The 57,671-nt window shown below is 33.6% G+C and carries 53 protein-coding genes (2 of these 53 running past the window's edge); 34 read left to right on the top strand and 19 right to left on the bottom strand.

Annotated elements, in window-relative coordinates; genetic code table 11:
• On the top strand, positions 1-1,122 hold the 3' portion of the coding sequence (gene pbpC, locus AC0J6S_RS02815; RefSeq protein WP_474955343.1) for a penicillin-binding protein 1C. Its footprint begins 1,254 nt before the window's first position; the window shows 1,122 of its 2,376 coding nt (coding positions 1,255-2,376); the start codon falls outside the window, past its left edge; its stop codon occupies positions 1,120-1,122.
• Positions 1,123-1,339: 217 nt separating this feature from the next.
• On the opposite strand, the gene AC0J6S_RS02810 is transcribed toward pbpC, so the two are convergent.
• Together AC0J6S_RS02810 and AC0J6S_RS02805 are read right to left on the bottom strand one after the other, a co-directional pair.
• Positions 1,340-2,884 carry an Rne/Rng family ribonuclease gene (locus AC0J6S_RS02810; protein ID WP_474955342.1) on the bottom strand — a complete coding sequence of 515 codons (1,545 nt, stop codon included), beginning with the start codon at positions 2,882-2,884 and terminating at the stop codon, positions 1,340-1,342.
• Between the two features lie 318 nt (positions 2,885-3,202).
• The gene (locus tag AC0J6S_RS02805) at positions 3,203-3,493 is read right to left on the bottom strand and encodes an HU family DNA-binding protein (protein WP_066080765.1); all 291 of its coding nucleotides are present in this window, start codon (positions 3,491-3,493) and stop codon (positions 3,203-3,205) included.
• A gap of 133 nt (positions 3,494-3,626) precedes the next feature.
• On the opposite strand from AC0J6S_RS02805, the gene mutY reads away from it, so the two are divergent.
• The 6 genes from mutY (at position 3,627) to gldD (ending at position 11,148) form a co-directional block, all read left to right on the top strand.
• Positions 3,627-4,664 (top strand): A/G-specific adenine glycosylase, encoded by a 1,038-nt coding sequence (gene mutY / locus AC0J6S_RS02800; RefSeq protein WP_474955341.1) that lies wholly within the window; start codon positions 3,627-3,629, stop codon positions 4,662-4,664.
• Positions 4,665-5,185: 521 nt separating this feature from the next.
• Positions 5,186-5,968 carry a GLPGLI family protein gene (locus AC0J6S_RS02795; protein ID WP_474955340.1) on the top strand — a complete coding sequence of 261 codons (783 nt, stop codon included), beginning with the start codon at positions 5,186-5,188 and terminating at the stop codon, positions 5,966-5,968.
• A 96-nt stretch (positions 5,969-6,064) separates the two neighbouring features.
• Positions 6,065-8,635, top strand: a complete 2,571-nt coding sequence (locus tag AC0J6S_RS02790) for a hypothetical protein (RefSeq protein ID WP_474955339.1) — start codon at positions 6,065-6,067, stop codon at positions 8,633-8,635.
• 100 nt (positions 8,636-8,735) lie between these two features.
• Positions 8,736-9,176 carry a single-stranded DNA-binding protein gene (locus tag AC0J6S_RS02785; RefSeq protein WP_474955338.1) on the top strand — a complete coding sequence of 147 codons (441 nt, stop codon included), beginning with the start codon at positions 8,736-8,738 and terminating at the stop codon, positions 9,174-9,176.
• 23 nt (positions 9,177-9,199) lie between these two features.
• Positions 9,200-10,495 carry a gliding motility-associated protein GldE gene (locus tag AC0J6S_RS02780; protein ID WP_474955337.1) on the top strand — a complete coding sequence of 432 codons (1,296 nt, stop codon included), beginning with the start codon at positions 9,200-9,202 and terminating at the stop codon, positions 10,493-10,495.
• A gap of 89 nt (positions 10,496-10,584) precedes the next feature.
• Positions 10,585-11,148: a gliding motility lipoprotein GldD gene (gene gldD / locus AC0J6S_RS02775; RefSeq protein ID WP_474955336.1), complete on the top strand. Its 564-nt coding sequence runs from the start codon at positions 10,585-10,587 to the stop codon at positions 11,146-11,148.
• Positions 11,149-11,338: 190 nt separating this feature from the next.
• Here gldD and AC0J6S_RS02770 read toward each other — a convergent pair whose 3' ends face one another.
• A complete protein-coding gene (locus AC0J6S_RS02770) occupies positions 11,339-11,716 on the bottom strand; it encodes a heavy-metal-associated domain-containing protein (RefSeq protein WP_474955335.1) in 378 nt (125 codons plus the stop codon).
• A gap of 109 nt (positions 11,717-11,825) precedes the next feature.
• Here AC0J6S_RS02770 and AC0J6S_RS02765 point away from each other — a divergent pair, with 109 nt between their 5' ends.
• On the top strand, positions 11,826-12,692 hold the full coding sequence (locus tag AC0J6S_RS02765) for a DMT family transporter (RefSeq protein WP_474955334.1): 867 nt from the start codon (positions 11,826-11,828) through the stop codon (positions 12,690-12,692).
• An 82-nt stretch (positions 12,693-12,774) separates the two neighbouring features.
• Here the strand turns inward: AC0J6S_RS02765 and AC0J6S_RS02760 are convergent, their stop codons facing one another.
• Together AC0J6S_RS02760 and AC0J6S_RS02755 are read right to left on the bottom strand one after the other, a co-directional pair.
• Positions 12,775-14,823 carry a M16 family metallopeptidase gene (locus AC0J6S_RS02760; RefSeq protein ID WP_474955333.1) on the bottom strand — a complete coding sequence of 683 codons (2,049 nt, stop codon included), beginning with the start codon at positions 14,821-14,823 and terminating at the stop codon, positions 12,775-12,777.
• Positions 14,824-14,834: 11 nt separating this feature from the next.
• Positions 14,835-16,160, bottom strand: coding sequence for a M16 family metallopeptidase (locus AC0J6S_RS02755; RefSeq protein ID WP_474955332.1), 1,326 nt, complete (start codon positions 16,158-16,160; stop codon positions 14,835-14,837).
• Between the two features lie 237 nt (positions 16,161-16,397).
• On the opposite strand from AC0J6S_RS02755, the gene rplU reads away from it, so the two are divergent.
• Together rplU and rpmA are read left to right on the top strand one after the other, a co-directional pair.
• A complete protein-coding gene (gene rplU, locus AC0J6S_RS02750) occupies positions 16,398-17,033 on the top strand; it encodes a 50S ribosomal protein L21 (protein WP_474955331.1) in 636 nt (211 codons plus the stop codon).
• 34 nt (positions 17,034-17,067) lie between these two features.
• The gene (gene rpmA / locus AC0J6S_RS02745; protein ID WP_026709571.1) at positions 17,068-17,334 is read left to right on the top strand and encodes a 50S ribosomal protein L27; all 267 of its coding nucleotides are present in this window, start codon (positions 17,068-17,070) and stop codon (positions 17,332-17,334) included.
• A 122-nt stretch (positions 17,335-17,456) separates the two neighbouring features.
• Here rpmA and AC0J6S_RS02740 read toward each other — a convergent pair whose 3' ends face one another.
• The 3 genes from AC0J6S_RS02740 to ahcY form a co-directional block, all read right to left on the bottom strand.
• Positions 17,457-17,795, bottom strand: coding sequence for a DoxX family protein (locus tag AC0J6S_RS02740; protein WP_474955330.1), 339 nt, complete (start codon positions 17,793-17,795; stop codon positions 17,457-17,459).
• Positions 17,796-17,802: 7 nt separating this feature from the next.
• Positions 17,803-18,141, bottom strand: a complete 339-nt coding sequence (locus AC0J6S_RS02735) for a DoxX family protein (protein ID WP_474955329.1) — start codon at positions 18,139-18,141, stop codon at positions 17,803-17,805.
• Positions 18,142-18,618: 477 nt separating this feature from the next.
• On the bottom strand, positions 18,619-19,935 hold the full coding sequence (gene ahcY, locus AC0J6S_RS02730; protein ID WP_474955328.1) for an adenosylhomocysteinase: 1,317 nt from the start codon (positions 19,933-19,935) through the stop codon (positions 18,619-18,621).
• Positions 19,936-20,186: 251 nt separating this feature from the next.
• On the opposite strand from ahcY, the gene AC0J6S_RS02725 reads away from it, so the two are divergent.
• The 10 genes from AC0J6S_RS02725 (at position 20,187) to AC0J6S_RS02680 (ending at position 31,991) form a co-directional block, all read left to right on the top strand.
• Entirely contained in the window at positions 20,187-20,816 is a 630-nt protein-coding gene (locus AC0J6S_RS02725) for a 4'-phosphopantetheinyl transferase family protein (RefSeq protein ID WP_474955327.1), read from the top strand.
• 36 nt (positions 20,817-20,852) lie between these two features.
• Positions 20,853-21,569 (top strand): phosphoglycerol geranylgeranyltransferase, encoded by a 717-nt coding sequence (locus AC0J6S_RS02720; RefSeq protein ID WP_474955326.1) that lies wholly within the window; start codon positions 20,853-20,855, stop codon positions 21,567-21,569.
• A 4-nt stretch (positions 21,570-21,573) separates the two neighbouring features.
• Positions 21,574-22,203 (top strand): nicotinamide riboside transporter PnuC, encoded by a 630-nt coding sequence (pnuC, locus tag AC0J6S_RS02715; protein WP_474955325.1) that lies wholly within the window; start codon positions 21,574-21,576, stop codon positions 22,201-22,203.
• Positions 22,158-24,296: a DUF4301 family protein gene (locus AC0J6S_RS02710; RefSeq protein ID WP_474955324.1), complete on the top strand. Its 2,139-nt coding sequence runs from the start codon at positions 22,158-22,160 to the stop codon at positions 24,294-24,296. The genes pnuC and AC0J6S_RS02710 overlap by 46 nt, the downstream gene beginning before the upstream one ends.
• Positions 24,284-24,685, top strand: a complete 402-nt coding sequence (gene arfB, locus AC0J6S_RS02705) for an alternative ribosome rescue aminoacyl-tRNA hydrolase ArfB (protein WP_474955323.1) — start codon at positions 24,284-24,286, stop codon at positions 24,683-24,685. Before AC0J6S_RS02710 ends, arfB begins: the two co-directional genes overlap by 13 nt.
• Before the next feature lie 237 nt (positions 24,686-24,922).
• Complete coding sequence (locus AC0J6S_RS02700) at positions 24,923-27,076, top strand: TonB-dependent receptor (protein WP_474955322.1); 2,154 nt, start codon at positions 24,923-24,925, stop codon at positions 27,074-27,076.
• 421 nt (positions 27,077-27,497) lie between these two features.
• Complete coding sequence (locus tag AC0J6S_RS02695; protein WP_474955321.1) at positions 27,498-27,749, top strand: hypothetical protein; 252 nt, start codon at positions 27,498-27,500, stop codon at positions 27,747-27,749.
• Between the two features lie 41 nt (positions 27,750-27,790).
• Positions 27,791-28,489: a GLPGLI family protein gene (locus AC0J6S_RS02690; protein ID WP_474955320.1), complete on the top strand. Its 699-nt coding sequence runs from the start codon at positions 27,791-27,793 to the stop codon at positions 28,487-28,489.
• Positions 28,490-28,531: 42 nt separating this feature from the next.
• Positions 28,532-29,266 carry a GLPGLI family protein gene (locus AC0J6S_RS02685; RefSeq protein ID WP_474955319.1) on the top strand — a complete coding sequence of 245 codons (735 nt, stop codon included), beginning with the start codon at positions 28,532-28,534 and terminating at the stop codon, positions 29,264-29,266.
• Between the two features lie 55 nt (positions 29,267-29,321).
• On the top strand, positions 29,322-31,991 hold the full coding sequence (locus AC0J6S_RS02680; protein ID WP_474955318.1) for a TonB-dependent receptor: 2,670 nt from the start codon (positions 29,322-29,324) through the stop codon (positions 31,989-31,991).
• Here the strand turns inward: AC0J6S_RS02680 and AC0J6S_RS02675 are convergent, their stop codons facing one another.
• A complete protein-coding gene (locus AC0J6S_RS02675) occupies positions 31,992-32,405 on the bottom strand; it encodes a Rieske (2Fe-2S) protein (protein WP_165152021.1) in 414 nt (137 codons plus the stop codon). It lies immediately after the preceding gene.
• Between the two features lie 162 nt (positions 32,406-32,567).
• Here AC0J6S_RS02675 and greA point away from each other — a divergent pair, with 162 nt between their 5' ends.
• The 3 genes from greA (at position 32,568) to AC0J6S_RS02660 (ending at position 34,740) form a co-directional block, all read left to right on the top strand.
• Positions 32,568-33,044 carry a transcription elongation factor GreA gene (gene greA / locus AC0J6S_RS02670; protein ID WP_474955317.1) on the top strand — a complete coding sequence of 159 codons (477 nt, stop codon included), beginning with the start codon at positions 32,568-32,570 and terminating at the stop codon, positions 33,042-33,044.
• A 35-nt stretch (positions 33,045-33,079) separates the two neighbouring features.
• Positions 33,080-33,469, top strand: a complete 390-nt coding sequence (locus tag AC0J6S_RS02665) for an HIT family protein (RefSeq protein WP_474955316.1) — start codon at positions 33,080-33,082, stop codon at positions 33,467-33,469.
• A 98-nt stretch (positions 33,470-33,567) separates the two neighbouring features.
• Positions 33,568-34,740 (top strand): transglutaminase domain-containing protein, encoded by a 1,173-nt coding sequence (locus AC0J6S_RS02660; RefSeq protein WP_474955315.1) that lies wholly within the window; start codon positions 33,568-33,570, stop codon positions 34,738-34,740.
• Here the strand turns inward: AC0J6S_RS02660 and AC0J6S_RS02655 are convergent.
• The gene (locus tag AC0J6S_RS02655; protein ID WP_474955314.1) at positions 34,737-35,885 is read right to left on the bottom strand and encodes a sensor histidine kinase; all 1,149 of its coding nucleotides are present in this window, start codon (positions 35,883-35,885) and stop codon (positions 34,737-34,739) included. The genes AC0J6S_RS02660 and AC0J6S_RS02655 overlap by 4 nt on opposite strands.
• 173 nt (positions 35,886-36,058) lie before the next feature.
• On the opposite strand from AC0J6S_RS02655, the gene AC0J6S_RS02650 reads away from it, so the two are divergent.
• The 3 genes from AC0J6S_RS02650 to aat all read left to right on the top strand — a co-directional run bounded on the left by AC0J6S_RS02650 (position 36,059) and on the right by aat (position 38,087).
• Entirely contained in the window at positions 36,059-36,940 is an 882-nt protein-coding gene (locus AC0J6S_RS02650; RefSeq protein ID WP_474955313.1) for a flavin reductase family protein, read from the top strand.
• 24 nt (positions 36,941-36,964) lie between these two features.
• Complete coding sequence (locus AC0J6S_RS02645) at positions 36,965-37,345, top strand: DUF3127 domain-containing protein (RefSeq protein WP_165152016.1); 381 nt, start codon at positions 36,965-36,967, stop codon at positions 37,343-37,345.
• Between the two features lie 103 nt (positions 37,346-37,448).
• Positions 37,449-38,087 carry a leucyl/phenylalanyl-tRNA--protein transferase gene (gene aat / locus AC0J6S_RS02640; protein ID WP_474955312.1) on the top strand — a complete coding sequence of 213 codons (639 nt, stop codon included), beginning with the start codon at positions 37,449-37,451 and terminating at the stop codon, positions 38,085-38,087.
• Positions 38,088-38,127: 40 nt separating this feature from the next.
• Here the strand turns inward: aat and AC0J6S_RS02635 are convergent, their stop codons facing one another.
• Both AC0J6S_RS02635 and AC0J6S_RS02630 read right to left on the bottom strand, forming a co-directional pair.
• The gene (locus AC0J6S_RS02635) at positions 38,128-38,688 is read right to left on the bottom strand and encodes a DNA-3-methyladenine glycosylase I (RefSeq protein ID WP_474955311.1); all 561 of its coding nucleotides are present in this window, start codon (positions 38,686-38,688) and stop codon (positions 38,128-38,130) included.
• A gap of 3 nt (positions 38,689-38,691) precedes the next feature.
• Entirely contained in the window at positions 38,692-39,345 is a 654-nt protein-coding gene (locus AC0J6S_RS02630; RefSeq protein ID WP_474955310.1) for a queuosine precursor transporter, read from the bottom strand.
• Positions 39,346-39,802: 457 nt separating this feature from the next.
• Here AC0J6S_RS02630 and AC0J6S_RS02625 point away from each other — a divergent pair, with 457 nt between their 5' ends.
• The 4 genes from AC0J6S_RS02625 to AC0J6S_RS02610 all read left to right on the top strand — a co-directional run bounded on the left by AC0J6S_RS02625 (position 39,803) and on the right by AC0J6S_RS02610 (position 44,011).
• Positions 39,803-39,928 carry a hypothetical protein gene (locus tag AC0J6S_RS02625; protein WP_474955309.1) on the top strand — a complete coding sequence of 42 codons (126 nt, stop codon included), beginning with the start codon at positions 39,803-39,805 and terminating at the stop codon, positions 39,926-39,928.
• Positions 39,929-40,001: 73 nt separating this feature from the next.
• Complete coding sequence (locus AC0J6S_RS02620; RefSeq protein ID WP_474955308.1) at positions 40,002-40,766, top strand: GLPGLI family protein; 765 nt, start codon at positions 40,002-40,004, stop codon at positions 40,764-40,766.
• Between the two features lie 11 nt (positions 40,767-40,777).
• Positions 40,778-41,428 carry a GLPGLI family protein gene (locus tag AC0J6S_RS02615; protein ID WP_474955307.1) on the top strand — a complete coding sequence of 217 codons (651 nt, stop codon included), beginning with the start codon at positions 40,778-40,780 and terminating at the stop codon, positions 41,426-41,428.
• Between the two features lie 3 nt (positions 41,429-41,431).
• Complete coding sequence (locus tag AC0J6S_RS02610) at positions 41,432-44,011, top strand: hypothetical protein (protein WP_474955306.1); 2,580 nt, start codon at positions 41,432-41,434, stop codon at positions 44,009-44,011.
• A gap of 75 nt (positions 44,012-44,086) precedes the next feature.
• On the opposite strand, the gene tsf is transcribed toward AC0J6S_RS02610, so the two are convergent.
• The 4 genes from tsf to rplM form a co-directional block, all read right to left on the bottom strand.
• Positions 44,087-45,049, bottom strand: coding sequence for a translation elongation factor Ts (gene tsf / locus AC0J6S_RS02605; protein WP_474955305.1), 963 nt, complete (start codon positions 45,047-45,049; stop codon positions 44,087-44,089).
• A gap of 110 nt (positions 45,050-45,159) precedes the next feature.
• Positions 45,160-45,960 carry a 30S ribosomal protein S2 gene (gene rpsB, locus AC0J6S_RS02600; protein WP_474955304.1) on the bottom strand — a complete coding sequence of 267 codons (801 nt, stop codon included), beginning with the start codon at positions 45,958-45,960 and terminating at the stop codon, positions 45,160-45,162.
• 218 nt (positions 45,961-46,178) lie between these two features.
• Entirely contained in the window at positions 46,179-46,565 is a 387-nt protein-coding gene (gene rpsI / locus AC0J6S_RS02595; protein WP_113634047.1) for a 30S ribosomal protein S9, read from the bottom strand.
• Positions 46,565-47,020: a 50S ribosomal protein L13 gene (gene rplM, locus AC0J6S_RS02590; protein WP_073204674.1), complete on the bottom strand. Its 456-nt coding sequence runs from the start codon at positions 47,018-47,020 to the stop codon at positions 46,565-46,567. The genes rpsI and rplM overlap by 1 nt, the downstream gene beginning before the upstream one ends.
• Positions 47,021-47,362: 342 nt before the next feature.
• Between rplM and AC0J6S_RS02585 the strand changes: the two genes are divergently transcribed.
• Positions 47,363-48,385: a LacI family DNA-binding transcriptional regulator gene (locus AC0J6S_RS02585; protein ID WP_474955303.1), complete on the top strand. Its 1,023-nt coding sequence runs from the start codon at positions 47,363-47,365 to the stop codon at positions 48,383-48,385.
• Positions 48,386-48,461: 76 nt separating this feature from the next.
• Here AC0J6S_RS02585 and polA read toward each other — a convergent pair whose 3' ends face one another.
• Positions 48,462-51,305: a DNA polymerase I gene (gene polA, locus AC0J6S_RS02580; protein ID WP_474955302.1), complete on the bottom strand. Its 2,844-nt coding sequence runs from the start codon at positions 51,303-51,305 to the stop codon at positions 48,462-48,464.
• A 331-nt stretch (positions 51,306-51,636) separates the two neighbouring features.
• Between polA and AC0J6S_RS02575 the strand changes: the two genes are divergently transcribed.
• The 3 genes from AC0J6S_RS02575 (at position 51,637) to AC0J6S_RS02565 (ending at position 54,921) form a co-directional block, all read left to right on the top strand.
• Positions 51,637-53,145, top strand: coding sequence for a hypothetical protein (locus AC0J6S_RS02575; protein WP_474955301.1), 1,509 nt, complete (start codon positions 51,637-51,639; stop codon positions 53,143-53,145).
• Positions 53,146-53,315: 170 nt separating this feature from the next.
• Positions 53,316-54,551 carry a metallophosphoesterase gene (locus AC0J6S_RS02570; protein ID WP_474955300.1) on the top strand — a complete coding sequence of 412 codons (1,236 nt, stop codon included), beginning with the start codon at positions 53,316-53,318 and terminating at the stop codon, positions 54,549-54,551.
• Between the two features lie 73 nt (positions 54,552-54,624).
• Positions 54,625-54,921 carry a thioredoxin family protein gene (locus tag AC0J6S_RS02565; protein WP_114754879.1) on the top strand — a complete coding sequence of 99 codons (297 nt, stop codon included), beginning with the start codon at positions 54,625-54,627 and terminating at the stop codon, positions 54,919-54,921.
• Between the two features lie 15 nt (positions 54,922-54,936).
• Here the strand turns inward: AC0J6S_RS02565 and AC0J6S_RS02560 are convergent, their stop codons facing one another.
• Positions 54,937-55,578, bottom strand: coding sequence for a polysaccharide deacetylase family protein (locus AC0J6S_RS02560; RefSeq protein WP_474955299.1), 642 nt, complete (start codon positions 55,576-55,578; stop codon positions 54,937-54,939).
• A 72-nt stretch (positions 55,579-55,650) separates the two neighbouring features.
• A protein-coding gene (locus tag AC0J6S_RS02555) for a glycosyltransferase family 117 protein (protein WP_474955298.1) crosses the window boundary here: on the bottom strand, positions 55,651-57,671 show its 3' portion. Its footprint extends 1,261 nt past the window's final position; only the last 2,021 of its 3,282 coding nucleotides appear in the window; its start codon lies off the right edge, out of view; it ends in the stop codon at positions 55,651-55,653.

Genomic DNA, 57,671 nt, shown 5'->3' with positions numbered 1-57,671 from the left:
TTTCATGAAGAATTGCAGCGATTTAAATTGCGGGATATTTCAAAACCGCCCGACCATTACGGTTTGTCGCTTATTTTGGGTGGAGCTGAAAGCAATTTATGGGATTTGTGCCGAACCTATGCGGGTTTATCTTCAACTTTGAATTATTTCAATACTAATCAAGGGCAATATAGAACCAATGAGTTTTCCGAATTAAACTATGAGGATGGTTTTCAAGTTGATTTTGGAGATGAAAGCAAGCATAAGAATATCTTGGGAGCAGGATCGATTTGGCTTACGTATAACGCAATGGAACAAGTCAATCGCCCTGAAGGTGATGAGGCTTGGAAGTTTTATGACAGTTCACTCAAGATTGCTTGGAAAACGGGAACAAGCTTCGGGAATCGGGATGCGTGGGCGATAGGAACTAATACGAGATATGTAGTAGGAGTATGGGTAGGTAATGCAACAGGTGAGGGAAGACCTACCTTGACGGGAGTTACCAGCGCAGCGCCTATTTTATTTGATGTTTTTAATTTACTTCCTAGGCAGCGATGGTTTGATACGCCATTTAAGGATTTAGAAGAAGTTGAAGTTTGTAGTTTGAGTGGTCATTTGGCCAAAGAAGGCTGTCCGGTTATAAAACAACTCGTTCCGAAGAAAGGGAAAAACACTTCTATTTGTCCGTATCATAAAACGGTGCATCTGGATAAATCATTACAATTTCAAGTGAATAGCAGTTGCGAAAACATAGAAAATATAGTGACTAAAAACTGGTTTGTTTTGCCACCCGTAATGGCTTGGTATTACAAAAGTCAGCATATTGAGTATTTGCCACTGCCACCGTTTAGGAGTAATTGTATGGGAACACAAACGGCTACAATGGATTTTATTTATCCAAAAACGAATAGCAAAATCTACCTTACCAAGAATTTTAATAGCGAGGTTCAGCCTGTAATTTTAAAAGTAGCTCATTCGCAAAGAGATAGTGAACTTTTTTGGTATGTTGACCAAGTGTTTAAAGGCAGTACGAAAACCTTTCATGAAATGCCTATTTCGGCAACAACAGGGTTTCATTACATCACTGTGGTAGATGAATTTGGAAACGAAATTAGGAGGAAGATTGAGATTGTAAGGGAATAGTTTTTTTAAATTCTGAATATCATTTTACTACAGAATCTTCTTTTGAAATTGATTTCCCTAGCCCAGATAGTAGCGGCATCTCCCGATTTTAAAAAATAAGGCTTTTTCGGCCGTAGTTTTTTTGATTGGGAATATAGCGGATAGCTGGAAATAGCTCTTGAAAATTTTAAAAAAAGACACAAAAAAACCGCCAATCTCACGAAAGGCGGTTTGTAATTTAATCTATGACAGCATTTTCTTTTTTGTCGTAGAAATGATATTCTAAATACGTGTAAGCATCACGAGGTATAATTTTCACCCATTTTTTATGTTCAAGAAACCATTTTGAACGTAATGATGGAAAACCTTTGGTAAGGTATGCGGCCACAAAAGGGTGTACATTAAGCACAACATCTTTATGGTTTTTTAATACTCTTTCCAGATCAAAAGCGATTTTATCAATGATTTGAATTGGCGCTTCAATTTCGCCGCTTTCATTGTTTGGATCTTCTTCTCTGGTTTTAATATTTACTTCAGGTCTTACTCTTTGTCTTGTGATTTGAACTAATCCAAATTTGCTCGGAGGTAAGATCTTGTGTTTTGCTTTATCATCGCTCATTTCTTCTTTCAAGAAATCGAACAACACTTTGCGATTTTCAGGATTTGACATATCGATAAAATCGATTACGATGATTCCGCCCATATCACGAAGACGTAATTGTCTTGCGATTTCGGCAGCAGCAATCATATTGACTTCCATGGCTGTATCTTCCTGGTTGGTAGCTTTATTAGAACGGTTTCCGCTGTTTACGTCAATAACGTGCAAAGCTTCTGTATGTTCGATAATAAGATAAGCCCCTTTACTCATGGATACTGTTTTTCCAAAAGAAGTTTTGATTTGTCTCTCTATGTTGTATTTCTCGAAGATAGGTGTGTCTTTTGATTGATAAAACTTAACGATTGATTGTTTGGATGGTGCAATTTCTTGCAAATAATCCTTTGTTTGGTTGTACAACTCTTCGTCATCTATCTGAATACCGCTGAAGGTATCGTTGAATACGTCTCTTAATATAGAAGAGGCTCTATTGAGTTCTCCTAATACTTTTGACGGATGATGAGCAGTTGGTAATTTTTTACACATTGCAGTCCATCTGCTGAGCAGGTTCTGCAAATCTTTTTCTAATTCGGCTGTATTTTTGCCTTCGGCTACTGTGCGAACAATAACACCAAATCCTTTTGGTTTGATGGATTGTACTAATCGTTTCAAGCGTTCTTTTTCTTTTTTGTCTTCTATTTTTTGTGAAATAGAAACGCGGTCAGAAAACGGAACCAAAACTATAAATCTTCCGGCAAGAGAAAGCTCAGCGCTAATTCTTGGTCCTTTTGTAGATATAGGTTCTTTAACGACTTGTACTAAAACAGATTGATTGGAACTCAAAACATCAGTAATGGTGCCATCTTTGTCTATTTCTTTTTCAAACTGAAAGGTTTTTAGGGAGAAATCTTTTAATTTACCTGCGCTTACAAGTTTTATGAATTTCAGTTGGGAAGCTAAATTAGGTCCTAAATCATGATAATGTAAAAAGGCATCTTTTTCGAAGCCTACATTTACAAAAGCAGCATTAAGTCCGGCAACTGGTTTCCTGATTTTGGCAATAAAAATATCACCAACCTGGAAGTTGCTTTTTTCTTCTTCTTTGTGTAATTCAATTAGTTTTCCATCTTTTAATAAGGCAAAATCTACGGCTTCAGAACTAGATCGGATGATTAATTCTTTATTCACGCTGTACATTTTTATCTATTCACCGAGGCGAACAAATGGATTAAACAATATTTTTACAGGTATTGAACCCGGGGAAAATAAGATTTACAGAAAATAGATTAAAGGGTCTAGACTTTTGGGGTCTGTTCTCTATTTTCTTTTTTCTTTTATCTTTTTTCAATTTCAATGAACGTTTAAAAAGAAAAAAGTAGTTTAAAACTACTTTTTCTTTTTGTGACGGTTAGCTCTCGCTCTTTTCTTACGTTTGTGCGTTGCTACCTTATGTCTCTTTCTTTTTTTACCACTTGGCATGTCTTGTCGATTTTATGATTAATATTATTATTTTGCTTCGTTATTTGTTTTCACTCCTTCTACAAAAACTTTTGCAGGTTTAAATGCAGGAATGTTGTGTGCAGGAATTTTTATTGTGGTATTCTTAGAAATATTTCTTCCTGTTTTCTCAGCTCTAGTCTTCACTATAAAACTTCCAAAACCTCTTAAATAAACATTGTCTCCAGTTTCTAATGAATTTTTCACTTCATTCATAAAGGTCTCTACAGTTGCCTGTACATCACCTTTTTCAAGACCTAATTTTTCTGAAATTTTTGCTACGATATCTGCTTTCGTCATTTTCTTTCCTATTTATAATGTTGTACTATTTTTTTGAGTTTGCAAATATAGGAATTTAAAAAACAATTATTCAAGCTAATTCATTAAATTTTAATCACATAAACTTTTACTTTTGCTAACAAATATTTAAAACATGATTTTTTCTAACTTGTTAATTCAATGGTATTTACAAAATAAACGCGATTTGCCTTGGAGAAATACTACCGATCCGTATGCTATTTGGCTCTCTGAAATCATGTTGCAACAAACACGTGTGGCACAAGGAATGCCCTATTATTTGTCTTTTACAATCGCATTTCCTACTGTTTTTGATTTGGCGAAAGCCAATGAAGAACAGGTTTTGAAACTCTGGCAGGGACTTGGGTACTATTCCAGAGCACGAAACTTACATAAAACCGCGCAACATATAGCACAAGAATTATCGGGAATTTTTCCTGATAATTATAATGACTTACTGAAACTGAAAGGAGTAGGAGAATACACTGCGGCCGCTGTTGCTTCTTTCTCCCATAATGAAGCTGTTCCGGTGGTTGATGGGAACGTGTTCCGGGTGTTGTCCCGTTATTTTGACATCGATACGGATATTGCTCAGGCTTCCGCCAAAAAAGAATTCGCTGCTTTGGCTTTCGAACTGATGCCAAAGGATAATCCGGCAACTTTCAATCAAGCCATTATGGAGTTTGGCGCTTTGCAATGCGTTCCTAAAAGTCCGAATTGCGGTATTTGTGTTTTCAACGAAAGTTGCGCCGCTTTGCAAAAAAACAAAGTCGATCTGTTGCCTGTAAAGTCTAAAAAATTAAAAGTCAGAAACCGATACTTTAATTATTTGGTCGTTGCAGACGAAAATGACAACACTATAATTCAAAAAAGAACGGACAAAGGAATTTGGCACAATCTTTATGAATTTCCTTTGTTGGAAACTGAAAAAGAAGAAAATTTTGATTGTGTTAGCGAAGCTGTTCAAGCGGAGTATTTTAAAGATAACACGATCGTGAGTATGCTAGAGTATAACGAAAAAAGTATCATTCATAAATTGTCACATCAGCATTTACATATTAAGTTTTGGAAAGTGAAAATTGAAGGAACAATTGAAAACGGAACTGATGCGGAAACATTGAGAACTTTTCCGTTCCCAATCGTGATTCATAATTTTATTGAAAAGGATTTATAAACTTAGCAATAACGGATGTTTCTTACTTATTTTTAGTATTTTCATGATAGTCATAAAGTTAAGTTTTTAATTTAATTTGCAATTTTTAAGAAAAAACTTGCGAATACAGTTTTTTTTTATTGATTTGTTCTTGGTATACCAAATTAACCTAATCATTAATTTAAACTTTTTAAAATAAAAAAAACTATTTTTTTATTCGCATTTTTATTTGTTTCTTTATTCGCAAGTGCAAATGAGGTTGAGTCAAATACTATTATTTTTGATAAAAGCGAAGTTGTCGAAACAAAGGGAATCACAGTTTCAAAAGAAGGTGAAACTGAAGATCTCCTCTTTGAATTTTGTATAACACGAACAAATTATTGGTATGTTGGCACTGTCCGACTTATGGATGGTAACCTATACGATCAATATGATCTTGAAATAACAGTAACTTGTTACTAGAATTAATTAAATTTTTAAATTAAATCAGGAAAGCAAATTGTTCTTAAAATACAATCTGCTTTTTATTATTCCAGATAAAAATGAAAATAAAAAATTTAGTGCTTTTCTTCTTTCTTTCTTTTATGAGTTACTCACAAACTGTAATTGTAAATTATTCTGAAAAAAGAATTATTAGTAAAGAAAGATTTGAAGCCATGCCAGAATTTGCAAGAAAACAAGCTTTAGAGTCCTATAATTATATTTTGCAATATAACAACGGTATTTCACTTTATAAAAACAGTACAGAAACAAATAACATTGACAAATCTGAAAAAAGTATTTCAGAGGAGGTGACTGAAGGAGATGCGAATCATAAAAAAGAGTTTTTATATAGAGTGACGAATAAATTTATAGAAAAGTGGTATTATAAAGATTTAAATAAGAATGAGTTACTATTTAATTTTTATAATGGTAAAGATTTTTATGGAAAGGACAATTTACTAAAGTGGAATTGGCTAATTACTGAAGAGACTAAAGAAATAAATGGATTTACTTGTAAAAAGGCGACATCTGATGCCTTTGGTTACTATTTTACGGCTTGGTTTACGGAGGATATCGCAATAAATGCGGGACCAGATAAATTTGATGGACTTCCGGGACTTATATTGTATCTTGGTACGGCATATTATGAGACGTATGCTACTACAGTGAAAATTGAAAAGACTCCAATAATGATAGTGAAACCAGAAATGCCAAAAGAAACCGTTACTATGGCAGAAGTGGAAAATTATGCGAAGGTAGAAATTAGTAAATTGAAATCGAGTACTAAAACTACTGTAAATGGTAATACAACGACCACAAGAACTACAACTATTATTAGATAGGCAACAATATTTATGCGGATCATATTATTTTTTTTCATTTTTTCATTTTTCCAAATTCAAAGCCAAACTAGTATAAGAGGAACAATAAAAGATTCATTGCAAAATCCAGTATCACTTGTAAATGTTCTATTGTATAATAAACTGGATAATGTACTTATAGATTTCAAACAATCCAGTAATTTGGGTCAATTTGAATTGGTTTGTCCTGATGCAGAAACTAAAAACTTTCTACTCAAGGCAAGCTTTTTGGGATATAAAACGTTCATTTTTGCATTTAATACGGATGGTAATAGTTCAATTATTAATAAAAACATTATTTTAAAAAATGATGTTGTAGCCATGAAAGAGGTTATCATTAAAGCTGATTTTCGGGATGTTGCTGAAAAGAATGATACTATAACATTTAATCTAAAACGACTACTTAACGGATCCGAGCAAAAGCTAAAAGATGTCCTAAAAAAACTCCCAGGACTTAGCATTGACGGCAACGGTAAGATAAAATACAAGGGGAAAAAAATCGACGATTTATTAATTGAAGGAGATGAATTCTATGGGAATCAGCATCAGTTGGCTACCGAAAATATAAAATCTGAAATGATTGAAAAGATAGAAGTTTTAAAAAATTTTCAAAATTTATCTTCTATCGTAGGATTTAATAATACAAGTAGAACGGCTTTAAATGTTTCTATAAAGGAAGCATATAAAAATACGATCAAAGGAGATATTGAAGCCGAATATGGATACAAGAATCGCTATAGGCAACACAATAACATCTATAATTTTGCTAGTAAAGTTAAAGTTAATTTTATTTCAGATATTAATAATACCAACAATCTGGTTTTTACGGTCAATGATTATTTAGAATTAAAAAAAGGAGTTCAACGCGAGATATTAAACGAAACGGCTTCTAATTCAATGACTATTGATGAAAATTTACCTTCGTTTTTATTCTCTACGGATAATGTAAATAAAAAAGACATTCAATTTTATTCAGTAAATTTTAGCGACAAAATTTCAAAAACGAGTAAAATACATGGATTTTCTATGTTGAATTATATAAAACAAAGTGAATTTCTAAAGTCAAAACAAACTTTTTTTTCGGGTAACGATATAGTTATAGATAAAAATTCAAATGTTGAAGGATCATTGTTGTTTAATACAAATAAAATTCAATTTGAATCAAAACCCAATGAAAGAAACTATTATAATTATATCTTGACTGTAAATTATAATAAGGACAATCAAGGTAGTCTTATTGACAATCAATCAATCATAAATCGAACTAACTTTGATGAAAACAAAGGAAGTTCCAGTACAAATATTGGTCAGTTTTTCACACATAAAATAAAATTAAACAGCAACTATCTATTTGAATATAATTTATTTAATGATTTTACAAGCTTCCGAAAGAATATTAATTTAGAATCAAATGATTCTTTTTTGAACTTAAACTTCAATGATGATTTTGCGGTTTTCCAAGAAACGGATGGCTATGCAAATTCTTTTGGAATTAATTCGAAACTTACCATTAAAAGTGAACTGGGAACTTTTAGTCTAAACGCTGGTTCGTCTAACAATAATGAATGGTTAAACATTTTTGTGAATGAATCTAATCCGGAATTTAATTCAGAATTAAATTTACTAAACACCAAAAACTATATTGGGGCAAGTTTTAGTAAAAAAAAGGTCTATAGATTTAATTATTCTCTGGGTTTTAGGTTTGTTCAAGCACAGTTTCAATATGATTTTAAAAAAGAAAACAACCTGACTTTTCTGCCTTTTGCTAATTTGTCTTATGAGATTTCTAAGAAAGCGAATATTAGTTTGAATTACAAAAGGGACTTTTCGAATGTTTCAATAGAGAAAGTTATGCCTGGCTTGTTTATTGAAGATTATAGAACTATTATAAAAAACGGCAACATTTTTTATGATGCGATGCTGCCCAAAAACACAATAAGTTTAAACGGTTCTTATGCGAATTTGCAAACTAATTTTATTTCTTTTTTTGGTCTGGTTTACACTAATAAATTAAAAGAAATAGGATTTAATTCCATAAACACCAACAACCTTTCAATTAGACAGTATGATTTTGTAGATTTAGATGATTCTTCGTATTTGTTTTTTACGCTTGAAAAAAAAATGAAAAGTATTCCTTGGTCAGCAAAATTGGAAACGTTGCAATCGTACTCTAGTCGGGAATCTTTCATTAACAATTTGAGTAATACTTTTAATACTGTTCAAAATAAAGCAGAAATTAGTTTCTTGTCTTACTTCAAATCGAATGATTTTAATATAAATTTTGGTACGGAATATCTTGTAAATAATTCAATCAATAATTCTAATAATGTAAAAAACACTTTAGGTAAAACAACAGCTTTTATAAAACTAAATGGTTTAGTATTTAATGAAAAATTAAATTGGGAATTAGACTCTAAGTATATTCATTTTTCGTCTAATAATGCACTACAAAAATACATTTTAGAAATAAGTCCTAGTATTCAATATAAATTCAAAAATTGGAATTTTACAGTAAGAGGCGTTAATATTCTAAACATAAGGGATAATAATATTCGTTTAAAAGTTGAAAACCAAAATTCTTATTTTGAGCAAACCCAGTTTAGTTCCTTGTCGGGGTTTTTAAATTTGGGTGTTTCTTTTTCATTTTAGTCTAATTTCAAATCCTTCCAATCGTGATTCATAATTTTATTGAAAAGGATTTATAGAGTTTCTAAAATAATGTATCTTTGATTAAATACCATATTCTAAAATGAACGGAACATTAAATAAAGTTATGCTTATCGGTTTTCTTGGCGACGACATCAAAATGCATTATTTTGACGGAGGCAACTGTATCGGAAGATTTCAGTTGGCCACAAACGAAGTGTATATCAACAAAACTACTAATGAAAAAATCACTTCTACAGAGTGGCATAATCTGGTAGTACGCAATAAAGCGGCTGAACTTTGTGAAAAGTATCTTTCTAAAGGAGATAAAATATATGTGGAAGGGCGCATTAAGTCCCGCCAATGGCAGTCAGAAGATGGAAGTACAAAACACACCACCGAAATTCAGGTAACCGAATTCACTTTCCTGTCCACAAAAAAAGACAGTGATAACAACAAACAAATTCCGGCCCCTGATGTTGTGAAAAACACTAATTTTGATCCGGAAAATAATGTCTTGCCTATTAATGACTTGCCATTTTAATTGTTTAATTAATCTTAACTAATTTGGACCCAGAGCCCAGTTTATTTTTTTCTTACGCTATTGATACTACAGTAGTGTTTGGTTTTATAGGAATTGCCATTTTATTGTTTTGTTCCGCTTTAATATCGGGTGCTGAAGTAGCCTTGTTTTCATTGTCACAAAAAGACATTGACGAGACGCTACAGGAAAATAACTCCAAAGGGAAAATTATTGTTTCACTTTTAGCAAAGCCTAAAAAATTGGTTGCAACACTTCTGGTTGCGAATAATTTCATCAATATCTCCATAATACTTTTGTTTTCAGTAGTTGGAAAAACGATTTTTTCGGAAATCACTGCTCCATTTTTAAAATTTACTTTGGAAGTACTGGCCGCTACTTTTTTGATTTTGTTATTTGGCGAGGTTTTGCCTAAAGTATATGCCAGCAGAAACAACGTAAAGTTTGCCAAGGGAATTGTGTATCCAATTGTTTTTTTGGACAAATTGCTTTCGCCAATAAGTTTGCCTATGCGAGCGGCGACGATTTATTTCCACAATAAATTAGCTAAGCAAAAAACGAATTTCTCTGTTGACCAATTGTCTCAAGCCTTAGAATTAACAGCTTCGGATGAAACTTCTACCGAAGAGCAAAAGATTTTAGAAGGAATTGTGAGCTTTGGAAATACGGATACTAGACAAGTGATGAGTCCCAGAATAGATATTTTTGCTTTAGAAATAGACGAATCTTTTGCTGATATTTGTCCCAAAATCATAGAAAAAGGATTTTCCAGAATTCCGGTGTATCGAGACAATATAGACCAGATAGAAGGCGTTTTGTTTGTCAAAGATTTGCTTCCGCATATTAATACCAATGAATTTGATTGGAAATCTTTGTTGCGGGAACCTTTCTTTGTCCCTGAAAATAAAAAATTGGATAATCTTTTAAAAGATTTTCAAAGTATGAAAAGTCATTTGGCTATCGTTGTTGATGAATATGGCGGAACATCAGGATTAGTTTCACTTGAAGACGTCATTGAAGAAATTGTTGGAGATATTAGCGATGAATTTGATGATGAAAATATTAATTTTTCTCAAATTGATGATAAAAATTATCTTTTTGAAGGAAAAATAAACCTGAAGGATTTTTACAGAATAATTGATGTCGACGAGGAATTATTCGAAATCAAAAAAGGAGAAGCCGAAACGCTAGCTGGTTTTATACTTGAAATTTTAGGAAATTTTCCTAAAAAAAATCAGAAAATTTCATTCGAAAATTGCTTGTTTACAGTTGAAGCTGTGGATCAAAAAAGGGTAAAGCAAATAAAAGTAACGCTTGAGTAATCCTCCACTTAAACCCTCCGAAGCAATCAGAATCATTGTGAAATGTGTTTCTTTAGAAAAAGATAAGATTAAATAAATTTAGAAAAAAGATGTTAAAAAAAATAGTCGCTTTTTCAATAATAAGTATAATATCATTGTTGGTTTTTAGTTGTAAAGATGATGTCTTACCAAAACCATCCAGCTATTTGCGATTGGATTATCCGGAATCTAAATATGTAAATTTTGAGAATGAATGTCCTTTCGCATTCGAAATGAATTCTGATGCGGTTATAAAAAAAGACAAGAATTGTGGTTTGACGATTACATACCCGAAAATGAAAGCGACTATTTATCTCACCTATAAACCAGTCACGAAAAACATTAATGAACTGTTACGTGATGCTCAAAAATTGACTTTTGAGCACGTGATAAAAGCAGATGATATTCTGGAACAACCGTATTTGAATCCTGATAAAAAAGTGTACGGAATGTTTTATCAGGTAGAGGGAAATGCCGCTACAAATTCGCAGTTTTATGCTACTGACAGTACGAGACATTTTGTAACGGGTTCCGTTTATTTTTATGCAAAACCTAATTATGATTCTATTATGCCAGCAGCAAGTTATATCAAAAATGACATGCATCGACTAATGGAAACCTTAAAGTGGAAATAACAACGATAAAGATTTACCAAAATATTGCTTAAGAATAATTAATCTTTAACAACATATAAGACATTTAAGTACAAATAAGCTCATGAGTACTAAATTCCGAGCTTTCTAAAAGGACCTTCAATGACTTCTATGGTAAAAAAAAGCATCCCCATTAAGAGAATGCTTTGAATTAAAAAATGTAAAAGTCAATTTACGACTTCGTATTCGAAACTTTGTATGTTTTACCATCAGCTGCAGCTTCTACAACTGTTGTCAGTTTTGCTGGTGTTTGAACTGTTTTGTCAAAAGTTACTGTGGCTAATTTTGTATCAAAATTTACCGTTGCTTTTTGGACACCAGCTAGTGCGGTTAAATCCTCTTGAATTGTTTTGGCACAACCTACTGCGCATGTCATTCCTTCTATAGAGAAACTCGCTGTTTGAAGATTGGCAGCTGCGATTTCCTTTTTTACTTTTGGAGCTTCTGTAGTTGGAGTTTCTTTTGCAGCCATCTCTGTTTCTTTTTCCTTACAGCCTACAAATAAAACACTAGTAAGTACTATCGTTACGATTGATTTTTTGATATTCATTATGAAGTATATTTTAAAGATTAAAAGCGTTTTTATCTTTCGCAAAATTAATTAAAAAAACAAGGACTAATTCATAAAATAATTACAATTTTGGGGCAAAATTATTTTTATGGAATCAAAGCAGTTAAAATGGGTATACTTGATGGTTCTTGCCTTAGTTTGGGGAAGTTCATTTATACTGATAAAAAAAGGATTAATAGGTTTAACAGCTTTACAATTGGGATCGTTGCGAATCATATTTGCAGCTGTTTTTTTAGTGTTGATAGGATTTAAAAGTTTGTTTAAAATTCCGGCACATAAATGGAAATACATTGCCTTGACTTCTTTATTCGGGACATTTATTCCGGCTTATTTGTTTGCGATTGCCCAAACCGAAATTGACAGTTCAGTGAGTTCTATTTTGAATTCTCTGACACCCTTGAATACATTAATTCTGGGCGCTTTAGTTTTTGGATTGCAATTCAAAAGAAATCAGATTTTTGGTATTCTAATTGGTTTAATAGGAAGTGCTTTGTTGATTTTGAACGGCGCAATTCATCATCCGGAACAAAACTATTATTATGCTATTTTGGTTCTAATAGCATCCATCTGTTATGCCGTCAATGTCAATTTAATCAAAAAATATTTGCATGATTTGAGTCCGTTGAGCATTACGACAGGAAATTTTATGGTGTTGTTTTTTCCGGCATTCATTATCTTGTTTTTCTCCGGATTTTTCGAAGTGGTGCACGATGTTAAGGTGCAGGAATCGATTGTATTTATAATGATTCTTGGGGTTGTGGGAACTGGAATTGCGAATATTTTATTTTTTAAACTAATCCAAATGTCTTCACCTGTTTTTGCTACTTCAGTAACGTATTTGATTCCTGTAGTCGCTTTTTGCTGGGGATTATTAGATAATGAAATGCTGACGCCAGTTCAGTTTTTTGGTGCTTTTATCATTTTAATAGGAGTGTATTTATCGGCCAAGAAGTAGCAATTAATTTGAAAAGTTTAAATACTATAAACAATAAAGGCTGCCCAAATGGACAGCCTTTATTTGTTAATTCAAATTTTGATTATTGAAAATCAGCATCGGTAACACCTTCATTGATTTTTACATCAGACATTTTTATATCCAATTCAAAACCTACATTTTGGATGATATTAAAAGGAACTTTAACTCCTTTTACTTCTTTGTAATCTGCATAATTTGTAGTTTGTGTGATACTTTGACCACCTTGTTCTACTACTTTAGATTCGGCTAATTTCAAACCAGAAGTTACATCATAATATAAAGTAGTTTTTCCGTTTTTAATGGCATAAGCGTCTTTTCCATTAATTGACTCGATAGTTTCTAGTGTTAAACCTTGTTTTTTAGAAAGAGATAATTCTTCAAAAGGTGTTGCAGCTGCTCTCATGTCAGTAAGTATCGTTCCTTCAATGTTTTGACGTTGCCCTTGTTGCATTACGTAAGCTCCTTTTTCATTTACTACTTGTTTCATGATGCTCATCGTTCCCATAGCCAATTCAACCATAAGTTTTCCTTTAGCATCAATTTTAGATGTAAAATTTAGTGGAGAAGGCGCTTGTGGAATTGTTGTAGTTCCGGTCATTGCGATTGTTTTTACTGCCAAAGCCGCTTTTTCGCCACCAATAGCTTTGATGTAATTGTCAATAACACTTTTAGCAGTAACTCCAGCTGGAACCGGTTTTTTGAATTCAGGTTTAGCCGTTGGGTTTCCGTATTTATCGAAATATGATACCGGGAATTTTAATTTTTCTAAACTAGGAGCTACATCAGCTGCTTTTCCTACAATTACAATTCTGCTGTTGTCCGCTAAGAAGTATTTATTGGCAACTCTCAAAATGTCATCTGCTGTTACAGCACTGATGTTTTTGATATAGTTTTCGTAAAAATCAGCCGGTAAACTTTGTGTTTGAATTCGCAAAGCATATCCTGCTACCGTTTGTGGTTTTTCAATTTGCATTACAAATCGTCCAATGTAACCTGCTTTTACGCTGGCTAACATTTCATCAGTCACTTTCTCTGTTCTGATTTTCTTAAATTCTTTGAAAATCTCAACAACTGTACTATCTGTTACGGCATTACGAACTTGTGTAGAAGCATTGAAAGTAGAAACGCGTTTGTCCCCGTAAATGCTAGTTCTAGCACCATACGTCCATCCGTGAGCTTCTCTTAAATTCATATTAATGTAACTATTAAAGTCACCGCCAAGGATTTGGTTTGCAACTAACACAGCAAAATAATCAGGATCAGTCATTTTAAGATTTGACATATTTACCACAGCGACTTCTGATTGAACCGCATTTGGCATGTCAATAAAGTTGATTTGTGTAGCAGAAACATCTTTTGGGTCGCTGTAAGAAATCGAAGGTGCAGATGCTTTTTTCCATGAACCAAAGAATTTCTCTACCATTTTTTTTGTTTCGCTGAATTTTACATCACCCACAATTATTAGGTAAGCATTACTTGGAACAAAATAAGTATTGTAATTCGCTTTTACATCAGCAAGAGTTACGTTTTTCAAAGTAGCTTCGCTTACATATTCACCAGCAGGATGGTTTTTTCCATAAGTCAAAACATCCACAACTCTTGCTGCTACTGCTGAAACGCTTTTTTCATTTGCTTTTAAGCCTTCAATAAGTTTTGTTTTTTCTTTGTCAAATTCCTCTTGGGTGAAATTTGGGTTTAATGCACCATCAGCCATTAGTTCTAAAACTCTTCCAGAATATTTAGATAATGCGTTTGCTGAGGCACCATTAGAACTAAAATTGATGTTGGCTCCCAGAAAATCTACTTCTTCATTGAAAGCTGTTTTAGAAATTTTAGTTGTTCCGCTTCCAATTAAAGTACTGGTCATGTCAGCGACACCTTTTTTGTCGCCTTCAGCGTACGGGTCGTTGTCTAAAGTAAGACTGAATGATACTCTTGGTAATTTATGGTTTTCAACTACCATAACTTTCAAACCATTTTTTAATTCAAAGGTTACCGGTTTTCCAATTTTTATAGTTGGAGCTACGCCAGGTTTTGGCTGAGGGATGATTTGTCCTTGCATGATTACTGTTAAGAACAAGCTTGATAAAATTAATATTGATTTTTTCATAATGATATATCTTAGTTTTGAGCTTTGTCTTTAGATGGAACATAATCCAAAACTAATCTTTGGTTTGGATTTAAATATTTCTTGGCAACATCTCTGATTTCCTCACGAGTGATAGAATGGTAGATTTCGATTTCAGTGTTGATTAAGTTTACATCACCGTACAACAAATGATAAGAAGCCAAGTTGTCAGCAATACCGTCAATGGTTGAGTTGCTGTTTACGTATTGGTTTTCGAATTTGTTTTGTAATTTTTGTAAATCTTTTTCAGAAAGTAATTCTGTTTGAAGTCTCACAATTTCCAAGTCAATTTCCGCAAGGATATTCTCTGCAGTGTTTGGAGCTTGTGGCAATCCGTAAATGATGTAGCTTCCATAATCTTCTTGGTTGTTGCTAAAAGCACCAATCTGCAAGGCCATTTTCTTATCGTCAACTATTTTCTTGTATAATCTTGAACTTTTTCCATCACTTAATATAGAAGAAATCATGTCTAATACTCTAGCGTCTCTGGTTTTCATAGAAGGCGTTCTATACGCTGCTACGATTGCAGGAATTTGGATATTGGCATCTTCAAATTTTGCTTTTATGGTTTGAGTGATTGGTTCTTCAACAAATTTTTCTCTTTGGATAGCAGCTCCTTTTTTGATAGGTCCAAAATATTTTTGAATCCATTCTTTGGCTTGTTCATTTTTAAAATCACCGGCAACAATTAAAACAGCATTATTAGGAATGTAAAATTTCTTATTGAAAGCTTGGAATTCTTCTAATGTTGCAGCGTCTAAATGGCTCATAGAACCAATAGTTGCCCAGCGGTACGGGTGTTTTGTAAAAATATTCTTTTTTACTTCCGCTAAAAAGTTTCCGTAAGGCTGATTGTCAACACGTAATCTTTTTTCTTCTTTCACCACTTCGTTTTGAGTATCAACACCAATTTGATTGATTACGGGGTGTAACATTCGTTCTGCTTCCATCCACAAACCTAATTCCAGGTTGTTAGAAGGGAAAACCTCATAATAATACGTTCGGTCATCAGTAGTGTTAGCATTATTTACACCACCGTTTCCAGTTACAATCTTAAACCACTCACCGCGTTTTATATTTTCGGTTCCTTCAAATAGTAAATGTTCAAAAAAGTGAGCAAAACCAGTTCTTTCCGGATTTTCGTCTTTGGCACCTACGTGGTACATTACTGATGTAATAACAGTAGGAGCAGATGGATCATTGTGCAAAATCACATGCAAGCCATTGTCTAATTTGTATTCCTCAAAAGCTACTTTCTGCGCTGAAGCGACTCCTCCTAGCATAAACAAAGCACCTAAAGCCATTAATGAATTTTTCATAAGGTTAATAATTTTGTTGATATGTACGGTTAGTAGTGCTTTTAGATTTTTGTTACATCAAAAGTAGTTCGGTGTGGGAAATTTAACACTAGTTTATCATGTTCTTTCGTAAATTTGGTTCAAAAGCTTCTCAAATAAGGAATTCTGACGTAAAAAATATTTTTTTTATTCAACAGATTGCTAGGTAAATATTTAATTGTATATTTGCAACCTTAAAAATTATTAAAACAATTCAGTATGTATGCAATCGTAGAGATAGCAGGGCAACAATTCAAAGTAAGCAAAGACTTAAAGGTTTATGTTAACCGTTTGATTAATGAAGAAGGTGCAAAAGTTTCTTTTGACAAGGTTCTTTTATTAGATGACAACGGAACTATCACTTTAGGCGCCCCAGCTATAGAAGGTGCTTCAGTAGAAGCTAAAGTGTTACAACACTTAAAAGGAGATAAAGTTATCGTTTTCAAAAAGAAAAGAAGAAAAGGATACAAAAAGAGAAACGGTCACAGACAATATCTTACTCAAATTGTAATCGAAGGTATTTCTGGATCAGATACTAAAAAAGCAACTCCAAAGGCTGAAAAAGTAGCAGATTCAAAAGCGCCAAAAGCAGCAAAAAAAGCTGATGATTTGAAATTAATTGAAGGAGTTGGTCCTAAAGCAGCAGAAGCGTTGGTTGAAGCTGGTATTACTACATTTTCCAAATTAGCTAAAACAAGTGCTGATGCAGTAAAAGCAATTTTAGAAGCATCGCAATCTCAATTATCTCATTTAGATCCAACTACTTGGGCTCAACAGGCACAATTAGCAGCTGATGGTAAAATGGATGAATTAAAAAAATTACAAGATGAATTAAACGGTGGTAAAGCTGTTTAATTAATTTATTAACAAAATATAAAACTAATACGTCATGGCTCACAAGAAAGGTGTCGGTAGTTCTAAGAATGGTAGAGAATCAGAATCAAAACGTTTAGGTGTTAAGATTTTTGGTGGTCAAGCTGCTATTGCTGGGAACATCATCGTAAGACAAAGAGGTTCTAAACACAATCCAGGTGAAAATGTTTACATCAGTAAAGATCACACACTACACGCAAGAGTAGATGGAGTTGTTAAGTTCCAAAAGAAAAGAGATAACAAATCTTATGTTTCTATACTTCCATTTGAAGTTGAAGCATAATTGATTTCTTCAGTTAATAAAAAACCCGTTTCGATTTATTTCGAAACGGGTTTTTTATTTTAATTTGAAATCTGATTAAATAGTATTTTAGTGACAGATAAATAAAACCATTTCGAATAGATTTACATTAAAGTTCTATACAAAATGTAGGTGTTAAGTACGAAATAAAAAAACGCTGGTAAAGATATTAATAAAGAATCTTTCATCTTGATGCGAACTCCAGTGCCAAGAAGCATCAACAAAGCAAGCCCTCCTGAGGCCAGAAGCAAGATAGTGTTGTTCTGAATGCCAATAAACAAACCAATAGCTCCCGCCAATTCTAAAACAGCTGTTAATGGACCAAATTTCTCAAGTCCAAATCGCTTAAACTCATTTTTCATATTCGTTGATACAAAATAAGCTATTCCGTAAATAAGAAAAGAAGTTGCTGAAAATAAAATAAGTAAATCTAGGTAACTCATATTTTGATTATTTGGAAGCGAATAATGCCACAAAAAGTGATAAGGCTAAAAGTAATAAAGAAGGAAGGTGCTTAATCCAAGGGTTTTTTGCCTTGAAATGAAAATACTGTGCGGATGCCATTAAAAAAGCCATCAAAAGTGCTGGGACAAGCACAAGAGCCGGATACCATATTCCAGTTATTAATAATGTTGCTAATACTATTTTTGACGCGCCAACTATGGTTCTTGTCAGATCGGAAAGTCCGTATTGTTTAAATTCTTTAACGATGTTATCAAATCTAAAAATCCAAACATAACCTACAGACAGTGCTATTACAAGTTGGGCGATAATGGTATAAGTATTCATAGTTTTATTTTTAAGGTTTTTACAAGCGTTATATGTAGTTCTTCAAACAAAGAAATTCTTTTAAATTTTCTAAGTAATCAAAGATACCATAAACTTAAATTAGAACTGGGTTGTGGTGTATATTTCTTAGGAAATAATGTTTGTTGATTAATAGTTAGCTTCAGATTTAGCTGAGGTTACCATAATTTGCGTTTAGAATAAGGTAGACTTTTCCTATGAAAGTTAGTTTGTCATTGAGATGTGCACAACGGTAATGTTACTAAAATCGCATCTCAGTGTTTTTTTTAATTATGGTATTTAGTATCAGTTTGTTATCGTTGCATTATTACTCTTTGGTTTAGGGTATTTTACTTCAATTAACCCAAAACCGCTTTTCTAATGCAATTTTTAGAGAATAAAAACAAAAAACCCTTGCTCCCGAAACTTCGGGACTGCAAGGGTTTTAAAAATTTAATAATCTAAAAATCTAATTTTAGACTAGTATCTGTAATATTCTGGTTTGAATGGACCTTCAACTGGAACACCAATATAATCCGCTTGATCAGAACGTAAAGTCTCTAATTCAACACCTAATTTAGCTAAGTGCAACATTGCTACTTTCTCATCTAAATGTTTTGGTAACATATATACGTCATTATTGTATGCCGCGCTGTTTTTCCACAATTCGATTTGAGCAAGAGTTTGGTTGGTAAATGAGTTACTCATTACAAAACTTGGGTGACCTGTAGCACAACCAAGGTTTACTAAACGACCTTCAGCCAAGATAAGAATGTCTTTTCCAGCGATAGTATATTTATCAACTTGTGGTTTGATTTCAATTTTTGATGCACCGTGGTTTGTATTCAACCAACCCATATCAATTTCATTATCAAAATGCCCGATGTTGCAAACGATAGTTTTGTCTTTCATTTTTTCGAAATGAGAACCCAAAACGATATCTTTATTTCCGGTCGTAGTAATGATAATATCAGCAGTTGCGATAACTGTATCTAATTTTTTTACCTCAAAACCGTCCATTGCAGCTTGAAGCGCACAAATTGGGTCAATTTCTGTAACCGTAACAATAGAACCAGCACCTCTAAAAGAAGCCGCAGTTCCTTTACCCACATCACCGTAACCACAAACGATTACTCTTTTCGCAGCAAGCATAATATCAGTTGCACGACGAACCGCATCAACTGCTGATTCTTTACAACCGTATTTGTTATCAAATTTCGATTTAGTAACTGAGTCGTTCACGTTGATTGCCGGCATTGGTAATGTTCCCGCTTTTACTCTTTCGTATAATCTGTGAACTCCTGTTGTAGTTTCTTCAGATAATCCTTTGATTCCAGCAACTAATTCCGGGTAACGGTCAATAACCATATTGGTCAAATCTCCACCATCATCAAGAATCATGTTTAATGGTTTTCTGTCTTCACCAAAGAACAAAGTTTGCTCAATACACCAGTCAAAATCTTCCTCATTCAAACCTTTCCAAGCATAAACTTGAATTCCTGCAGCAGCAATTGCAGCAGCAGCTTGATCTTGAGTAGAAAAAATGTTACAAGAAGACCAAGTAACTTCAGCCCCAAGCGCAATTAAAGTTTCAATCAAAACCGCAGTCTGGATTGTCATGTGCAAACATCCTGCAATACGAGAGCCAGCAAGTGGTTGTTCGTTTTTGTATTCTGCACGAAGCGCCATTAAACCTGGCATTTCAGCTTCTGCTAATTCAATTTCTTTTCTTCCCCAAGCCGCTAGAGAAATGTCTTTTACTTTGAAAGCCACAAAAGGCATAGTTGTAGTACTCATTTATAGTATATTTGTAATTGTAAATTTTTTGCAAATTTACGTAATAACTTTAGAATTTAACTGTTTTCTAAAAGATTTGTGAATTGTTTAATTCGCTAATCTTTTGAACATTAACTAAATAATTTCATGAAGCTGATCTTGTTTCAGTTTCTGGAGCTATTTCCCGTTATTCGCTATATCTTTTTACACGCTAAAAAGCGTGAAAAAAGGATGCCGCTACTACCGGGGCTAAAAAACGAAACCAGAACACGATGCCGCTTTTCAAAACTATAAATATTAATTCTAGAACTCAAATTCTCGTTTGGAAAGTAACCGAATCCTATGGGGAATTATTAGAACAAGTCGTCTTAAACGACAGCAATCGGCTCCGGCTCGACGGAATGAAGTCTGAAATGCATCAACGCGCTTTTCTTAGCGTGCGCAAATTATTGCAGGAAACGGGGCATACGGATTTAGATTTGTATTACGATGAATTCGGCAAACCGCATCTTCAAGGAGAAAAGCACATTTCGATAACGCATTCGCATAATTTTTCTGCAATTATTATTAGTGATGAAACCGCAGGAATTGACATCGAATTACAACGGAACAAAATTACCCGAATTGCCGATAAATTCTGTGATTCGGAATTTCAGTTTTTAGATTTGGACAATGACGAATACATCAAGAAATTAACGGTGATTTGGGGCGCTAAAGAAGCTATTTTCAAAATTAGAAACGAAAAAGGAATCAGTTTTAAAGATCATATCAAAGTGAATTGCTTCGAATTAGAAAGTAAACAAACTATCGTCGAACTTCATTTTAATAGTTTGATAAAAGACTTCAAAATCCATTTTGAAGAAATAGAAGAATTTACTTTAGTATACGCCTTTGAAAATTAAAACAAACCACAAATTAGCGAATTAGCGGTAAAACTTATGGAGAACCTGTACAACCAAATAATACAATCCAAAACTAATAACCAAAAATTATTAGCTATCCTTCTTGATCCTGATAAAATTGATTTGAACACTGTTACAGAACTAATTTCAAAAATAGAGCAATCGCCAGCAACGCATATTTTCATCGGCGGAAGCCATGTCACAACAAATATTCTAGACAAATTGATTATAATAATCAAGCAAAATTGTAATTTACCAATCGTTCTTTTCCCCGGAAACCCATCCCAAATTTCAAACAAAGCTGATGCTATTTTGTTTTTGTCATTAATCTCTGGTCGCAATCCGGATTATTTAATTCAACATCAGGTAAAAGTAGCACCCATTTTAAAACAAACCCAACTCGAAATTATTTCCACGGGATATATTTTGATTGAAAGCGGAACTGAAACCGCTGTAGAAAGAGTCAGTAAGACCAAACCTTTAAATAGAAATAATCTTGATTTAGCATTGGCTACGGCACAAGCAGGAGAAATGTTAGGTAATAAATTGATTTATCTGGAAGCGGGAAGTGGCGCTAAACAAGCTGTTCCGTTAAAAATGATTGTATTAGTCGCTCAAAACATCGAAATTCCGTTACTTGTTGGTGGCGGAATTGTAGATTTGCAGGGAATTCAAAAAGCTTATGATTCTGGGGCTGATTTAGTAATTATAGGAACTGCTTTTGAAAACAATACTAACTTTTTTAACGCATAAGTGAATGATTGACTATTTTTTTTCGCAGTACAGCGAATACCCAACACTAGATATTATATTGGAAATTGTTGCTGTTGTTTTTGGATTATTAAGCGTTTGGTATGCCAAAAAAGACAATATTTTGGTTTTCCCAACAGGATTAGTAAGCACGTCTATATTTGTGTACTTGCTTTGGAAATGGATTTTATGGGGCGATATGATGATCAATGGCTATTATTTTGTGATGAGTATTTATGGTTGGTACCATTGGACTCGGAAAAAAGGTGATATGGAAGAATTCCCAATTTCAAAAATTTCAAGTTCAGAAAAACGAATTGCGATAATTCTTTTTATATTTACCGTCGCCTTTGTGGTTTCGGTCTATCATTATTTCGGAAAATTTACCACTTGGTACGCGTATGTAGATACATTTATAACAGGGGTTTTCTTTGTGGGAATGTGGCTCATGGCCAAAAGAAAAGTAGAAAATTGGGTGTTTTGGATTATAGGAGATGTAATTTCTATTCCGTTGTATTTTGCAAAAGGCTATACTTTTACCAGTTTTCAATATTTAGTATTTACCGTAGTTGCCATTTTTGGCTATTTAGAATGGAAGAAAATCTCAGACAGCTCTCCAACGGAGCTACAAAATTAATTAAAATAGCTCTATTTGGCCCCGAAAGCACTGGTAAAACTACTTTGGCCAGACAGCTTGCGGAATATTATAAAACCGAATGGGTTCCTGAATTTGCACGGGATTATCTGCAGGAAAAATGGGATTCAAGTCAGCAAATATGTACTATTAATGACATGATTCCTATTGCTTATGGTCAAACTAAATTAGAAAACGAGCGAACGCTGATTGCCAATAAATATCTTTTTTGTGATACGAATTTAATGGTGACCAAGGTTTTTTCTGAGGTATATTATAACTATTGTGACCCTTTGTTGCATGAAGCGGCTTGCGAACATGAATACGATTTGTTTTTTCTTACAGATATTGATGTGCCTTGGGAAAGAGATGATTTAAGAGACAAAGCCGAGGGGAGAAAATCTGTTTTTGCGGTTTTTATGCAATCTTTAATCGATAATAGTAGACCATTTATTACACTTTCAGGAAATAAGGACTTGCGACTCAAGAAAGCAGTTACTATCATCGATGATTTGACAAAAGCGAAGGAGTTAGGGTTTTCTTCCCTTGATTTTGTGCAAATTTATAACCATGAAATTCCTTTTGAAAATATTGTTGAGCAGTTAGATTTTTTTAAAAATGAAATTCCTAAAACGGTATTAATTGAGCCGGCATCCATATCAAACGGGATTTTAAAATTATCAAAAGATCAATTTCAGGAAAAAGCGAACTATTTTGATGATCATAAATCAAGATTTATACTTGAAAAATTTGTTCCAGCTTCAGGAGCTGCTTCAAGGATGTTTAAGTTTTTAAGTGTTTTTTTAAATGAATTTGATATTGAACGAGAAACAATTAATTCTTACATAAACAGGAGAAAAGATAATGATCTCGCCGTTTTTATAGTTGGAACAGATCGTTTTCCTTTTTTTAATGAGGTGTTTGAAAAGCTTGTTTGTGAAATTGAAAATTTTGAAGATTTAGAGCGGGATTACAAAAATTATTATTTCATCAGTTTTTTATTGTCGGCTCAATATTTTAATTATGCTAATAAACCCAAAGGGATTTTACCGTTTCATAAATATGCAGAGAGCATAGCAAGCCCAATAGAAGAACATTTGTATGAATGTGGTTATTATGCAAGTTCTAATGGTAAGTCATTGTTGCATTTTACAGTTTCCGAGGAGCATCAATCTCAATTTGAGAGTATTATAAAAGTGGTGCGTAGTGAGGTTGAAAAGGAGACTGGCACTGTTGTGGATGTTACCTATTCTTTTCAAAACAAAAGCACAGATACTTTAGCGGTAACACTTTCTAATGAGCCTTATTATAATGGAAATGGGGAACTGGTTTTTAGACCGGGAGGACATGGAGCTTTAATTGGAAATTTGAATAGTTTAAACTCTGATATTATTTTTATAAAAAACATTGATAATGTAATTCAAAATAATAACGAAGTAATAGCCGTTTATAAAAAAGCATTAGGGGGAATATTGGTAGAAACGCAACAACAGGTTTTTTCTTATTTGGAAGCAATTGAGTCTGATTCTTTGAAAGAAGAATCTATTGCAATTGTAGTTCGATATTTACAAGAAAATCTTTTTGTTGTAATAGGGGATGATTTTTCCAGTTGGTCACTTGATGCCAAGATTAATTATATTAAAAATAAATTAGACAGACCTATTCGTATTTGTGGAGTGGTTAAAAATGAAGGAGAACCTGGTGGAGGGCCATTTTGGATTCATAATGATAAATACGGTGTTTCATTACAAATTGTTGAATCTTCACAAGTAGATATGAATAATGAGGAACAAGTAGCAATTATGGCTAGTGCTTCGCATTTTAACCCAGTTGATTTGGTTTGTGGTATTCGAAATTATAAAGGCGAAAAATTTGATTTAAGTCAATATATTGATAAGAACAGTGGGTTTATCGTAGAGAAAAACACTGCTGGTAACGTTATAAAAGCCTATGAATTACCAGGATTATGGAATGGGGCTATGGCAAATTGGATTACATTATTTGTTGAGGTTCCTTTGATCACTTTTAATCCAGTGAAAACGGTAAACGACTTATTAAAAGACCCTCATCAACGTAGCAAAATATGGAAAATCTAGCTTTACTTTCTGAGTTACAATATAAAGCGGTTCGCAGCAGTGGTGCTGGAGGCCAAAATGTTAATAAGGTTTCGTCAAAGGTGGTTTTGTCGTTTGATTTAAAAAATTCTAGAGCTTTATCTGATGAAGAAAAAGCATTATTAGTAATAAATTTGTCCAAAAGATTAACAGTTGATTTGATTTTGATACTTAACTGTGATGAAGACCGCAGTCAGTTTAGAAATAAAGAAATTGTGACCAAGCGATTTTTGGAACTCATTAAAAATGCATTGTTTATTCCAAAAGAAAGAAAGCCTACCAGAATTCCTAAGTCTGTCATTAGAAAGCGAATAAAGGATAAAAAAAATGTGTCTGAGGTTAAAAAGACACGCAGAAAACCTGATTTTTAAAATTTATTCCAATTCATAATTTATAATTCACAATTTATAATTAGTTTTGCGCTGTCTCAAAGGGGTGCTCCAAATAACGAGCTGAGATTATACCCAACGAACCTGAACAGGTAATGCTGTTAAGGGAAAAAATGACAAAAAAATAGCGTGCACACTACTTTATTTGTCATAGGAAACAATCATTTTTTAATTTAACAAAAAGAATAATTCCCCCTTTTATTCGTAATCTTTTTACGGATGAATACTTTATTTTATTTTACAAGCCGCAAAGGCGCAAAGGCGAAACTATCAAACATACTTTCGATTCGTCTATTTTCTATTTTCTTTTCTCTATTTTCTTTTCTCTCTTTTGCTCAAGTAAAAGACACTACGAAATTAAACCAACTTGATGAAGTCTTGGTGTCAGCGGTGCGGGTTACGACAAAAACGCCGGTTAGTTTTAGTAATTTAGGTAAAAAGGATATCAAATTCCGAAACTTAGGACAGGATATTCCTATTCTGATGAATTATTTACCATCAGTTGTTACGACCTCTGATGCTGGGAATGGCGTGGGATACACCGGAATTCGGGTTCGTGGTAGCGATGCAACACGTGTGAATGTTACCATCAACGGAATTCCTTACAATGATTCTGAAAGCCATGGAACTTTCTGGGTGAATATGCCTGATTTTGCATCTTCGGTGGAGAGTTTACAATTGCAACGTGGCGTTGGGACTTCCACTAATGGAGCCGGGGCTTTTGGGGCGAGTTTAAATATGTTGACGGATAATTTTGCCAAAGATAGCTCGGGTGAAATCTCAAATTCGGTGGGCAGTTTTAATACCAGAAAACACACGGTAAAATTCAGTACGGGTTTGATGAATGATCATTTTGAAATTGCGGGACGTTTATCAGCTATTAAGTCAGATGGGTTTGTAAATCGTGGAGCTTCTGATTTGAAATCGTATTTTCTGCAGGGAACGTATGTGGGCAAAACGACTTTGATAAAAGCATTGGTTTTTGGTGGGACCGAAAAAACGTACCAGTCTTGGAACGGAATAGACGGCGAAACGTTACAAAATGACCGAACCTATAATTCAGCTGGTGCTTTTACGGACGAACAAGGGAATGCTCGTTTTTATGACAATGAAACCGATAATTACCAGCAAGATCACTCACAGTTGCTTTGGAATGAAAAAATATCTGACAACTGGAGTACGAATTTTGCGTTGCATTACACAAAAGGCAAAGGATTTTATGAAAACTATAAAGAAGATGCTGATTTTGCCGATTATGGATTACAGCCCGTTGGTGCAGTTTCAACAACGGATTTAGTGCGTCAGAAATGGTTGGAAAATGATTTCTACGGAACTACTTTTTCTGCTAATTATAAGGATGAAAAACTGGATGTGATTTTTGGTGGTGGTTGGAACAAATATGAAGGCGACCATTTTGGAAAAGTGATTTGGTCACGAAATGCTTCTCAGAGTGAATTGGGAGATCGCTATTATGATGATTATGCCAATAAAACCGATGGGAATATTTTTGCCAAAGTCAATTACCAAATCACGGAGCAATTAAGTTTATTTGGAGATTTACAATATCGATCAGTAAATTATGAAGCAAATGGCGTTCAACCAACACTTGTGGATGACACTTTTAATTTCTTTAACCCAAAAACAGGATTAACCTATACGATCAACTCTGGAAATTCTGCGTATTTATCTTATGCCAGAGCCAATCGTGAACCAAATAGGAGTGATTATGAAGGCGGAAATGTAAAGCCAGAAAAGCTGAATGACTTTGAATTAGGTTGGAGATACGTTTCGGAAAAAGTACAATTAAATACGAATGCGTATTATATGGCCTATAAAGACCAATTGATTTTGACAGGGAGTTTAGATGATGTAGGTGCTCCAATACGCTCTAACAGTGAAAAAAGTTATCGTTTAGGACTGGAAGTTGATGCCACAATAGCGTTGACAGATCAATTGATTATTCGTCCTAATTTTACTTTGAGTGCTAATAAAAATACGGATTTAGCGGTAGAAGGTCAGGATTACGGCACAACAGATATTGCGTATTCGCCATCAATTATTGCGGGAAATATTTTGGTTTACACCCCTATTGAAAATCTTCATATTTCATGGATGCAAAAATTTGTAGGCGAACAATACAGGAACAACATCGAACTGCCGGCAGCAAAATTGGCTGATTATTTTGTCAATGACTTAAATGTTGCCTACACTTTTAAACCTAAATCCATCTTCAAAGAAATTGTGTTGACGGGTTTAGTGAATAATTTTTTAGATAAGAGATACGTTTCTAACGGATACATGTATGATATCTATCCTTACTATTACCCACAAGCAGGAATTAATTTCTTGGTAGGAATGACGTTGAATTTTTAGAATAATGATTTACTTTTAATGAAGAATCCTGATGGTTTTACTGTCAGGATTTTTTAGTTACCTATTGATAGGAAAATGACTAAAAGCTGGTATTGTGTAGGCTTTTTAAATTCGTAAAATTGTATTCTTCCAATACTATTTACAAGATTATCTTTCTCTCAAAACCACACAATAACCGATTTAGTTTCTGACGAAATAAATAACCTGCTGGAATCAGCAAATGTCAATGCAAAAACTTTGTGAGTTGTAGTTACATTACGAGGATTTAGTTAATAACCATTTTTGAATGAGTTAAAAAAGAGCTTGAAAGCTAAAACTTGGTAATTTTTAGTTAAAAATGAAAGTAAATTCTTTAAATCAGTTTTTTTGATATTTGACTTGGTTAACCAAAAAAATAATATAAATTTAAACCAATTTAAAAATGAAGAAATTAGTATTTACCGCTTTAGCAGTGGTGGCATTTAGTGGAGCTGCAATGGCAAAAGAAAATGTTGTAATTCAAGAAGTTTTTGAATTTAATGAAGAGGTTGCGACTAAAGAGGTTTTTTGTAATTGTGAAGATGCACAGAGCTCGGCGTTCAATAAATGTAGGTCAAATAGATGTTCTTATTGGGATTCCTATTATTTTGGAGCAAGAGCTTGGGGAGATTGTATGGCAGAGCAATCATTTTAGTTTAATGGCTCTCTTTTAAAAGAGGCAAATTTTAGTAAAACATGAAATCAATTTATATCATAATATTATTTTGTTCCGTTTCTTGTCTTGGACAAATAAAAAACGGAACGATCGAATACGGCATTAATATAGAAATGTTAGAAGGATTAAAAGAGAATGGTCCATTCAAAAGATTATATTCTGAAGCTGTATATAACGCAAAAAATTTAAGTTTTAATTTAACATTTAATGGTCAAAATTCTATTTTTACTATAATTAATGGGGTTGTTGTAGGCGATAATAGTACTCAAAGCACCGTTATAGCATCTGGATATAAAGGAGCAGTTTATCAATCAAAAGAAGTTTCATATTCTGAAATTGAAAAGGGTTTCGGAAATTATTTATTAAAAAATGAACCTAGTGACTGGGTTTTGGTAAATGAAACTAAAGAAATTCAAGATTTTCTATGTTTTAAAGCTACTGCTGTGAAAACGATTATTAACGAAAATGGTACTTTTAAGTTTCCGGTTATAGCGTGGTATTGCCCAAAAATACCACTTGCGTTTGGACCAAATGGTTATGGAAATTTACCAGGCTTAATTTTGGAATTGCAGGTTAGAAATGTTCTTTTTGGTGTAAAAAAAATAGATCTAAATCAAACTAAAGCACCAGTATTAGTTAATATGAAAGACTACAAAATAGTTACAGAAAAGGAATTAGATGAAATAATGGAAAAGAAATTTAGAAAAAATAATTTTTAATATTTAAAAAAAGTTCTTTTTTAAATCTTTATTCTAAAATAAATGAAAAAATATTTGCTACTATTTTTGTTATTGGTAAATTTAGTTCAAGGTCAGTCAGGAAAGGTTCTTTATGCTATACAAGTTAGTCCATCTGCAAACAGCGTTAAAACGGAACAAAAAGTTTTTATTGAGAATTTATTAAAAAATGCCAATCTGCAAGAATTTCAATTATTATTTAATTCTTCAAGTTCTAGTTTTAAAAGCACTGAAAGTATGATTACTTTATCAGCCTATGAAGAGCAAATAAATACCATTGCAAAATTAGCATTTACTTCTGCAGATGAGATTTACTTTAACAAGAAAGAACAAATTGAATATATCAGAAAAGAAGATGGGCTGATAGTAAAGGATGAAAATTTATCTTCAAATTGGACTTTAACAACAAATTCAAAGTTAATTGGATCTTATTTGTGTTATGAAGGTATTTTAAAAAGAACTTTCATAAATAGACAGGGAGAAACCAAAATAGAAGAGATTATTGCTTGGTTTGCACCTCAACTGCCATATCCTTATGGGCCTAAAAATTTTCATGGATTACCAGGTTTAATTTTAGAATTACATGAGAAAAAAACTGTATATAGTGCGAAAAATATTGAACTTATAAGAGATGATCAAAAAATATACTTCCCAAAGGGCAAAGCAATATCCAAAGAAGAATATGAGAAAAAACTTGAATCTTCGCTGGGAGGTGTATTAATTGGTAAAAAACGAGAAAAAGAAAAAAACTCCCAATAACGAAAAAAATGCAAATCCTTTAAATCATTATTAGTGTAAATTAGAATTAATTTCAATGCACAAAACCCTTCTATTTTTTCTTTTGTATACAAGTTTAAGTTTCTCTCAATCGCGCTCCATCACAGGTGTGGTGGCTGAGGACAGTAACAAACCATTAGAGTCAGCAAACGTCCTTGCTAAACCCTTACAAGAAAAAGCAAGCTTAAAATTTGCTATTGCTGATAATAAAGGACGCTACCGCTTAGAGCTGGAAAAAGCAGTGAAGTATGAAATTACCGTTTCATACATTGGGTTTGTAGAGGAAGTATTTATCCTCGAGGCTGATGCTGTGGTTACTACACACGATTTTAAACTCAAACCTACCGGAGAAATACTCAAAGAAATTGTAATCAAACACGATTTCAAACCCATAGTGATCAAAAAAGACACGATGACGTTTGACGTTAAGAGTTTTGCAAACGGCAACGAACGCAAAATGAAAGAAATCCTCCAAAAACTTCCCGGTGTTGAAGTTGATAAAAACGGAGGAGTTACCGTACAAGGTAAAAAAGTCACTAAAATGCTAGTTGAGGGTAAGTCTTTTTTTGGTGGCGGCTCTAAACTTGCGGTTGAAAATATCCCGGCTGATGCGCTGGATAAAATTGAAGTTATAGATCATTTTAACGAAGTGGGTTTTATGAAGCAGGTTTCGGATAGTGATGAACTGGCCATTAATGTAAAACTCAAAGCCGATAAAAAGAAATTCGTTTTTGGCGATGTTGAGGCTGGTGCCGAAGTAGGCAATGCCGATAATGGTTTTTATCTTGCCCACGCCGCTTTGTTTTATTATGCTCCTAAAACGAACCTAAGTTTTATAGGCGATTTAAACAACATCGGAAAACGCACCTTTACTTTTGATGATTTAATGCGTTTTGGTGGTGGCATGAGCACTTTTCTATCGGGTCGAAAATCACTCACGAATTTATATTCTTTCGCCAATGACAACCAAGATGTGGTTCAGAATACGTCCCAATTTGGCGCGTTTAATTTTAGCCACGATACCTCATCAAAACTTTCTATTTCTGGCTTTTCTATTTTTTCAAAAGTGTTGACGGCATCGCAAACCGAAAGTAAAAATGAGTATTTGCAAAACAGTGCCATTGCTTTTGAAAACCGACTGCAAGATGGAACGAATCGCTCCGTTCTGGGAATTGGCAATATCAAACTCGATTATTCGCCTAGCGCTAAAGAAAAATGGTACTACAACGGACAATACCAGTCGAGTAATAATTCCATTTCAAACACCATCAACTCGATTACCAATGTGAATGCGAGTATTTTTGAAACACTCAACGAAGCTGATAATATCGCCATAAAACAATACATCGAGTGGCACAAAAGTTACAATCTAAAACACACAACTACTTTAGTAATCAATCAAGCATACGATTACAATACGCCACGAACCAACTGGTTTACTGATCAGCCTTTCTTGGCGGAACTAATTCCCTTGCAAGACGACAGTTCGTACTGCCTTGAACAAGTAAAAAATGTTAAAACCAATAGCGTTGATGCGCTTTTTAAACATTATTGGATTATCAATAATTTCAATCACTTGTATACCAATGTGGGGAATAATTATGGTAATTCCCGCTTAGAAACTACAGAGCAGCAATTACTAAGTAACGGAACCATCAATGATTTTGCTTTGGCTGGTTTTGGGAACTCGATAAAATACCAATTGAATGATGTTTATGTAGGTTTAGAGTACAAATTCAGAATAGGAAAATGGACCAATAAACCGGGATTGTACGCGCATTGGTATCATTTAACTACAGAGCAAAAGTCAGGAGAGCGAGCACTTACTAAAACACTTTTGCAACCACAATGGAACAGCGATTATGAGTTTAACAAATCAGAAACTTTAAGTTTTGTTTATAAACTAGAGAATAGTTTTCCGCAAGCTATGCAACTAGCCGAGCAGTTTACCTTGCAAAATTATAACTTGGTTTACAAAGGAAATGCCTTATTGCAAAACGAGCGCTACCACAACGCCAACCTGCGTTACACGAAAACTAACTTGTATCGTGGGATTACTTGGAACGCCATGGCGAGTTGGAATCAAAAAGTAAGAACCATCCGTAACGAAATTCAATTAGACGGTATCAATCAGTTTAATACCCCAATTTTAAGTGATAATCCCGAGACGAATTACAATGTAAACGGTTCTTTCAGCAAAAAAATATACCGTTTTAACTTGAGGTTCAATACTAATTTTAGTTGGTTTAAATATTTTCAAACGCTAAATAATACAGAAACTTTAAACAATAGAAACAATCAAAGAGTGGGTGTTGTCCTGCGTACTGCACATAAAAAATGGCCGGGTTTTAGTGTGGGATACAACAAAGGCTTTAGTCAGTTTTCTGGCTTGACCCAATCTCAGTTTCAAACCGATGCGATTACGTCTGATTTTGACATTACCATCGCAAAATTTTGGACGTTCAAATGCAGTTACGAAAATTTAAAAAATACCAACAACAACAAGCAAAGTAATTTTTACGACATCGCCAATACTTCGTTGCGCTATCAAAAAAAGAACAGTCCTTTTGGATTTGAGGTAATCGTCAATAATCTACTCGACAACAAAGTCAAAAACGATTATTCTTTTTCGGATTATTTAATCAGCGAGCGAACTACTTTTGTACTGCCGCGTGTATTTTTGTTCTCAGTGAGTTATAAATTGTAATTAATTATAAACCCGAAGCACATTTCCATTAACCTGAACTCGGTATTGTTTCAATGGGTATTGTAAAGGTCCTTGTCCGGTGAATAAGCTGTATTCAGAATTATCGCAGCCACAAACAGCATTTATACCATTTATGGTCATCGTAGAACAAGCGCTAATCGTTTGGTTGGGGCAAGCAGCATCAAAAGCATTGTAGCCGCTGCCAGTATTAAAAATAATCAAACCTCGTGCGCCTATTCCAGAAATATAAACTGCATTACTAACGAATTTCAAATTAGAATACGCAGGTAAATTCAGATTGACATCTATTGTGAAAGTATAATTTGGAACAAATGGATTAGAGTTGTTTATACCGGAATCACTACACGATAAAAAGAATGGAATAATAAGAAAAAGAAGTGCGTATTTTTTCATTTTAAAATAGTGTCAAAGTATTAGCGAAACAAATTTAATTTATTTAACTTTGAATTATATATGATTAACATATATTTATCGACGAAAAAAAAATAATAATATCTTTGTGGAAAGAAATCCCGTCCTGATGGGATTTTTTCTATTTATATAAATAAAGAATTTATGAGTACAGTATCGTATTACACAGCAGAAGGGTTAAAAAAATTAAGAGAAGAATTGGATTATTTAAAGAGCGTAATGCGTCCAAAAGCTTCAGCTGACATAGCTGAAGCAAGAGATAAAGGCGATCTTTCAGAGAATGCCGAATATGATGCGGCTAAGGAAGCACAAGGAATGCTTGAAATGCGTATTGCTAAACTGGAAGAAGTGCATTCTAACGCCAGATTAATTGATGAATCTCATTTAGATCTTTCTAAAGTATTGGTTTTATCCAATGTCAAAATCAAGAATCAAACAAACGGAACGGAAATGACCTATACGTTAGTTGCAGAAAGTGAAGCCGATTTAAAAACCGGAAAAATCTCGGTGACCTCACCAATTGGAAAAGGTTTATTAGGAAAATCAGTAGGTGAATTTGCTGAAATCACAGTTCCGAATGGTGTTTTGAAATTCGAAATTTTGGAAATATCTCGCGACTAAACAATTGAAGGTTTAAACAATTAATCAATTGCATAATGTCAAGTATATTTACAAAAATTATAAAAGGAGAAATTCCATGCTACAAAATCGCTGAAGATGAAAACTTCTTGGCTTTTTTGGATGTAAATCCAAACGCAAAAGGACATACACTTTGTATTCCAAAACAAGAAATCGATAAGATTTTTGAGATGGAAGACTCTTTGTACATTGGGTTAATGCAATTTTCTAAGAAAATTGCAGTAGCACTTGAAAAAACAGTTCCTTGCAAAAGAATTGGAATGGCAGTTGTAGGACTTGAAGTTCCTCATGCGCATGTTCATTTGATTCCGTTGAATGAAATGGATGAAATGCGTTTTCAAAATAAAGTAACGTTGACCAAAGACGAATTTGAAGCTTTGGCGGCAAGCATAAAAATTAATTTATAGATTTTTTTAAATAAAATATTTTGGTATGGTTTTCGTTTAAAAGGGAATAGGTGTGAACCTGTTCCCTTTTCTAATTTATGAAGCCTACATTGTATACTATGAAAAACATTTTTTTGTTGTTTTCTTTCTTTTTCTCCTTGCTTGGTTTTGGACAAGCAAATTCTGGATATGCTGAGGTTGATGCTAAAATGACAGCAATTCCTGCAAATACAACAACTTCTACACAAGCAATTGCAAACTATATCAACGCTAATTTCAAAACAGAAACGGATAAAATTCGAGCGATTTATTATTGGACCGCATCCAACATCAGTTATGATGTTGCTAATATGTTTTCCGTAAATTTCAATGAAACCGCACAGGAACAAATCGCAAAGACGTTAAGAACTAAAAAAGGGGTTTGTATTCATTATGCAGTGGTTTTCAATGAGCTTTCGCAAAAAACAGGAATTCAATCCTATATAATTGAAGGCTATACAAAGCAAAACGGAAAAGTAAGTGAATTAGCTCACGCTTGGGTCGCTGCAAAAGTTGATAAAAAGTGGTATATATTTGATCCAACTTGGGGTTCTGGTTATGTTAATAATGGAAGGTTTTTAAAAAAATTAAACAATTATTATTTTAAGGCAGTTCCTTCTACAATAATTTCTTCCCATATTCCATTTGACTATTTGTGGCAATTTTCTAATTATCCTATTACCAATAATGAGTTTTATGAAGGGAAAATTCAAATCAATAAAACTAAGAAATACTTTGATTTCGAGAAAGAAATCATCAAATATAATGCATTATCTGAGGAGGATCAATTATTTGCTTCGGCAGAAAGAATGGAGAAAAATGGATTGAAAAACGCCATGATTTTGGAGCGTTACGAAGGAAAAAAGCAACAGTTAACTTATCTGCGACAAAATACAAATATTGAAAAATTGAATACCATTGTGAATGAAATGAATCTGGCAGTTATTCTATTGAATGATTTTATTCATTACAGAAACAATAAGTTCAAACCTGCTTTATCAGATGATGAAATTAGCAGCATGATTGAAACACCAAAAGAGAAACTGGTCAATTGCCAGAACAATATTTACAGCGTGGGTTCTGTTGGCAGTCAAAATACATCTAATGTGGAATCGATTAAAAAATCAATTGGAGCTGCTTTGGCGCAAGCCGAAGAACACTCGTTTTTTGTAAAAAATTATTTGAGCAAGTCTAGAATAGTTAGAAAAACTATGTTTTCTAAAGTTACCTGGTTTGGTGTTCCGTTAAACTAAATTATTTTTTTAAAACTGACTTGCATCGTTGTTCCTTTTCCAATTTCGGAATTCAGCACTTTTATAATTCCTTTATGGTATTCTTCTACGATTCTTTTGGTTAATGAAAGGCCTAATCCCCAACCTCGTTTTTTGGTGGTAAAACCAGGTTCAAAAATGCTTTTGAATTGTTTTTTCTGAATTCCACCGCCTGTATCTGAAACGTTTATTTTTACATAGTGGCCTTCTTGCTCAATTTCTAAAGCTAATTTTCCTTTTCCTTTCATCGCATCGATAGCGTTTTTCACCAAATTCTCGATCGTCCAACTGTGTAAAGTGGGATTCAGAGACACCATAATTGGCGATTTTGGTGCTTTGAACGAAAACTCTATTTGTTTGGAGAATCGAGATTGCAAATAGTCGTAAGACTGAAGCGTTTCTGCAACGATGTCTTTATTTTCTAATTTGGGTTCCGAACCTATTTTCGAAAAACGATCGGTAATGGTTTGCAAACGTTCAATGTCTTTTTCAATTTCAAAAGTGGTGCTTTCGTCCACATTTTCAGATTTTAAAAGTTCGACCCAACCAATCAAGGAAGAAAGCGGCGTTCCTATTTGGTGTGCGGTTTCCTTAGCCATACCGGCCCAAAGTTTGTTTTGCGTCGCCATTTTGGTACTGCGGTAAAAATTGTAAACTAATCCGCCAAAAAGCACAATAATCAGCACTAAAGCAACGGGGTAATATTTTAATTTATTCAGTAAAGCCGAGTTTCCGTAATAAAGTTTCTGAAATTTCCCCGGGACATATTCAATGACAATGGGCTCATTTTCACTTTTTAAATCATGCAAAAAAGCGAAAGCCTTTTTTTTGTTTTTTACAATAGCTTCTTCAATATTTACGGTATTTATGATGCTGTCATTTTCTGTAAGTATAATAGGAATTGAAGTGTTGTCACTAAAAATTTGAAGAGGCAATTCAACATCGGTATTTTCCCCAGCATTAATCAGTGTTTTTTGGGCTTGGGCCCAAAGATTCATTTTTAATCGTTCTTCATTTTTGAAGATTTGAAAAAAGGTGTAAGTGTTCCAAAGTATCAGTGAAATGATTAAAAAAGAGGCAAAAATTATAATCCAACGGGTTGTATTTCTTCTTTCAGAAAACTGCATAAATGAAAATTTGAATTATAAATATAACGAAATAAATGCTGTAGTATTTTAGTTTTAGTCAAAGAATTTTTTTTAGAATAAATCCACGGATAATTTTAGTCTAATTTGTTGTACTCCTTCAAAAAATGATTCGATTTGTCTACTTTTGTATCTTCAGAAAAAAAATAAAAAATATGATTACGATTGATCCTAAAAGTATTGAAACGGCTAAATTACAAGGTTATCTGCAGAGCTCTGTTGGGCCAAGACCTATCGCTTTTGCCAGTACGATGGATGCGGAAGGGAATCCGAATGTATCGCCTTTTAGTTTCTTTAATGTGTTCAGTGCAAATCCTCCGATTTTGATATTTTCGCCTGCAAGACGCGTTCGTGACAATTCGATTAAACACACATTAATCAATGCCGAAGCCACTGGAGAAGTGGTTATCAATGTTGTGAATTATGACATGGTTCAACAGATTTCTCTGGCCAGTACGGAGTATGCGGATGGTGTGGATGAGTTTTTAAAATCAGGCTTGACGCCGATTGCTTCAGAAGTGGTGAAACCTTTTCGAGTGAAAGAATCACCGGTTCAATTTGAATGCAAAGTCACTCAGATTATTCCATTGGGAACAGAAGGAGGAGCTGGAAATTTAGTGCTTTGTGAAGTCTTGAGAATTCATATTGACGAATCTGTTTTAGACGAAAATGGCACAATTGATCAATACAAAATTGACTTGGTTTCCAGATTAGGTGGCAATTGGTATTCCAGATCAAACCAAGGGCTTTTTGAAGTGCCAAAACCATTGTCTACATTAGGAATTGGAGTGGATGCCATTCCAAATTTTATAAAAGAAAGTTCGGTTTTTAACGGAAATGATTTAGGCATGTTGGGGAATGTAGAAGCCTTGCCTACATTAGAAGAAGTTAGTATATTTGTGCAACAGAATTTTGCAGTAAAAGGAGTTTTAAGTTCCGATGATGCTGATAAAGTGCATCTTGAAGCCAAAAAATATTTGAATGCCAATGATGTTTCTTCCGCATGGAAAGTACTTTTGGCAGAGAAAAAAAGATAGAACAAAACAATTAAAACAGAGAAGATGGAAGTTACAGGAAAAATTAAAATGATCGATCAAACTAAAGAAGTTGGATCTGGAGGTTTCAAAAAAAGAGATGTAGTTGTTACAACTGATGAGCAGTATCCACAACATATTCTAGTTCAGTTTGTTCAAGATAAATGTGACTTATTGAACAGTTTTCAAGTAGGTGAGCCAGTAAAAATTGATATTAATCTTAGAGGTAGAGAATGGACAAATCCTCAAGGGGAAACAGTTTATTTCAATACTATTCAAGGATGGAGAATTGGAAAATTGCAAGCTGATGCTCCTTCTGCTGCGCAAATGCCTCCAATGCCGGCTGCTGAAGCATTTGCGCCAGCAACAAACTTAAACGAAGAAGAAGCAGACGATTTACCATTCTAAGACATAAAAAAATTAAAAGTTAGAAGTCAGAAGTTTAAGTTTTTACTTGAATTTCTGACTTTTTTATTTTTTTGAAATTGCCATTGATTTTTGAAATTAAAAAATGTATTATTTATCTCAAGCCTTATTTTTTCCTCCTATTGACCAGGCCAACCGCGATGGAATTTTAGCCATTGGTGGTGATTTATCTCCCAAACGTTTACAACTTGCTTACAAAAGCGGGATCTTTCCTTGGTTTGAAGATGGTGAACCTATTATGTGGTGGTCACCAAACCCAAGAATGGTTTTGTTTCTGGATGAATTGATAGTTTCTAAAAGTATGCGAAACATTCTAAATCGGAATAGTTTTAAGGTTACTTTCAATCAAAATTTCAGAGACGTAATTTCTAATTGTCAAAACATAGAACGTGATGGCCAAAACGGAACTTGGATTACCAATGATATGATTGAGGCCTATTGTAAAATGCATGAGTTAGGGATAGCAAAATCAGTTGAGGTTTGGCAAGATGCCGTTTTGGTCGGGGGTTTATATGGAATTGATTTAGGTCACATCTTTTGTGGTGAAAGTATGTTTTCAAAAGTTTCTAATGCTTCTAAAGTAGCTTTTATAGCTTTGGTTCACCAATTAAAAGTAGAAAATTACAAACTTCTGGATTGTCAGGTTTATAATCCGCATCTTGAAAGTTTAGGTTGTAGGGAAATCGAAAGATTTGATTTTATGAAAATTCTGAAAAGTAAATAATCTTCAGAATTTGATTTTTTATGATTCTATCTTGCTTCAATTAACTTTTCTTCCAACAATCGGCTACGTGATCATCAACCATTCCGGTGGCTTGAATATGTGCATAAATCACGGTGGAACCAACGAATTTGAATCCGCGTTTTTTTAAATCTTTACTGATTTCGTCTGATAGCGGAGTAGTTGCAGGAACTTCTTTTAAGGATTGTCGGTTGTTTTGAATGGGTTTTCCATCAGTAAATTTCCAAATGTAATTTGAAAAACTTCCAAATTCTTCTTGTATTTTCATAAAGGCTGCGGCATTCGAAACGGCAGCGCGAACCTTTAATTTATTGCGGATGATTCCGGCGTCTAATAACAATTCCTGAATTTTATCTTCGGTATAAAGGGCTACTTTTTTATAGTCAAAATCATCAAAAGCCAATTGGAAATTTTCTCTCTTTTTTAGGATTGTAATCCAACTTAGTCCCGCTTGGAAAGTTTCTAAGATTAAGAATTCAAATAATTTTTGGTCTTCATAAACTGGAACGCCCCATTCTTCGTCATGGTATTTTTTGTAAATATCAATTCCAACGCACCATTTACATCTTGTTTTTTCTTCCATGTTTTATTCTTTTTCAGAGGCTAAATAATTTTTTATACCATAATGACCTAAGTATATTAATGGCGTCAGGAGAATGGCAATTCCGAGTTTAAAAGTATAGCCTGTTAATGCAGATGTGATAAAAGTATCAAAATTTATTTTTCCAGGTAACCAAAAAGCAATTCCCAAAACAATAAAAGAATCGAATAATTGCGAAATAATTGTTGATCCCGTAGCTCTTAGCCATATTTTTTTATTCCCGGTTCGGTTTTTAAAAAACCAAAAAACAGTTACATCAATCAATTGTGAAACTAGAAATGCAATGATACTTCCAACGATAATCCACATGCTTTGTCCAAAAACTGCAAAAAACTGCTCATCGTTGACTGGGCTTATTCCTTTTGCTGCGGGAATATTGATCGCGAAAAGTAAAATAAGGAAGGAATAGGCGATCAAACCAGCTGTGATTAGAGACAATTTCTTTACTCCTTTTTCTCCAAAATATTCATTGATTAAATCAGTTGTCAGGAAAACAATAGGCCAAGGTAAAATACCGATGCTCATTACAAAGGGACCTATTTGTATCAGTTTCCCACCAATGAGTTCTGCAGTAACAGCATTAGTGATAAAGATTCCGGCTAGAATAACAAAGACAAGCTCTTTTTTGGTTTTGAACATAAATGAAAATTAAATTTCAAATTTAGGGTTTTAATTTTTTTAAAATAATGCGACTCGTATAAATTTAGCTATGGTTTTTTAGCTAGAAGTACTTATAGGTTTTAGGAGTCTGGTGTTTCTATCGTTTTAAGAAACGTTATCGTATAAGTTGCTAATTACAAAAGTGTTATAAACCCTAGTGTTTTCAGTATTGTAAGAATAATTTTGTAATTATTTATTTATTTGTAGTACATTTATTAGGTTATATTGTTTTTTTTTTGCTTTGTTCCCGGACGTCCAAAACCACTTGCTGAATAATTCAGTAAGTATTTAACCAAATTATTTTAAAATTATGAAAAAATTCTTATTAAGTGCAACTTTAGTAGTTGCCTTTTCTTTAACTTCGTTCGCTAACACATAAGAGGAAGGAAACAAAGCGGAACCAAAAAAGGAGTCAAAAACTGAGACAGTAATTACAATGGAGGATCAAGATCTTTCTGATGGTTGCGTGACAGTGACCTATAGGTGGGCTGACGGTGAAAGCGATGGTGAAGGTGGAATGACATTGACTTTTCATAAATTGGAGTTTACAGTTTGTTTTTAAAAGTTTTACAGTATAAAATCTGAGTGTTAATTACTTTTGAGTGGGACGCCACTCAATTATAAAAATAAATTTTATGAAACATATTATATTATTAATTGCTTTCACTTTTTTTAATGTATCCTTTGCTCAAAAAAGTATCAAGGTAAGTTATGAGCAAAATATATTTTATTCAGATGCTTTTTTTAGTCAACTACCGGAGCAAGATCGTGAAGATTTTAGGGTTGTTTTAAGTAAACCAAATAAATTTGAACTCATAAATAACGGAAATTTCTCGTTGTTTAAAAGTTTAGATCTGAAGGAGCAGGTAATTGCTTCAAAAGAAGCTAATAATGCTACTTCCATGAATAAAGGCACTGTCATTAAACCATTCAAGGTTTGGATTCTAAAAGATTTTTTAAAACAATCTAATATTTCGAGCACTGAAGTGGAAGGTAAAGAGTATTATACCGAAAAGTTATTTTCAATAGAAGAGTTGAAATATGACAAAAGAGTCAAAGTTATTGATGGATACACTTGTATGTCTGCTTATTCCCTTTCTGGCGCTAATGATACCATACAGTATTGGTATACTCAAGAGATTCCTGTTATAGATGGCCCTTTTTTGATGAGTACAATACCAGGTTTGGTTTTAAGTATAGAGTCAAAGAAGAAAGTAGTTTATGTAACTAAAATTGAATTTTTTGATAAAATAATTGAAATTGATTCATTTAATAAAAAAGTATTATTTATTAGTGAGGCTGAGCTGATTAAAATGAAACAGGAAGTCCTTAAGCCTAAATCTTATACAGAAGAGAATGGCGGAAAACATAGTACGAATTCGGTTCAAATTAAAAACTAAATCTACACTATATGAGTAAAGCTTTTTTCATTATTGCTTTTTTATTTTTTACAAGCAGTTATTCTCAAAAAAACATCAAAATTGTATTTGAAGAGCACATGGTAATTAAAGGAGAGAGTTTAAAGGGTGTGCCTGAGCATTTAAGGGATAAATTTGTTAAACAATTACAAGGTGTAAAGAGAGAATCTTATATGTCTATTCAAAATAACAAGGTCTATATTGAATCTAAACATTCGGATAAAGAGGTTATTGATAAGGGTGTTGTTAATACAAAAGGAGCTAAAGAAGGTGTTTTATTTACAAAAGACATGTCTACGTCGGTTTCTTTTTCAGAAGTGAGAATGGTGAAAGATTCCAAAACAAATACGTATGTTACTCAAGTAAAAAAGGAGTTTCTATCAAAAAAACTTCCAGTTGCTCAATGGAAAATCACAAACAAACAAAAGAAAATTTTAGGATATACTTGTCATGAGGCAGTGACTACCTATAAAAATCAAATATTAACGGTGTATTTTACTAAGGAACTGAAAGTGATTGCTAGTCCTACAGCACTTCCTTTTATAAATGGAGTCGTATTAGAATATAATTATGGACCTACTTTTGCCAAGGCTGTAAAAGTGAAAATGAATCAACCTATTATTGCTAACTTTTTTAAAATTTAAAAGTTGAATTTTAATTATTTATTCTTTCTTCTATTTCCTGTTTTACTTTTTTCACAAAACACCATTCGTGTTAAAGTTGTTGATGAAAATAATTTGCCTGTTTCTAGGGCAATTGTTATTGTAAGTCAAAACAATAATCAAATTAGTTTTGGAACAACAAATGAAAATGGATTTTTAGAAAAGCAAATTGCTTCAGGGGAGTATAATTTCAAGATTAGTAAACTGGGTTTTGTAGCCATTTACAATGCTATTGTTATTTTTAAAGGAGAAGATTTTGAGTTTGTTTTAAAAGAAGAAGTAAATAAACTTGAAAATGTAGTGATCACAAGCAGGCCCAAAATTATGCGAATTAAGGAAGATACTATTTCGTATAACTTGAAAGTAGTGGTTGATGGTACGGAGAATAAAATTGAGGATGTCATAAAAAAACTTCCCGGTCTAGAAATTGACCAAGATGGAAAGGTGCTTTACAAAGGACAACAAATTGATAACATTCTGGTTGACGGAAATGAATTTTTTGGGAACAAGCATCAAATGGCTACCCAAAATATTGATGCCGATATGATTGAAGGCATTGATTTGTTAACTGTTTATTCCGGTTTTGCAAATGCGAGTGGAGGACAAAAAGGTATTGCTTTAAACCTTAAAACAAAAGATAGTTATAAGAATAAGTGGATTACCGATCTTGAATTCGCCGCAGGTTTGAATACCTCTTTTCGCTTTCATTCTAATTCCTTTAAATTCTTCAAAAAGGGAAATCTTGCTATTATTTCGGATTACAATACTATTGCTAAAACACCAATTTCTAGGGAAGATTATAATGAAATGCGCGTAGTGTCTGACGTGGAAAGTGAAAATGGCGAATTTAAATCCGTTGAAACGCCTACTTTTTTAAATCCAAACGCTTTTATTAAAGATAAAAAAAATGCGTTTATTGGGCTAAATTACACCAGCCTGTTGGGTAAACGTTCTAAAATTACGGTGTCAAATATTTTTAACAAAACTAATATTATTGAGGAAAATGCAAGACTTCAAACTAATATAGGAGAAACTCAAAGCCAGTATTCGTTTTTAGAAAATAAAGCTGCAACCTACAGTCTCAATAATAGTTCTCTAAAATGGGAGTTTAATAAATCTAAAACCACATTTATATCCTATGTTGTCGGATTTACACCAAATGGTGATGAGGACAATCAGGATTTACTGCGCTCAGTAAACGAATTACAGTATAGTAAAAGTAATATTAATTTTAGTTTTGCTCATGTCGCAAAAGTGCAATCTACGCTTCTCAAAACCATTGATTATAAGTTTACAGCTCGGCATTCTATGGATGACAACCGTCAAAAAGTGGATTTATTTTCTCAACAAAACTTGTTCGATAGCTCGCATGATGCGATTAATCAAAATCAAAAGAATCAAGAGGTCAATATTAGTTTGAACAATGCATTTACAATCACCAAAAAATCAAATGTTTTTTCTTTAAAAATAAACTTTTTGTCGCAGCAGTCCAGATTTAATAGTTCTGTGTTTCAGGATGACAATAATGATATTGGTTTAAACTTACAGCGACAATCTATCCAAACTAATTTTTCGTGGACAAAAAAATGGCATCCTAAATTGTATTCAATTCTAGGTTTTACTTCCACGGCTGTAAACAGTCAATTTCAAGAGACGGAAAATGCATTTATCAGGTATGAACCCAACTTGAGTTTGGCTTACACTTTATCAGGTTTAAATAAAATATCGTTTAGTTATGCACTAGGCCATCAAGTACCTTCAGTGAATCAGGTCCAGCAAACGGATCTTGTATTTGATTTTCAAACTCTTGTCAAGCCTAGTTTAGTCGGTTTTAATCAAATGATACCCAAGAACACTTTTTCGCTTCAATATTTTGGTATAAATCCAAAGAATCAAAGTGTGCTTTTCTCCACTTTATCCTATGATGTAGAGCAAAATGTAGTTTCGAATAATACTGAATATAATGCAGGTTTTACAGAAACCACCGCCATTACTACAAGAAACAGAAAAAGTATAAAGGGGTTAGCATTGTATGATTTGAAATTCAGGCGCTTACCCTTTTCAATTAAAACGACCTTGTTTTATTTAAAATCGATAGGGTTTTCACAATTCAATGGTGTTGATAATCAGTTCGAAATTCAAAACTTCACGAATCGTTTACAATTGATATCTAATTTTAGAAAATCTGCTGTTCAGTTTGGTGTTGATTATAATTTTATTCGAAAAACTTTAGAACAAAGCATCACTGATTTTACTAATACAACTCAAAACCATCAGCTTACGCTTTCATTGCGCGGCAAAAATAATACTAAATTGAAATGGGATTTGGGTTTCACAATGGATAATCAGGATTCTGGTTTTAGCACAAATAAGACTTTCTTTCTTAATACTAATATCCAGTATGTTTTTGCCAAAGATTTCAAGATTATTTTTAATGGAAACAATGTGTTAAACTTAAATAAAAGCCAACTTATTTCAACTTCATTTAATCAAAGCTTTTTCACAGAATCTATAGTTTCAATTAGACCTGGATATGTGATGGTAGGGATTAATTATTCACTGTAGTATTGATTTTAGCACAAAAAAACCCATTTCAAATTAATTGAAACGGGTTTTTCATATAGTTTAAAGTGCTTTAGATTATCCTAAGGTAACTCTTTTGAAACCTGTAATCTCAACGTTGAAACCTTTAACATAATCACCAACTTTTTTACTATCATCTTTGATGAAGTTTTGATCTAGTAACGCTTTTTCTTGGTCTAAAGTAGTGTTGTCAGAGATAAAACGTTGAATTTTACCTGGAATAATTTTATCCCAAATTTGTTCTGGTTTACCTTCCGCTTTTAATTCCGCTTTAGCATCTTCTTCAGCTTGTTTGATAACTTCTTCAGTTAATTGAGAGAAAGAAATGTATTTAGGAACATTTTTCAATGTTTTTCCTAAACGTTTTGCTTCTTCATTTTCTTTTTCTATGATAGCAATACGAGCAGCAAGTTCAGAATTAACGAAAGATGGGTCAAAATCTTTATAAGATAATGTATCAGCTCCCATAGAAGCCACTTGCATAGAGATGTCTTTAGTTAAAACGTCACCATTAGCAATTGGTGCAGATATTGCAGTTAAAGCAGCAATTTTGTTAACGTGAACATAAGATCCAACGAAAGCACCTTCTAAAATTTCAAAACCACCGATTTCAATTTTTTCTCCAATTACTCCAGTTTGCTCGATTAGTTTTTCAGCAACAGTAATTCCGTTGAAATCTGAAGCTAAAAATTCCTCTTTAGAAGAGTAGTTAATCGCTCTTTCAACTAAATCTTTAGCTAAAGCAACGAAAGATTCATTTTTACCAACGAAATCTGTTTCACAATTTAAAGTGATGATAGCTCCTTTAGTTTTGTCTGCATTAATAAAAGATACAGCAGCTCCTTCAGAAGATTCACGGTCAGAACGGTTAGCAGCTACTTTTTGTCCTTTTTCTCTAAGGTTTTGAATAGCTTTGTCAAAATCTCCATCAGCTTCAACTAAAGCCTTTTTACAGTCCATCATTCCGGCACCTGTAGTTTGTCTTAATTTATTTACGTCTGCAGCAGTAATTGTTGCCATAATTTTTTTATTTAAAGATTAAAAGATTGAAAGATTTAAGGATCTTATTATTAATTCTACAATCAATAATATTTAATCTTTAAACCCTTCAATCTTTAAATTTATTTTATTTATTCTTCAGTTGCAGTTGGCGCAGATGCTTCAACAGCAGGAGTAGCTTCAACAGCTTCAGCAGCAGGAGCAGCAACAACTTCAGCAGTGGCGTCACCTTCTTTGTCAGAACCTCTATCAGAAAGTCCTTCGATAATTGCACCAGTAACTAAAGTTAAAATTTTATCAATTGATTTAGAAGCATCATCGTTAGATGGGATTACGAACTCAACCTCTCTTGGGTCAGAATTAGTATCCACCATTGCGAAAACTGGAATGTTTAATTTTTGTGCTTCTTTTATTGCGATGTGTTCCGCCTTGATATCAACTACGAACAATGCAGCCGGTAGTCTAGACATGTCAGCGATTGAACCTAAGTTTTTCTCTAATTTAGCACGAAGACGATCTACTTGTAAACGCTCTTTTTTAGAAAGGGTCATGAAAGTACCATCTTTCTTCATTTTATCAATAGTAGCCATTTTTTTAACAGCTTTACGGATAGTTACGAAGTTAGTTAGCATTCCACCAGGCCATCTTTCAGTGATGTAAGGCATGTTTGCAGCTTTTGCTTTTTCAGCAACGATGTCTTTTGCTTGTTTTTTGGTAGCAACGAATAATATTTTTCTACCTGATGCAGCGATTTTTTTCAAAGCTTCATTCGCTTCTTCAATTTTTGCTGCAGTTTTATATAAATTGATAATGTGAATACCATTACGCTCCATATAAATGTAAGGAGCCATGTTTGGATCCCATTTTCTAGTCATGTGTCCGAAATGAACACCTGCTTCTAGTAAGTCTTTTACTTCTACTTTGTTTGCCATTTTGTTCTAGTTTACGTTCTGTTGATTAGCAATGAATAAATGGCGATTTCTCGGCTTTATACATTTAGATGCTAAACTATTTCCTACCTCAATAGGAGAGCAACAACAACTGTTTTTTTAAATTTTTATGCTGAATTTATTTCAACATTTTTTTCGTTTAAGCTGATAATAAAACCAGTCCATCAACGTGAGAATCTGAATTAAATCCAGATTGAATATTAACGTTTAGAGAATTGAAATCTCTTACGAGCTTTCTTCTGACCGAATTTCTTACGTTCAACCATTCTTGGATCTCTTGTTAATAAACCTTGTGGTTTCAATATTCCTCTGTTTTCAGCATTTACTTCACACATAACGCGTGCTAATGCCATTCTTACAGCTTCTGCTTGACCAGTAGAACCACCTCCGTAAACGTTCACTTTTACGTCAAAGTTGCTTACATTTTCTGTCATAGACATTGGTTGTAATACTTTGTACTGTAAAGTTGCAGTTGGGAAATAAGTTTCGAATGGTTTTTTGTTCACAACGATTACTCCTGTTCCTTCCGAAACATAAACACGTGCAACAGCCGTTTTTCTTCTACCAATTTTGTGAATTACTCCCATTACTTAAGATCGTTAAGGTTAACTGTTTTAGGTTTTTGAGCGCCTTGTTTGTGCTCTGATCCTACAACAACATTTAAATTTCTAAAAAGTTCAGCACCTAATTTATTTTTAGGTAACATTCCTTTAATAGCTTTCTCTACTAATAATGCAGGGTTTTTTGCTTGCAATACTTTAGCAGTTAAAGTTCTTTGACCACCTGGATAACCTGTGTGACGAATATAAGTCTTTTCGTCCATTTTGTTACCTGTAAGGTTGATCTTTTCTGAGTTGATAACGATTACGTTATCACCGCAGTCCACGTGTGGTGTGTAACTTGGCTTGTACTTACCTCTCAAAATCATAGCGACTTTTGAAGCAAGACGACCTAAGTTGTGACCATCAGCATCTACAACAATCCACTCTTTTGTAACTGTGGCTTTGCTTGCTGATTGTGTCTTGTAGCTTAATGCGTCCATAATATATTTTTAATTAAACATTCCATCCCCAATAAAGGGGTTGCAAAAGTACAATTAATTATTTTAAATACAAATACCTTAAATGAATATTTTTTTCCGGTTTTTACTCTGATTATCAAATGTATATTTAAAATTATATTCTAAGATTGAATTTGTGTTTCTCACTTCTGCCTCAGTTGAATTCAATGTGCTGTCATTTTAATTTAATAGTATTGTAGATTTCTAATTTTCAGCAGCAAATTTTACATTTTATTGGCTATTTTTGCCATTTAAGTGGGTAATAATCTATTTATTCATATCTTGTTACTTTTTTATTATTAAAATTACTCCAAATATGTCCTTATGAAAGCTAAAGCAACTTTAAAACAAATCGCTAAAGAACTAAATGTTTCTGTTTCTACAGTTTCTAAAGCGCTGAACGATAGTCCGGAGATTAGCGAACAGACAAAGATTAAAATTAAAGAGTATGCTAAGCTTAAAAATTACAAGCCTAATGTAATTGGTTTTAACCTTAAAAATAGAAAAACCAAAACGATCGGCGTTATTATTCCAAATATTCTGAATTCCTTTTTTGCAAAAGTATTTAGTGGTATTGAGAAAATCGCTGATGAAAAAGTATATAATGTTATTATGTGTATCTCTAACGAATCAGCAGAAAAAGAAGCTCATACGCTGGAAATGTTAAGTAATGGGACTATTGATGGTTTTATTGTTTCGGTTTCTGAAGAAGCTCAAAAAAATCAGGATTATGATCATTTCTCTGCAATCATTAATGATGGAACTCCAATTGTTATGTTTGACCGAATTGCGGAAGGCGTAGATTGTGACAAAGTAATTGTTGATGATTTTGATTCTGCTTTAAATTCCACACAGCATTTAATAGATTTAGGATGTAAGAATATCGCTTTATTATCCTCTATTGATAATTTGAGTGTAGGGAAGTTAAGAGCGGAAGGATATTTGAAAGCTTTAGAAAATAATAATATCTCGGTAAATAACGATATCATTTTAAGAACGGATTCAGAAGATGATTTAAAAGATAAAATCGAGAAAGTTTTTGAAAACAAAATAGACGGAATTTTTGCTTTGGAAGAAAATGATTCTGTTGCAGCTTTACGAATTGCACTCAAAAAAGGTTTTAAAGTTCCAGAAGACATTTCTATTATAGGTTTCGCTGACGGAATTCTCGCTTCCCGCAGATTGTCTCCGAGTTTAACAACAGTAAGTCAGCACGGAATAGAAATTGGCGAAGTGGCCGCTAAATTACTCATTGACAGATTGGAATCTAAAGAAGAGCATGTTCCTTATGAAACGGTTGTCATTAAAACAAAATTGAAAGAAAGAGAGTCGACAAGAAAATTGTAGCAACTCATTTTATATAACAAAAAAAATCTCTAAGCGTTTTTGAATGATTAGAGATTTTTTTTTACTAAAAATAATTTTAATGCGCTTCCAACCAATCTTTTCCCGCTCCTAAATCAACATCTAAAGGAACATCTAACTTGAAAGCATGTTCCATTTCATATTTAATCATCGGTTTGATTTTTTCGAGTTCCGAAATATGTACATCAAACACAAGCTCATCGTGAACCTGCAATAGCATTTTACTTTTCCAGTTTTCAGACGTGAGTTTTTCATGAATATTAATCATCGCAATTTTGATGATATCGGCAGCACTTCCTTGTATCGGCGCATTTACCGCATTTCGTTCAGCACCACCGCGAACAATGGCGTTTTGCGAATTGATATCTTTCAAATAACGGCGACGTCCTAGGATGGTTTGCACATAACCGTTCTCTCTAGCAAATTCTATTTGTTCTTGAATGTAGGATTTTAATCTTGGGTAGGTTTGATAATACGCCTCAATTAAATCAGCGCTCTCTTTGCGGGATAAGTTAGTTTGATTGCTCAATCCAAAAGCCGAAACCCCGTATATGATTCCAAAATTTACCGTTTTGGCATGGCTTCGTTGCTCGCGGGTCACTTCTTCTAGCGGTACATTAAAGACTTTTGAAGCGGTAGATTTGTGAATGTCTTCATGATTTTGGAATGCCTTAATCATGTTTTCTTCCCCGCTTAATGCCGCAATTACACGCAATTCTATTTGAGAATAATCGGCAGAAACCAAGGTGTAGTTTTCATCTCGAGCCACAAATGCTTTTCTAATTTGTCTTCCACGTTCGGTACGAATCGGGATGTTTTGCAAGTTGGGATTATTCGAACTCAAACGACCTGTTGCCGCCACCGTTTGCATATAATCGGTGTGGATGCGTTGCGTGATTTTGTCTACTTGGTTTGGCAGAGCCTCGACATAGGTGTTTTGCAGTTTCACCAATTGTCTCCACTCCAGAATGTCTTTTACAATCGGGTTTTCGGCGGCTAAATAACTCAAAATTTCCTCGCCGGTTGCGTATTGGCCAGTTTTGGTTTTCTTTTGTTTTACACCTCCAATTTTCAATTTATCGAATAAAACATCGCCTAATTGTTTTGGAGAAGCCAAATTGAATTTCTCGCCGGCAGTTTCAAATATGTTCGCTTCTAAAATTTTAATATCATCGTCTAATGTTGTCGATAGTGATTTTAAGAAATTTACATCTACACGGATTCCTTCTTTTTCCATATCTGCCAGAACTTTTACTAATGGAATTTCGATTTCCTCAAAAAGTTTTTTGGTTCCGGTCTTGTCTAATTCCAAAGTGAATATTTCCTTGAGTTGCAAGGTTACATCAGCATCTTCAACGGCGTATTCTTTTATTTCCTCCAGTTCAACATCACGCATTGATTTTTGGTTTTTTCCTTTTTTACCAATTAAGGCTTCAATGGATTGTGGCGAATATTTTAAATACGTTTCTGATAAAATTTCCATATTATGACGCATATCCGGATTAATCAGATAATGTGCAATCATCGTATCGAATAATTTTCCTTTGACGGTAACATTATAATTGGAAAGAATCTTTAAATCGTACTTTAAATTCTGTCCAATTTTCTCGATGTTTTCATTTTCGAAAAAAGGAATGAATTTCTCGATTAAAATTTGTGCTTCTTCTTGATTTTCCGGAAAAGGAACATAAAATCCTTTTCCTTTTTCGTAAGAGAAAGATATCCCAACCAACTCTGCGTGTAAGGCATCAAGTCCGGTGGTTTCTGTGTCAAAACACACTGAAGATTGTTTTTGTAAATTTTGCAACAGCAATTTTAAACCTAAATCCCCTCGAATAATCTGATAAGAATGTGCGGTATTTTCTAATGAATTGTAGTATTGATGACGGGTTTCTTCTGAAGAATCATCCTGGATGGCACTTCCAAAAAGGTCGAACTGCTCTTCGTTTTTTGGCTGTGGTTTTTTGTATAATTTGTTTTCGTCAACCGGATTGCTGGTGGCGGTTGCACTTTCGCCTTTTTTGAATATGGCATCAAATTGTTCTGCCATTCTTCTGAACTCTAATTCATTGAATAGCGCATCTGTTTTTTCAACATCTGGAGTTGACAATTCATAATCAGTTTCATCAAAAATAACTGGACAATCCAGTAAAATGGTTGCCAAAGTTTTGGATAATAATCCTTTTTCCTTGTTAGCTTCAATGTTCTCTTTCATTTTTCCCTTCAGCTTGTCAGTATTGGCTAAAAGGTTTTCCATAGTTCCAAATTCCTTCAACAGTTTTTTAGCCGTTACTTCGCCTACGCCAGGAAGTCCAGGAATATTATCGGCAGCGTCACCCATCATTCCAAGAAAGTCAATTACCTGGTCTGGTCTTTCGATTTCAAATTTTGCCAAAACTTCCGGAATTCCCCAGATTTCGATTCCATTTCCCATTCGAGCTGGTTTGTACATAAAAATATTTTCGGAAACGAGTTGTGCAAAATCCTTATCGGGTGTAACCATAAAGACTTTGTAATTCTGTTTTTCGGCTTGCTTTGCAATAGTCCCAATTAAATCATCAGCTTCATATCCTTTTACTTCTACGATAGGAATATGCATGGCTTTCAATAGTTCTTGTATGTACGGAATGGCAATTTTTATGGCTTCGGGAGTGGCATCACGATGGGCTTTGTATTCTGGAAATATTTCATTTCGCAATTGGCTTCCACCATTATCAAAGGCAACGGCTAAATGGTCTGGTTTTTCTCTTTTAATTACATCCATTAAGGAATTCATGAATCCCATAATGGCCGATGTGTCCATTCCTTTTGAGTTGATTCTTGGATTTTTTATGAAGGCATAGTATCCTCTAAAGATTAAGGCGTAGGCGTCAAGTAGGAAAAGGCGTTTTTGTTGTGACATGAATTGTGATTTTGTAAAGTTTTCAAAAGTACAAAACTTGTTATATAAAGGAGTGCAGGATTGCAGGATTTGTAAAAAATTCTACTTAAAATTGTCTCTGTTCATAAAATAGTACTCAAAATAACTAATAGAAAAAGTAATTTTAATGTAAATGACAGAGAGTGCAATTAATTTTAATAGTTCTTAGGTAAATTATTTAAATCAATTTTTGTAATCTTTATTTTATATTGTATGTGAATAATATGTATTTAGTCGATTATATTTGCCTTTAGTCGGTATTTTTAATAAAATTTTTTAATTTTATTTTTGATATTAACATAATAAATTTGTTATGAAAAAACATTACTTTGCTAAAAAGGTTTTACAAGCCTGTTTGTTATTTTTGATAACGATGACAACAAATTTGTCAGCCCAAGTTGGTATTGGAACTACTACTCCAAATGCTAGTTCTGTCTTAGATGTCTCCTCTACAACTCAAGGAATGCTTACGCCAAGAATGACCACTGCGCAGCGTCTTGCGATTGCCGCTCCTGCCGATGGGTTGATGGTGTATGACACTGATTTGAAGTCGTTTTATCATTACAATAGTACCGCAGTATCATGGAACAGAATGAGTAGTGACGCGAATGGCAGACTTAAATTTAAACGTATAAAATCTACAGATGTTCTGGCTACTGTTTTGGCAGCGGAGAAGGCCTTAGGTGGTAATAACACATATAAGTTAGACTCAGGAACTCTGTATGAGATAAATGGGACTGTGATGCTAGATTTACCAATTGAATTGAATAACGCTTACATTGCTGGTTTAGATTCTGGAGAGGATAAATTGGTTAATGTTATTGGAGATCTTTTTACGGGATCAACAGGAGGGTCAATTAGGGTAGTAACTTTAGTGGCATCAGGCGGAAATGTTTTTAATATTACAGCAGTGGGTACTCAAAATTTAATTTTAAGAGATGGTATTATAGCAAATTCAGCTAATGTAGGTCTTATCAAGGGCTTTTCGCTGGTATTTGTGAGTATTATACAATATGTTGGCAATTCAAATGGAGTTGTTTATGAGAATATTGAAAAGTTGTTGATTAACAATGCAGGTTGGTTTGGGGGTGCTTTACCTCTGGGTAATTCTGGTACTTATGAAAAGATTGTTGGTACATTTGGACAAGTGGCCAAACAAGGAGGATTTAGTGAAGTTACAGGAACTAGTATTGGATTTGATGTTTCAGCTAACCCAATTATAAATGCCAACGCTACTATTGAATCAGTAGTTTTTTCAGGAGTTACTACTGGTAAATATGTAAATGGGTATACAGGTGTAGGCACTTATGCAGGGTACAATTTTAATAATAAGTGGTATGTCAGTTGCCCGGGACTCTCTCAAGAAACAGATTTGGTAGCTACTGGAGGATTGGCTTTTAATTATGACGTTGGCTTTGGAGGTACTACTGCTTTTAATTCCTCCAGTCCGAGTAATATTGTAAAAGTTGGAGGCGATTCAGTTGCTTCCAATATGTTTAGATTCTCTTCTGATGATCCAGCAGTTAGTAATAGACTTAGGTATTTGGGTAGTGGTAAAAGATTTTTTGATGTTAGTGGATCAATTTCTTTCCAAGTTTCAGGGGCTTCAATTTATATTATCTATGTTGCTAAAAATGGATCAACGACGGGTTTGTCACAATATAAAGTTTATGGTCGAGGAGCGGCTAATGGTGATATTGTGGTAGTACCCATAAATGCTATCGTTGAATTGTCGAATGGTGATTATGTTGAGGTTTTTGCGCAGAAGTATTCAGGTCCTACTTCATTTCTTACAACAAATATGACACTCATATTAAATTAGAATAGTAAAAGGATTGTCTGTTTAAAATTGCATTATTCGAATTACAGAATAATGCAATTTTTTATATGTTTACTTCGGTTCTTTTTCAGCTTTAATCAACCGTTAAATTTTAACTAATAAAAAAACATACTGTTTAATTCTTTTGTTATTTTGTCTAAAATTTGATTAAAATGATCTTTCGTATCGTATTCTTGTGTCTTTTACTTCTTATTATTGAACTTTATACTTTTCAAGTGCTAAAAACTTTGATAAAATCAAAGCCAATTTTATATTCCATTCAGCTGATCAGTATTGTAGTCTTAGTGTATATTATTTATTCGATAATGCAATTTGACCGAAGCGTTGGCCAAACCCAACACATGATGGTAATCATGGGCTTACTGCTTATTATATACGTTCCAAAATTGATTTTGACGCTTGTCCTCATGGGCGAAGATATTTTTAGATTGGGTGCAGGTACCGTGAATTATTTTATAGATTATGACAAGAGCACGGATTTCCTAAATTCAAGACGAAAGTTTATCAGCCAAATAGGATTAGGTTTAGCGGCAGTTCCTTTTTTATCATTGATTTATGGAGTGACCGTTGGGAAATACAATTATAAAGTAATTAAACAACGTATTTTTTTTCCTGATTTACCGGAAGCTTTTGATGGTTTTACGATTACCCAAATATCGGATGTTCACAGTGGGAGTTTTGATAATCCCGAAAAAATTAATTACGCAATTGATTTGGTTAACGAACAAAATTCCGATCTGATTTTGTTTACGGGTGATATTGTAAATACGGATGCTAAAGAAATGCACCCTTGGATAGAAACATTCAATAGAATAAAAAAACACGAATACGGAAAATATTCTGTGTTGGGGAATCACGATTATGGCGAATATGTAACGTGGCCAACAGAAGCAGCTAAAGAGGAAAATTTCAAAGCTATAAAGAGTTTATATGGGGAAATTGGGTTCAATTTATTGTTGAATGAACATAGATTTATTGAAAAAGGAGATGCCAAAATAGCATTAGTTGGTGTAGAAAATTGGGGTCATAACTTTAAGCAGGCTGGGGATTTAAATAAAGCTGCAGGACCTTTAAAGAAAGAAGATTTCAAGATTTTGATGAGTCATGATCCTTCGCATTGGGAGCATGTCGTGCAACATGATGAGAAACATTATCACCTCACGCTTTCGGGTCACACACACGGAATGCAATTTGGAATCGAAATTCCGGGTTATTTCAAATGGAGTCTGGCACAGTATGTTTACAAGCAATGGGCTGGTTTATATGAAAACCTAGGGCGATACGTTTACGTTAATAGAGGATTTGGATTTCATGCCTATCCGGGTAGAGTAGGTATTATGCCGGAAATTACAGTCATTGAACTAAAAAAAGGGGTTAATGTGGCATAATTCGTTTAAAATGCTACATTTGTAAAATAAATATCTCTTTTTAGTGAATTTTAAAAATTAAATTTTTGGTTTTATGTCAAAATTTGGAGAACTTATAAATACTCAAGTGCCTGTGTTAATTGATTTTTACACAGAATGGAACGAATCTTCAGTTTCAATGCATCCTGTTATCAGAGATGTGGCTGCTGCTCTTGGCGATAAGGCAAAAGTGATAAAAATTGATGTAGATAAAAATCAAGAGTTAGCTGATGCTTTACGGATTAAGGGTTTGCCTACATTGATGATTTACAAACAAGGCCAAATGATCTGGAGACAATCTGGTGAATTAGATGCCAATACACTTATTGGAATCGTACAGGAACAGTTCTAAAATTGTTGTTGGATTTTACAAAACATCACAATTAAATTTATTTTCTTTTAGAAAAGCCAATGTTTTTGGCAGCACGTATTCAAGATTTTTGAATGCTTTTACGCTGTCGTGAAAAACAATGATACTTCCCGGTTTAACATTTGACAACACATTATCTAAACATTGCTCTTTAGATATTGTGGTATCAAAATCTGCGCTAAGCACATCCCACATAATTATTTTATAGCCCAATTTTTGAATCGCTTTAGATTGAGCCGTTTTTATTTTGCCGTAAGGAGGACGATATAGTCTGGACTTTGGAGTTTGATTTATGTTTTTGCCAATCGCTTCTTCGCATCGTGCAACGTTTTCAACATAATCTTCAGTAGAAGTATTCCAGCTATTTAAATGGTTAAAAGTATGATTTCCTATGGAATGCCCTTCGCTAACTACTTTTTTGAATATTTCGGGATGCTTAGTGATATTATCTCCAATACTAAAAAAAGTAGCTTTAAAGTTGTTTTTTTTTAGTTCTCTCAAGACCCATTCAGTCACTATAGGAATAGGGCCGTCGTCAAAAGTGAGATACACCGTTTTTGCTGTATTGGAAACATCCCAAATATAATTTGAGAATATTTTTTTGATAATCCAATTCGTCTTTATCCAGTAGAATTTCATTTTTTAGTTTTAAAATTAAAAAAAAATAGCGACATTTTTCAACATCGCTATCTTTTCTAATTGTATTCAAGATTACTCTTTTTCTCGTTCAAAACGTTCAAACATCTTAATGTATGTATTGAAAGTGATTTTATGCTTATTGTAAAAGTCAATATCTCCGTTTTCTTTCATGACTTGCAAAAGACTTCTGTAGCGCTCAATATCAGTAATGATAGGAATGGCAATACTACTTTGTTCAGATGATTTAAGATTGCCATAGTAGTTCAGGTTCTCATGATACTTATTTACCAGCTTATTTAGTAATTGTTGCGCTTTCACTTTGTCACCAATTTTGTAATAACCGTCAGCAAAAGGTTCTACTAATGAATAATAGCCAAAATATTCCAAAGGCATTTTTGTCATCGCTAAATCAATAATGTTTTTCGCCTTGTCTTTTTTGCCTTCAACGATCAACTGATTCATTAATCTTGAAAGATTACTTCTGTACGTTATGCTGTTTTTACGGGTTTCAGGGTCATGATAAATAGTGCTACTTTCGCTGTTGCCCCAATCCCATTTCATAATTTTAGCATACATTTTATCAGCATCTATTTGTCCCATTTCAAGAGGGCCTCCATCTTTAGGAATAGTTGTTTTAATAGGGACTAATTTGTATACCATACCCTCTAGTTGAAGGTATTCTTTCATCCAGATATAATCTTCGTTGTCAAATGCACCTCCGCTAAAGTAAATAGGTCGTTTCCAGTTGTTATTGGCAACAATATCAAGCATCATTAATCTGTTTTTGTACAGCGCATTTTTACTGATATCCAAATCAATATAAGGAACTATAGAATCATAATATTTAGCAGATACAACTTTGTTTTGTATAATGGTGTTTTTGTCAACAGGAATTCTGATTTTATTTGTAGGATAAAAATGAATGGTTTGACCGTTTTGCATTTCAACTGTCGATTTTGGATTTTTAATAAAATCAATAAAATCCTTTATATCCCAGCGGGTTTCTACCTTAGGAATGTGTGCCACATAATCCAATTTATCGCCTACGTATTGATCGTGAGTAAATGAAATAGGTAAAGGGTCAGACTCATATGTCTTGGTTTTCATTTGATCGATATACCAATCTGTCATAAATAAACTAGTATTTACTATTTTGACATCCGTTCTTATTTTTTCAATTTCTTGGGCGTACCAAAGCGGGAAGGTATCGTTATCACCAATGGTAAATAAAATAGCATTAGGATCACACGAGGTAAGGTAAGCTTTGGCCATTGCTACAGCGGTAGATTTTCCGGAACGATCATGATCATCCCAGTTTTGGGCTGCCATAAGAACCGGAGCTGCCAGTAAACTTGCTGCAATAATTATTGGACCCGCAATTTTTGGGGCAAGATATTTTTGTACGCTTTCATACAAAGCATATACTCCAAAACCAATCCAGATGGCAAATACGTAAAACGAGCCGACTAAAGCATAATCTCTTTCTCGCGGTTCAAAAGGTCTTTCGTTTAAGTATATTTTGAGTGCTATTCCCGTAAAAAGGAATAATGCCAGCAGGACGTAGAAACTTTTTAAATCTTTATTGGCATGATACATTAAGCCAATTAAACCAAGGATAAATGGTAAAAAGAAATATACATTTCTTCCTTTATTATTCACCACATCCGTAGGGAGGTTATCTTGACTTCCTAAATGTAATTCGTCTATAAATGATATTCCGCTGAGCCAGTTTCCATCAAGGTAATCGTATCTTCCTTGATTATCACTTTGACGACCAACGAAATTCCACATTAAATACCTCCAGTACATATAGCCAAATTGATATTCAACCATAAAACCAAGATTGTCAGCGGTTGTTGGTTTTTCAACCAATAAATAATCGCCGTAACTTTTTAAAAACTTTACGTAACCCTCATTGTCAATTTGATTTTGAGCATAAGCTCGTCTGAACTCATTTATGATTTTTTCCGTTTCATTTTTCAGTTGTGCTATGGCTTTATTATAATCTTCCTCGCTTAGCTGACTCGGGTCAATTCCGTACTTCGCAAGATCGTCTTCGTAAGGATAATTAGGATTTAACCTAAATTGTGGCG

Source organism: Flavobacterium sp. TS_SC_5 (assembly GCF_056156265.1).
The sequence above is the reverse complement of the archived record's forward strand: the minus strand, read 5'-3'. Positions and strand labels throughout refer to the sequence as shown.

What these genes read in the sequence shown, in the direction of transcription:
- AC0J6S_RS02805 (WP_066080765.1), bottom strand. Translation starts at nt 3,493, where the DNA reads ATGACGAAAGCAGATATCGTAGCAAAAATTTCAGAAAAATTAGGTCTT.
- mutY (WP_474955341.1), top strand. Translation starts at nt 3,627, where the DNA reads ATGATTTTTTCTAACTTGTTAATTCAATGGTATTTACAAAATAAACGC.
- AC0J6S_RS02795 (WP_474955340.1), top strand. Translation starts at nt 5,186, where the DNA reads ATGAAAATAAAAAATTTAGTGCTTTTCTTCTTTCTTTCTTTTATGAGT.
- AC0J6S_RS02785 (WP_474955338.1), top strand. Translation starts at nt 8,736, where the DNA reads ATGAACGGAACATTAAATAAAGTTATGCTTATCGGTTTTCTTGGCGAC.
- gldD (WP_474955336.1), top strand. Translation starts at nt 10,585, where the DNA reads ATGTTAAAAAAAATAGTCGCTTTTTCAATAATAAGTATAATATCATTG.
- AC0J6S_RS02770 (WP_474955335.1), bottom strand. Translation starts at nt 11,716, where the DNA reads ATGAATATCAAAAAATCAATCGTAACGATAGTACTTACTAGTGTTTTA.
- AC0J6S_RS02765 (WP_474955334.1), top strand. Translation starts at nt 11,826, where the DNA reads ATGGAATCAAAGCAGTTAAAATGGGTATACTTGATGGTTCTTGCCTTA.
- AC0J6S_RS02760 (WP_474955333.1), bottom strand. Translation starts at nt 14,823, where the DNA reads ATGAAAAAATCAATATTAATTTTATCAAGCTTGTTCTTAACAGTAATC.
- AC0J6S_RS02755 (WP_474955332.1), bottom strand. Translation starts at nt 16,160, where the DNA reads ATGAAAAATTCATTAATGGCTTTAGGTGCTTTGTTTATGCTAGGAGGA.
- rplU (WP_474955331.1), top strand. Translation starts at nt 16,398, where the DNA reads ATGTATGCAATCGTAGAGATAGCAGGGCAACAATTCAAAGTAAGCAAA.
- rpmA (WP_026709571.1), top strand. Translation starts at nt 17,068, where the DNA reads ATGGCTCACAAGAAAGGTGTCGGTAGTTCTAAGAATGGTAGAGAATCA.
- AC0J6S_RS02740 (WP_474955330.1), bottom strand. Translation starts at nt 17,795, where the DNA reads ATGAGTTACCTAGATTTACTTATTTTATTTTCAGCAACTTCTTTTCTT.
- AC0J6S_RS02735 (WP_474955329.1), bottom strand. Translation starts at nt 18,141, where the DNA reads ATGAATACTTATACCATTATCGCCCAACTTGTAATAGCACTGTCTGTA.
- ahcY (WP_474955328.1), bottom strand. Translation starts at nt 19,935, where the DNA reads ATGAGTACTACAACTATGCCTTTTGTGGCTTTCAAAGTAAAAGACATT.
- AC0J6S_RS02725 (WP_474955327.1), top strand. Translation starts at nt 20,187, where the DNA reads ATGCCGCTTTTCAAAACTATAAATATTAATTCTAGAACTCAAATTCTC.
- AC0J6S_RS02720 (WP_474955326.1), top strand. Translation starts at nt 20,853, where the DNA reads ATGGAGAACCTGTACAACCAAATAATACAATCCAAAACTAATAACCAA.
- pnuC (WP_474955325.1), top strand. Translation starts at nt 21,574, where the DNA reads ATGATTGACTATTTTTTTTCGCAGTACAGCGAATACCCAACACTAGAT.
- AC0J6S_RS02710 (WP_474955324.1), top strand. Translation starts at nt 22,158, where the DNA reads ATGGAAGAAAATCTCAGACAGCTCTCCAACGGAGCTACAAAATTAATT.
- arfB (WP_474955323.1), top strand. Translation starts at nt 24,284, where the DNA reads ATGGAAAATCTAGCTTTACTTTCTGAGTTACAATATAAAGCGGTTCGC.
- AC0J6S_RS02700 (WP_474955322.1), top strand. Translation starts at nt 24,923, where the DNA reads ATGAATACTTTATTTTATTTTACAAGCCGCAAAGGCGCAAAGGCGAAA.
- AC0J6S_RS02695 (WP_474955321.1), top strand. Translation starts at nt 27,498, where the DNA reads ATGAAGAAATTAGTATTTACCGCTTTAGCAGTGGTGGCATTTAGTGGA.
- AC0J6S_RS02690 (WP_474955320.1), top strand. Translation starts at nt 27,791, where the DNA reads ATGAAATCAATTTATATCATAATATTATTTTGTTCCGTTTCTTGTCTT.
- AC0J6S_RS02685 (WP_474955319.1), top strand. Translation starts at nt 28,532, where the DNA reads ATGAAAAAATATTTGCTACTATTTTTGTTATTGGTAAATTTAGTTCAA.
- AC0J6S_RS02680 (WP_474955318.1), top strand. Translation starts at nt 29,322, where the DNA reads ATGCACAAAACCCTTCTATTTTTTCTTTTGTATACAAGTTTAAGTTTC.
- AC0J6S_RS02675 (WP_165152021.1), bottom strand. Translation starts at nt 32,405, where the DNA reads ATGAAAAAATACGCACTTCTTTTTCTTATTATTCCATTCTTTTTATCG.
- greA (WP_474955317.1), top strand. Translation starts at nt 32,568, where the DNA reads ATGAGTACAGTATCGTATTACACAGCAGAAGGGTTAAAAAAATTAAGA.
- AC0J6S_RS02665 (WP_474955316.1), top strand. Translation starts at nt 33,080, where the DNA reads ATGTCAAGTATATTTACAAAAATTATAAAAGGAGAAATTCCATGCTAC.
- AC0J6S_RS02660 (WP_474955315.1), top strand. Translation starts at nt 33,568, where the DNA reads ATGAAAAACATTTTTTTGTTGTTTTCTTTCTTTTTCTCCTTGCTTGGT.
- AC0J6S_RS02655 (WP_474955314.1), bottom strand. Translation starts at nt 35,885, where the DNA reads ATGCAGTTTTCTGAAAGAAGAAATACAACCCGTTGGATTATAATTTTT.
- AC0J6S_RS02650 (WP_474955313.1), top strand. Translation starts at nt 36,059, where the DNA reads ATGATTACGATTGATCCTAAAAGTATTGAAACGGCTAAATTACAAGGT.
- AC0J6S_RS02645 (WP_165152016.1), top strand. Translation starts at nt 36,965, where the DNA reads ATGGAAGTTACAGGAAAAATTAAAATGATCGATCAAACTAAAGAAGTT.
- aat (WP_474955312.1), top strand. Translation starts at nt 37,449, where the DNA reads ATGTATTATTTATCTCAAGCCTTATTTTTTCCTCCTATTGACCAGGCC.
- AC0J6S_RS02635 (WP_474955311.1), bottom strand. Translation starts at nt 38,688, where the DNA reads ATGGAAGAAAAAACAAGATGTAAATGGTGCGTTGGAATTGATATTTAC.
- AC0J6S_RS02630 (WP_474955310.1), bottom strand. Translation starts at nt 39,345, where the DNA reads ATGTTCAAAACCAAAAAAGAGCTTGTCTTTGTTATTCTAGCCGGAATC.
- AC0J6S_RS02625 (WP_474955309.1), top strand. Translation starts at nt 39,803, where the DNA reads ATGGAGGATCAAGATCTTTCTGATGGTTGCGTGACAGTGACCTATAGG.
- AC0J6S_RS02620 (WP_474955308.1), top strand. Translation starts at nt 40,002, where the DNA reads ATGAAACATATTATATTATTAATTGCTTTCACTTTTTTTAATGTATCC.
- AC0J6S_RS02615 (WP_474955307.1), top strand. Translation starts at nt 40,778, where the DNA reads ATGAGTAAAGCTTTTTTCATTATTGCTTTTTTATTTTTTACAAGCAGT.
- tsf (WP_474955305.1), bottom strand. Translation starts at nt 45,049, where the DNA reads ATGGCAACAATTACTGCTGCAGACGTAAATAAATTAAGACAAACTACA.
- rpsB (WP_474955304.1), bottom strand. Translation starts at nt 45,960, where the DNA reads ATGGCAAACAAAGTAGAAGTAAAAGACTTACTAGAAGCAGGTGTTCAT.
- rpsI (WP_113634047.1), bottom strand. Translation starts at nt 46,565, where the DNA reads ATGGGAGTAATTCACAAAATTGGTAGAAGAAAAACGGCTGTTGCACGT.
- rplM (WP_073204674.1), bottom strand. Translation starts at nt 47,020, where the DNA reads ATGGACGCATTAAGCTACAAGACACAATCAGCAAGCAAAGCCACAGTT.
- AC0J6S_RS02585 (WP_474955303.1), top strand. Translation starts at nt 47,363, where the DNA reads ATGAAAGCTAAAGCAACTTTAAAACAAATCGCTAAAGAACTAAATGTT.
- polA (WP_474955302.1), bottom strand. Translation starts at nt 51,305, where the DNA reads ATGTCACAACAAAAACGCCTTTTCCTACTTGACGCCTACGCCTTAATC.
- AC0J6S_RS02575 (WP_474955301.1), top strand. Translation starts at nt 51,637, where the DNA reads ATGAAAAAACATTACTTTGCTAAAAAGGTTTTACAAGCCTGTTTGTTA.
- AC0J6S_RS02570 (WP_474955300.1), top strand. Translation starts at nt 53,316, where the DNA reads ATGATCTTTCGTATCGTATTCTTGTGTCTTTTACTTCTTATTATTGAA.
- AC0J6S_RS02565 (WP_114754879.1), top strand. Translation starts at nt 54,625, where the DNA reads ATGTCAAAATTTGGAGAACTTATAAATACTCAAGTGCCTGTGTTAATT.
- AC0J6S_RS02560 (WP_474955299.1), bottom strand. Translation starts at nt 55,578, where the DNA reads ATGAAATTCTACTGGATAAAGACGAATTGGATTATCAAAAAAATATTC.